Genomic DNA, 56,533 nt, shown 5'->3' with positions numbered 1-56,533 from the left:
CCGGCATAGGAAATCACCGTGGCAATGAATCCAGCCACGGCGGCTGACAACGAGAAGTCCTGGAAAAACGCTTTCATGATTCAGGCACCGGTCGCTGACAACGCTGGGTTGAGGCCGGCAGCGCTACGTCGGCTGCTGATGGCGAACACGGTCATGGCCAGGGCCGCCACCGCACCAGGCAAGGCAAACGCCATGAAGTTCAGTTGCAAGGGCAAGCTGATCCCGAGCAAGGCACCACCCAGCAGCGGACCGACGATGGCCCCGTTGCGCCCAATGCCCGACGCCCAGCCCAGACCGGTTGAACGAATCGTCATGGAATAAAACTGCGCGGCGCAGGCGTACAAAAGAATCTGCGAGCCAATGGTGGTGGCACCCGCAATGGCGATCAGCAGGTACAACACCGGCATCGGGCTGTTGAAGCCCAACAGCGTGATCGACACCGCCGCCATGGCGAAAAACACCGCCAGCACCCGCGGCAGATTGAGTTTGTCGCCCAGCACCCCGCCACCGACCGCGCCGAAAATCGCCCCGAAGTTCAACACCAGCAGGAACGACAGGCTCGAACCCAGGCTGTAACCGGCGTTGGCCATCAGTTTCGGCAGCCAGGAACTCAGCGCGTACACCATCAACAGACAGCAGAAAAACGCCAGCCAGAGCATCAGCGTGCGCAGCGCACGACCTTCACGGAACAACTGCAACACCGGTGTGCCCGTGCCTTTCACTTCGGCCATGTGCAATTGATCAGACGTTTGTGCAACGTAGGCCGGATCAATCCGCTGGAGAATAATGCGCGCCTCTTCATTGCGCCCCTGACGCAACATGTAGCCCACCGATTCGGGCAGGAAATACATGATCAGTGGCAACAACAGCAACGGCAGGACCGCCACGTAAAACACCGACTGCCAGCCGAAACTCGGGATCAGCACAATGCCCAGCCCAGCGGACAGCATGCCGCCCACCGAGTAACCGCTGAACATGATCGCGACCAGAGTGCTGCGGATTTTTTTCGGCGCGTACTCGTTCATCAGTGCCACGACGTTAGGCATCACGCCGCCAATGCCGAGCCCGGCAATGAAGCGACACAGTCCGAACTCCGTGGGGTTGCGGGCGAATCCGTTGAGCACGGTGAAACCACTGAAGAGCATCACGCAGATCGTGATGGCCTTCTTGCGGCCGATCCTGTCCGACAGCGGTCCGAAGAACAGCGCGCCGAACATCATGCCGAACAGTGCATAGCTACCCAGTGCACCCGCTTGCAGAGGACTGAGCCCCCACTCTTTCATCAGCATCGGCAAGACCACGCCGTAGATCACCAGATCGTAACCGTCGAAGATGATGATCAGGGCACACCAGAACAGCACCATCCAGTGAAAGCGGTTGAAGCGAGCGTTGTCGATAACCTCATGTACGTCGATCTTGCGCATGGCATATATCTCTTGTTGTTGTTTTTTTAGAGCGGCGGTAACACGGCTTACGTCCGTACAGCCGAGGGTAGAGCCGCCCGATACGTGGCAATAGCCAGTGAGCGCAGATCACTATCCGTTTTGTGCAGGGCCCTGGAACGGGCATGGGAACGGAAGGCATTGAGCCTCTCCGACAAATTGTCTTCTTTGCGATCACATTTGAACGCTAAGCTTGGGCCTATGGATGACTCAGATTATTTACGCCTGCTGACCATCGCGGCCGAGCAAGCCAACGCATTTCTGTCCAATGCCCGCAAATGGGAGCGTGAGCGTTGGGTCTGCCAGCGCCTGCTGCAAGGCTTGAACATTCCCTATCGTGCCGATGAATTCGCCCCCGCCGGGGAGCCGCCGGATGTGTTGTTTCGCGATGCCAGTTTCGAGGTGTTCTTCGTGCTCGACGAGGGCCGGCGCCTCAACGATGAATGGCGCGACGAACTGCAACGCCGACGTAGCGCGTTTTCCCTGAGTCAACTGGTGCGCCGCGAGGCCAAGCCACGACGTATCCCCGCCAACGAGTTCTTGCTGCGATTGGCGCCGACTTTGCGCAAAAAAGCGCACAACTACAAAGAACGCGGCATGGATCTGGGTGAGCTGGACATCATTGCCTTCGCCAGCCTCAAACGCGAAGTGTTGGACCTCAACAGCCATTTTCCGCCGCCGACCGAATACCTGCGACAGGGCTGGCGTTCGCTGTCATTGGTTGGGCCGACATTCGCCCGCGTGCTGTTCGCTCACCCGGATGCGCCGGACTTCTTGCGCAGCAACCTGGGGCGCAGCATTGTTTTTGATGTCGGGATCAGTCTGTGAGCCTCGAGCCTTTCTCCGGTCAGCAGCTAAGCTGCGTTCACAGCTGAATATTTTCCCTGTAGCTTCTACACATTCAGCAACGTCTACCCCTGACGAGGCCCGATATGACCAGCCGCCTGAACCCCGACGACCAAAAGCATGTCGAAGAGTACCTGCAGTTGTCCCAGCACCAAGTCGAGCGCCGGCCTTTCCGGCCGTGGATGCTCCTTGTACTGGTCTTGGCAGTGACCATTGGTCTGGGCTTGTTGAGCCGACTTATCAGTTACCTGACGCTATGAGCAGCCTCGCGCTCGCTCGGGTAATTGCACCGATTTCCTTTAGCCTTGCGAGTTATCCCCATGTCCCATCGTATTGTCATTGTCGGCGGCGGCGCCGGCGGTCTGGAGTTGGCTACCCGTCTGGGTAAGACTCTGGGCAAGCGCGGCACAGCCAGCGTGATGCTGGTCGACGCGAACCTGACCCACATCTGGAAACCGTTGTTGCACGAAGTGGCGGCCGGTTCCCTGAACTCTTCCGAAGATGAACTCAACTATGTCGCCCAGGCCAAATGGAACCACTTCGAGTTCCAGCTGGGGCGCATGAGCGGGCTCGATCGCGCGAAGAAAAAAATCCAGCTGGCCGCCACCTATGACGAAGCTGGTGTGGAGCTGGTGCCGGCCCGCGAAGTGCCTTACGACTCGCTGGTGATCTCAGTCGGCAGTACCACCAACGATTTCGGCACCCAGGGCGCGGCGCAACACTGCCTGTTCCTCGACACCCGCAAACAGGCCGAGCGCTTCCACCAGCAATTGCTCAATCACTATTTGCGCGCTCACGCCGGTCAGACCGACACGATCGAGCAAATCAGCGTGGCCATCGTCGGCGCCGGTGCCACCGGAGTCGAGCTGGCCGCCGAACTGCACAACGCCGCCCATGAATTGGCAGCCTATGGCCTGGACCGGATCAAACCGGAAAACATGCACATCACCCTGATCGAAGCCGGGCCACGGGTGCTGCCGGCGCTGCCGGAGCGGATTGGCGGACCTGTGCATAAAACCCTGGAGAAACTCGGGGTCAACGTCATGACCAATGCTGCGGTCAGCGAAGTGACGGCCGACAGCCTGATCACCGCCGACGGCAAAGTGATCAACGCTAGCCTGAAGGTCTGGGCGGCGGGGATTCGCGCACCGGGTTTCCTCAAGGACATCGATGGCCTGGAAACCAACCGCATCAATCAGCTGCAAGTGCTGCCGACCCTGCAGACCACCCGTGACGAGAACATCTTCGCCTTCGGTGACTGCGCCGCCTGCCCGCAACCAGGCAGCGACCGCAATGTTCCGCCACGTGCCCAGGCCGCGCACCAACAGGCTTCGTTGCTGGCCAAATCGCTGAAACTGCGCATCGAAGGCAAGGCGCTGCCGGAGTACAAGTACACCGACTACGGCTCGCTGATCTCGCTGTCGCGTTTTTCGGCTGTGGGTAACTTGATGGGCAACCTCACCGGCAGCGTGATGCTCGAAGGCTGGCTGGCGCGGATGTTCTACGTGTCGCTGTACCGCATGCACCAGATGGCGCTGTACGGGCCGTTCCGCACGGCAATGCTGATGCTGGGGAGCAAGATCGGGCGCGGGACTGAGCCACGGCTCAAGCTGCACTGATGTAAACCTGTGGGAGCGAGCTTGCTCGCGATGGCGTCCTTTCTGTCGATATCAATGTCGCCTGATACACCGTCATCGCGAGCAAGCTCGCTCCCACAGGGTTTTGCGGCACGCCCAAGATTTTCGCGGGCAAAAAAAATCCCCGTATCTTTCGATACGAGGATTTTTAATATGGTCGGGGTAAGGGGATTCGAACTCCTGACATCCTGCTCCCAAAGCAGGCGCGCTACCGGACTGCGCTATACCCCGGTAAAAAAAAGGCACCTTTGAAAGGCGCCTTCTTCGATCAGCGCTTTTGGCCTCTGATCTTAAGATTCGATTCCAGCGCTAACTGGTTTCAAAAATGGTGGGTCGTGTGGGATTCGAACCTACGACCAATTGGTTAAAAGCCAACTGCTCTACCAACTGAGCTAACGACCCAAAAATGGTCGGGGTAAGGGGATTCGAACTCCTGACATCCTGCTCCCAAAGCAGGCGCGCTACCGGACTGCGCTATACCCCGGTTTGAAATTGGCTCCGTGACCAGGACTCGAACCTGGGACCCAATGATTAACAGTCATTTGCTCTACCGACTGAGCTATCACGGAACTACACATTTCAATTTACAACTTTGAAGCTTTACAGCGTTCTCTTCGACCCGTCCGCATCGCTGCGTTCGTGTGTCTGAGGCGCGCTATTCTACAATCTTCAGCACCTCTGTCAACCCCCTAAATTGCTTTCAAGTTAATGATTTGCAACTTATTTTGGATTCCTGCTTGGGGAGCGGAAACCCTGGCGGGTGACTTACTGCGGGGCGCACTTTACAAGCCTTTTCCTTTGAGTTCAACAGCCTAACGAAAAAAAGGCCTCGTTATGCGAGGCCTTTTCGATTTTGCCGCGGTTATGGATCAGACGAAGACGATTTCGTCGTTTTCCAACACACCGTGAGCGGTATCGCCCGGCATGAATCGACCGGACAGGATCAGCTGCGCCAACGGGTTCTCGATCCAGCGCTGGATAGCGCGCTTGAGCGGCCGTGCGCCATACACCGGGTCGTAACCGACCGCGATCAGCTTGTCCATCGCCTCAGGGCTAAGCTCAAGCTTCAGCTCCCGCTCGGTCAGACGGCTGCGCAGACGACCCAACTGGATCTCGGTAATGCCGGCGATCTGATCCCGCGCCAATGGCTCGAAGATCACCACTTCGTCGACCCGGTTGATGAACTCCGGCCGGAAGTGGCTGGAAATCGCGTCCATCACCGCTGCACGCTGCGCCTCACGGTCACCGACCAGTTCCTGGATCTGTACCGACCCCAGGTTGGAGGTCATGACAATCACGGTGTTCTTGAAATCCACCGTGCGGCCATGGCTGTCGGTCAGACGACCGTCTTCGAGCACTTGCAGCAGGATGTTGAACACATCCGGGTGCGCCTTCTCGACTTCGTCCATGAGGATCACCGAATACGGCTTGCGACGTACGGCCTCGGTCAGGTAACCGCCCTCTTCATACCCCACATAGCCCGGTGGCGCACCGATCAAGCGAGCCACGGAATGTTTCTCCATGAACTCGGACATGTCGATCCGCACCATCGCCTCTTCGGTATCGAAGAGGAATTCGGCCAGCGCCTTGCACAGCTCGGTTTTTCCGACACCGGTCGGGCCGAGGAACATGAACGAGCCGCTCGGGCGATTCGGGTCGGACAACCCGGCGCGCGAACGCCGCACAGCGTTGGAAACCGCCACCACCGCTTCGTCCTGGCCGATCACACGCTGGTGCAACAGGCTTTCCATTTTCATCAGCTTTTCGCGCTCGCCTTCGAGCATCTTCGACACCGGAATACCGGTCCACTTCGAAACGACTTCGGCGATCTCCTCTTCAGTCACCTTGCTGCGCAGCAACTGGTTTTCGGCTTTGCCATGCTGGTCGACCATTTGCAGGCTGCGTTCCAGATCCGGGATCACCCCGTACTGCAACTCGGCCATGCGGTTCAGGTCGCCTTTACGGCGGGCTGCTTCCAGTTCCTGACGGGACTGTTCGATTTTCTGCTGGATCTGCGCCGACCCCTGAACCTCGGCTTTCTCCGAATTCCAGATTTCTTCCAGATCCGAGTACTCACGCTCATGCCGAGCGATTTCTTCCTGCAATTTTTCCAGACGCTTCTTCGCCGCGTCGTCGCTTTCTTTCTTCAGCGCCTGGGATTCCACCTTCAGCTGAATCAGGCGACGCTCCAGACGGTCCAGCACTTCCGGCTTGGAGTCGATCTCCATGCGGATGCGGCTGGCGGCTTCATCGATCAGGTCGATGGCCTTGTCCGGCAACTGCCGGTCCGTGATGTAGCGATGGCTGAGCTTGGCCGCGGCAATGATCGCGCCGTCGGTAATCGCCACCTTGTGGTGAACCTCATAACGCTCCTTGAGGCCACGCAGGATGGCGATGGTGTCTTCTTCGCTCGGCTCGTCCACCAGCACTTTCTGGAAACGTCGCTCGAGAGCGGCGTCCTTCTCTATGTATTGGCGGTACTCGTTGAGCGTGGTGGCGCCCACGCAGTGCAGCTCACCACGGGCCAGGGCCGGCTTGAGCATGTTGCCCGCATCCATCGAGCCTTCGCCTTTACCGGCACCGACCATGGTATGCAGCTCGTCGATGAACAGAATGATCTGCCCTTCCTGCTTCGACAGTTCATTGAGCAATGCTTTGAGGCGCTCTTCGAACTCGCCGCGATACTTGGCACCAGCGATCAGCGCCCCCATGTCCAGGGACAGCAGGCGCTTACCCTTGAGGCCGTCCGGCACTTCGCCGTTGATGATGCGCTGGGCCAGGCCTTCGGCGATGGCGGTCTTACCCACGCCAGGCTCACCGATCAGCACCGGGTTGTTCTTGGTCCGACGTTGCAGCACCTGGATGGTCCGGCGAATTTCATCGTCACGGCCGATCACCGGATCGAGTTTGCCGTCTTCGGCGCGCTTGGTCAGGTCGACGGTGTATTTATCCAGGGCCTGGCGCGCCTCTTCGTGGTTCGGGTCGTTGACCGCCTCGCCACCACGCAGGTTGTTGATTGCGTTCTCCAGGGCTTTCTTGCTCACACCCTGACCGAGCAACAGTTTTCCGAGCTTGCTGTTCTCGTCCATGGCGGCGAGCAGCACCAGTTCGCTGGAGATGAACTGGTCGCCCTTCTGCTGGGCCAGACGATCGGCCTGATTGAGCAGGCGCGCCAGATCCTGCGACATGTTCACGTCGCCGGTCGGGTTCTGGATTTTCGGTAGCTGGTCGAGCTCTTTGGTCAACTCTTTACGCAGGCTGTTGACGTCGAAGCCCACCTGCATCAGCAGGGGTTTGATCGAGCCGCCCTGCTGTTCGAGCAAGGCTTGCATCAAGTGCGCCGGCTCAATGGCCGGATGATCGTGGCCGACAGCCAGGGATTGGGCATCGGACAACGCTAACTGCAATTTGCTGGTTAAACGGTCTATACGCATGGGTCACCTTCCTTTTGAGCAGGCCGGACCTATAAAACATCCTGAATGAAGAAACCTGCCAGATAGCACAATAGATGTGGTCGATTCTGGGAGTTTCAAGCGTCGTGACGTTGATGCAGGTCAGGCAAGTCTAGCGTTCGAGCCAGATCAAGGAAGCAAATCGACCGGTACGAGGATTTCGCCGGTAAGAGAAGAAGCGCGGATCGGTTACTGTGCAGAATCCGCCACCATAGACTGCAGTGACACCGCGAACCGCCAGACGCAAGCGGGCCAGCATATAGATGTCGGCCATGAACTTGCCGGCGTTTACGCTTGGCACAAAAGCCTCAGCCGCTTGCGGCAACTGTGTCACGAAGGTTTCGCGTACCTCCGGGCCAACCTCAAAGGCTTTCGGACCAATGGCCGGACCCAGCCACACCAACACATCGGCAGGAGGTACAGCCAGACTGTCGAGCGTGGCTTCCAGCACACCCGCCGCCAACCCGCGCCAACCGGCATGAGCCGCTGCGACTCGAGTGCCGGCGCGGTCGCAAAACAATGCTGGCAGGCAGTCAGCAGTCATCGCCGCACAGGCGATACCGGGTGTCGACGTCCAACTGGCATCGGCAGTGTCCACCCGGCCCGGATCGGCATGGGCCACGACGATGCCGTGGACCTGCTGCAGCCAGGCCGGTTGCATGGAGAAATGATCGGTAAGGCGACGGCGATTCTCGGCAACAGCTTCAGGGCTGTCGTCGACGTGATCGCCGAGGTTGAGGCTGTCGAACGGCGCCACACTGACGCCGCCCGCACGGGTGGTTACACAGGCTTTGACCCCGGCCGGCGCGGGCCAGTCAGGAATCAGCCAGTCACTCATCCGATGAACGCCTCGCGGTCTTGCTTGAGCAGGGTCAGCAGCCAGACGAAGTCTTCCGGCAACGGCGATTCCCAGCTCATGCGCTTACCGGTGGTCGGATGATCCAGTTCCAGGAAACGCGCATGCAGCGCCTGACGCGGGAAGTTTTTCAGGGATTCGACCATGGTTGGGTTGGCTGCCGGCGGAATACGGAAACGACCACCGTAGGCGGGATCTCCGACCAACGGGTAGTTGATGTGCGCCATGTGCACGCGAATCTGGTGCGTACGGCCGGTTTCCAGCTTCACCCGCACGTGGGTGTGGGAGCGGAAACGCTCTAGCACGCGGTAATGGCTGACGGCTTGCTTGCCACCTTCCATCACGGCCATGCGCTGGCGCTGCTGGCCGTGACGACCGATCGGCGCGTTGATCTTGCCGCCAGCGGTCACTACACCGATCACGATGCACTCGTAGATCCGGCTGACGCTACGGCTCTGCAACTGTGTCACCAACTGCGTCTGCGCTTGAATGGTCTTGGCCACCACCATCAGACCGGTGGTGTCCTTGTCCAGGCGATGCACGATACCGGCGCGGGGCACATTGATGATGTCCGGCACGTGGTGCAGCAAGGCGTTGAGCAGGGTGCCATCGGCATGACCGGCAGCCGGGTGTACCACCAGGCCCGCAGGCTTGTTGATCACCAGGATGTCGTCGTCTTCGTAGACGATGTCCAGGGCAATATCTTGAGCGACCCATTCGCCCTGAGCTTCCTGCTCGGCAGTCAACTCAAGGATGGCGCCGCCATGGACGATGTCTCGCGGGCGGATAACCGCCCCATCCACAGTCAGGCGGCCGTCTTTGATCCAGGCGGAAAGGCGCGAGCGCGAGTGCTCAGCGAATAATTGTGCGGCGACTTGATCGAGGCGTTGGCCGCCCAATTCGGACGGCACCTCTGCGCGAAGTTCAATTTTATCGGACATGCTCAGACTAGGCGTCGGCACAGCCTTTGGTTTCGGCTGCGCGCTTGTGGTTAAATACGGCGTCTTTTGCCCCGAGGCTATTCAACGGGGCGTTCATCATAACAGGACGGCCACGCCCAAGACAGCGGCCGTCATAGGGACGCAAGCCGCCATGCAAGTGAAACACCTGCTGCTGATCGCCATCCTCGCATTGACCGCTGCTTGCTCATCGAAGGAAGTCGTAGACGAAAACCTCAGTGAAGTCGAGCTGTACCAACAGGCTCAAAACGACCTGGACAACAGTAGCTACACCAGTGCCATTGCCAAGCTGAAGGCTCTGGAATCGCGTTATCCGTTCGGTCGTTATGCCGATCAGGCGCAACTCGAACTCATCTACGCCAACTACAAGAACACCGAGCCAGAAGCGGCCAAGTCCGCTGCGGAGCGCTTCATTCGTCTGCACCCACAGCATCCGAACGTCGATTACGCCTACTACCTCAAGGGCCTGACTTCTTTCGACCAGGACGTCGGCCTGCTGGCGCGCTTCCTGCCGCTGGACATGACCAAGCGTGACCCGGGCGCCGCCCGCGACTCCTACAACGAGTTCGCCCAGCTGACCAGCCGCTTCCCGAACAGCCGCTACGCGCCAGACGCCAAGCAGCGCATGATTTATCTGCGCAACCTGCTGGCGGCCTACGAAATTCACGTGGCCGACTACTACCTGACCCGTCAGGCCTATGTCGCCGCCGCGAACCGCGGTCGTTACGTGGTGGAAAACTTCCAGGAAACCCCTTCGGTCGGCGACGGCCTGGCGGTGATGACCGAAGCCTACCAGCGCCTGCATCTGGACGAACTGGCTGCCACCAGCCTGGAAACCCTGAAGCTCAACTACCCGAACCACCCGACGCTGGTGGACGGTCAGTTCGTGCCGACCGTGGCCGAAGCCGACAACCGTTCCTGGCTGAGCAAGGCGACCCTGGGCCTGATCGAGTCTCGTCCACCGCTGCCACCGGGCGAAACCCGCGCCAACCAGGACGTGCAGAGGCAGTTCCAGGACGCCAAGGACGCGATCCCGAGCGAGCTCAAACCTAAAGACGACAATGGCGAAGCGGTCGAAGAAGAAAATCACGAAGCGCAAGGCAACGACAGCGACCGTTCGTGGTTCAGCCACATGACATTCGGCGTGTTCGACTGACACCTTGGTGTTGTGTAAAAAAGGGAGACTTTTTCAAGTCTCCCTTTTTCAAGCGCTTGTTACACTGTGCGCCTGACAGGTCCTTGGCTAAACTGCCGGATCATCAGTCGAAAAGCAGCTCACCATGCTTCGTTTATTGTTCTGGATCGCCCTGATTGCCGCTGCAGTATGGTTCTGGCGCAAATTCAAGGGGCAGGCCTCCACCCCCAAGCCCCCTGCCGAACGGGAAGCGGCGCCAATGGTCCGTTGCGCCCATTGCGGCGTTCACCTGCCCCGTGACCGTGCGCTGAGCCTCGACCAGCAATGGTATTGCAGCCAGGCTCATCTCGAGCAAGACAAGGGCTCCAGAGGCCGCTGACACCTCACCCGAAATGGCGACCGATTGAGAACTATCGCGCGCCCCCAAGGAACTGAAAGGCATCGATCGACGTCTGACGCAGATTATTCAAGATCACTCTCTGCGAATGAACCGGGTAATCGAAAACGTCCTGCACCTGCAGCGCCGCGAGCAAATGTCGCCGCTACGGCTCGACCTGAAATCACTGGAAATACTCGATAATGAAGCCCCAGCCCGCCATATCAAAGGCCTGGGGCTTTATCTGTCCGGCCAGCCGGGCGAAAGCATTCTGTCCCGCCTAGACTTCAAAGCACGCCAGGAAGACGGCTGCTTTTGCATGACCTATGCTCACGGACGAACCCCACGTTGAACACGAGACCACGACAAAAAGTCTTGATCGTCGATGACGAACCAGACATTCGCGAACTCTTGGAAATCACCCTGGGAAGGATGAAACTGGAGACGTTCAACGCCCGCAACGTCGGCGAAGCGCAATCCCTGCTCAAACGCGAAACCTTCGATCTATGCCTGACCGACATGCAGTTGCCGGACGGTACCGGCCTGGAGCTGGTGCAGCACATCCAGCAAAGCCACCCTCAGGTCCAGGTGGCAATGATCACTGCCTATGCCAGTCTCGAAACCGCGATCAATGTGCTCAAGGCCGGGGCATTCGACTTCCTGACCAAACCGGTGGACCTTACGCGCCTGCGTGAACTGGTCACCAGCGCCCTGCTGGTTCCTGCCCGCGGGGCTGGCATCAATCGATGTTTGTTGGGCGACTCATTACCCATGCGCAACCTGCGTAAACACATCACCAAACTGGCCAGCAGCCATGCGACGGTATACATCAGCGGAGAATCCGGCAGCGGCAAGGAGTTGGTCGCACGCCTGATCCACGATCAAAGCCCCCGCGCCAATCAGCCATTCATTGCGATCAACTGCGCGGCGATTCCTTCGGAACTGTTGGAGAGTGAGTTTTTCGGCCATCGCAAAGGTAGTTTCAGCGGCGCCATCGAAGACAAACCCGGCCTGTTCCAGACAGCTCACGGCGGCACGCTGCTCCTCGACGAAGTGGCTGACCTGCCGCTGACAATGCAAGTCAAACTGCTGCGCGCGATTCAGGAGAAAGCCGTACGCAGCGTCGGCGGGCAGCAGGAAGTGGCGGTGGATGTGCGCATTCTCTGCGCCACGCACAAGGACCTTGGCGCCGAAGTTGCCGCCGGACGATTTCGTCATGATCTTTACTACCGCTTGAACGTGATCGAACTCCCGGTGCCGCCCTTGCGCGAGCGTCGCGATGACATCGAAATGCTGGCCAGCCACATACTCAAGCGCCTGGCCGCCGATACCGGCCAACCTGCAACGAGACTCCACCCCCAGGCCCTCGATGCGCTGAAAAGCTATCGCTTCCCGGGCAATGTGCGGGAACTGGAAAACATGCTCGAACGGGCGCACACACTGTGTGAGAACAAACAGATCGAAGCCGGCGACCTGCGCCTGGCTGAAGGCAACTGCGGGGCTGAAGGTGGCGTGCCGGACCTGACCCGGATCGACAATCTGGAAACCTACCTGGAAAACGTCGAACGCCAACTGCTGCTCCAGGCCCTGGAGGAAACCCGCTGGAACCGCACGGCGGCGGCTCAGCGGTTGAATCTGTCATTCAGGTCGATGCGTTACAGGCTCAAGAAGTTGGGATTGGATTGATGCTTTAAAAAGATCGCAGCCTGCGGCAGCTCCTACCTGGGAGCGTACATTCTGCAGGAGCTGCCGCAGGCTGCGATCTTTTGTGCTTGCTTCAAAGTCTTCCGGCAGGCGCATAAGGCGCCGGATCAATAATCGGCGCCCGGCCCAGCATCACATCGGCAAACAACTGGCATGACGCTGGCGCCAACACCAGCCCGTTACGGTAATGCCCGCAGTTGAGCCAGAGCCCGTCAAACCCCGGCACAGGGCCGATATAAGGAATGCCCTCGGGTGATCCCGGGCGCAATCCGGCCCAATGCCCCACCACTTCAGCATCGACCAGCGCCGGGATCAATTCCACCGCGGACGCCTTCAGGCTTTCCAGTGCCGACCCGGTCGGCGTCTTGTCAAAGCCTTCATGCTCCAGCGTACTGCCGATCAGTATGTGCCCGTCGCGCCGGGGAATCGCATAACGGCCCTTGGCCAGGACCATGCTCGGCAGGAAATCCGCCGCACACTTGTAGAGAATCATCTGCCCTTTCACCGGCTCGACCGGCAGCGTCAGATCAAGAAGCTTGAGCAAATCACCGCTCCAGGCCCCCGCCGTCAGGACGACTTGATCGCCCAGGACAGTACCAGTGGAGGTCTGTACGCCGACCACTTTATTGCCGTCACGAACAAACCCGCTGACTTCGCACTGCTCATGAATCGTCACGTTCGGCAGCGCCAGCAACGCGGCCTTGAGTGACTTCACCAGACGCGGATTACGCACGTTGGCGACGTTGGCCATGTAGATCGCCCGGGAAAAACCGCTGCCCAGCACCGGCACGGCGTCATGGGCCGCCGAAATATCCACCGCACTCAACGGACGATTTTCCCGGGCGGCCCATGCCAGCGCTTCAGCCTCGTCATCCAGATCCAGCCAGTACAGACCAGTGGTGTGCACTTCAGGATCAACACCGGTGGCGGCAAACAAGCGCTCGCCCAGTTGCGGGTAGAAGTCCTGGGACCAGTGAGCCAACGCGGTGACCGCTGGGCTGTAGCGCCACGGGTAAAGCGGCGAAACGATGCCGCCACCGGCCCAGGACGACTCCTGGCCGACGCTCGAGCGATCCAGCAGCACAACGCTTTGCACTTCGGAGGCGAGATTGAAGGCCGTCAGCAATCCAATCACCCCACCGCCGACAATCACCACTTGCTGTTGCCTGGTCATGTTCTGATCCAATCGTTAAATAGACAGAGGGTACAAAAGGCACCCGAAAAAGAAACTCAGCGCCCCCAGCAGTCTTTGCTGGTCAGGCCGGATTTCGCGTTGACCATACCGAGCACACCGGTGTTGGTGATGGTCAGATCACCGCACTTGTCGGCGGCCATGCTCGAGTCAGCCTTGCGCACCGCCGTCAGCAGAAAGGTCTGGTCGGTCAGGGTCGGTGTGATGCTGTAGTAATCATTGCCGGCACTGAGGCCCGGCGCATCGGTGTAGGCATTTTTCTGCGAGTAGAAGCGCTCCAGGAGCTGCGTCTGCTCCGAGAGCAGACCGGCCACTTCTGCGCGACGGCCCTTGTTCAGGTACTCGGTGAAACTCGGGGCAGCAATGGTCATGACAATACCGATGATCGCAATCACGATCATGATTTCGATCAGGGTAAAACCGCGGTTGGAACTACGCATGCCTCAATTCTCACTCACTGTACTTGTCGCCACATGATGCGACGGCTGCCGCCGGATTTTTCCATCCCCGCAGTACCGTCGCCAGTGGAATCGTTCACGCCCCCGCCATTGTCGCTGGCGTCCTGGGTCGAATGCTCGCCGATAAAGATCACGCCATCGGATAGCGTGTCGCTGTTGTCGACCACGCCATCGGCGTTGCTGTCGAGCATCTTAACGCTGATCGCCTCCGGCAGCTTCAGGCAGACGGCTTTCAACCCCTGATTGCTGTGGTAAAAACCGTACCAGTTGCCATTGGCCAGACAGGTTGGCCGGTTCAGCGCTGGCGAATCCGCTGACGTGGCAGCGTGCGCCGACATCGACAGGTCAAGCGCGACTACGACATAGATCAGTTGTGACCATAACCTGACAGGTCGCTCAGTACTTCGCATAGATGCTCTCCACCACACTGCGCGAATGCCCTGCGATGCCGACCGCCGTTACCCGATACAAGGTCGCCGGGGTATTGATGGGCACATTCACCGCATTTCGGCTGACACCGATATTTTGCACGCCATAAAAGCCCTTGCCCGATGCAACCCAGGTCACGCCTGAAGAGGCGTTGAAACCGGCAGCGGTAATAGTCGAAGACTCGGACGGTGGTGCGCATTGAACGATGCCGCTACAAACAGGTAACGCATAACTGTCCCGCCGCACGGCACTCTCGCCCACCCGCAATGCGGCTTCGGCACTCTGGAACGACTGATTGCGCAAGGCGACGCCACCGGCCATTTTTTCCTGCAGGGTAGCGCTCTGCATCGATGAAAGACCAATCAACGTCAGCAAGAGCAGGAACACCAGACTGACCAACAGTGCCATGCCGCGCTGGGTATCACACGTCATGGGAGACCGACTCATTGGCACCCTCTCATGGCAAGCGGTTGCGCAGAGCGGCAACCACGTTGAAGGTTTGATCGCTCACCCGGTGATTCGGATCGAAGAGGGTCAGGCTCAGGCGAACGCTACGAATCAGCGCGGGGTCCGGCGGGTTGCTACTGTAGCGCGAGGCAGCCAGATCAGTGGCTGTACTGGCCAGGCCGAAGCTCACGTCGAAAGCGCTGACGTTGTCCACCAATACCTGGTCTGCTGCGGCCCCGCCTTTCATCAGCAGTTGGTTGTTGCTGAAGCTGTAAATCAGCCGCCGGATCGGAAAGGCCAGTTGCCCTGCCACTGGCGTCCGACCTTCACTGTAGGCCGTCGAATTGGTTCGACAATCGGAAAGCACGGTCCAGTCCGGCTTGCCGCCATTGCCGCCGACATCCGCCGTAACCAGCGTCAACTTGCGGCCGCCGTTGTCCCAACGGATCGGTGCTAGCTGACTGGCATGGAAATCACCTTTCTCACTTGAATCGGTGATCGTTTCCAGACAACCGAACATCCCGACCATGCGGACTTCCTGAATCATTTTGCTCAACACGAAACGTGCGTCCTCCTGCATGTTCGCGGCCGCGTTCTGGCTGAGATAAGTGTTCTTGGCTGCGATAAAAACCTGTACCACGCCCAGCACCACAACCAGGCTCAAAGCCATGGCGATCAGCAGCTCGACCAGGCCAAACCCCTTGCTGCGGCGACTCACGGGGTCACCACCGGATCAATGGCCGTGCGACTGGTCAGGACGAAGCTGCGCCGCGAGTCGGCGGCCTTCGCAGCCCGTGAGTCGTCCCAGGTTATCGTGATGGTGTACACCTTCTGATTGACGGTGACACTGCCCGTCGCGGAGGCACCGAGTGAACTGACAATGCTGGCGTTGAAATCAAACAGGTCCTGATCCCGGGTAACGTCCGGATTGCCCGAAGCCGGCGGCGCAATCGTGTAATCCGCAGCGGCGTTGGCGCGAATGCGGTCCATCAGGTCGTAGGCGATAAAACTGGCCTGACTGGTCATGCGCGCGCTGTCCGTGTATTTCAACGCATTGAGCTGAAACGCCGCTGCCCCCAGCAACCCCACTCCCAGAATGACTAACGCCACCAGGACTTCGATCAGCGTCATGCCCTCTTGCGTGCGCTTGCTCCCTGCTTTCATCCGCAATTTCCACCCAATAGAATTCGTCCGTTCAAACACACCGTCAGCGTCCTGCCTTGTGCTCCCCGCCCATAGCTGATCACCACCTCTGAGGACGGTGATGACAATCCGCCCATACTGTTGAAATCGATGAAAGTCAGGCCTGAGGTTAGCGCCAGAGTTGCGCTGCTGCTCATCGCCGGAACAACCCGCAATACATTGGCCAAAGCGCCCGTACCGTCGTAAACCGCCAGCTCCCCGCTCCAGGCATCCCCACCGGCCGTCGGGCGCACCCGTGTGGTGTTGCCCCGATCGATGGCTTCGAGCCGGGCAAAACTCAGGGCTCGTCGCAGGTCAGCGATTTCAGTATCAGCCCTGGTTGTTTGCGTCGAGCGGGTAAACGCCGGAACAGCCAGAGTCAGCAAAATCAGAAGGATCGCGAGCGCGACCAGCAACTCGATCAGCGTGAAACCTTTTGTAGGATGATCCATCGGGGCCTTCTGTTTCCTTCAGCTATACCTGCCCTTACGCGGCACAACATTCGAGCGATGCGGTGCGTTTGCGTTGGCATTTCTCGCGCAGGGATTGCGCGAGCCACAGCACGCCACGGAGGGATATGTCATGCGGCAACAAGGCTTCAGCCTGATCGAACTGCTCATGGGACTGGCAATTACGGGAATTGTTCTGCATTTGGTCAGCCCGACATACGGAGCACTCATCGAGTCGAACCAAAGAGAGCAAGCGGCACAGGCTCTATCCAGCGGTATTCGCACCGCCCGGACTGAAGCCATCGTCCGCAACCAGGCCGTGGTGATTCACGGCATCAATGGCGACTGGAGCCAAGGCTGGCGGATGATTCTGGATATCAGCGGCAAGGGGGAAATGGACAGCGACAATCCACTGCTGGCCGAACGCCAGAGCGGCGCACGAGTGTCGATTGTGGGGAACGGTACGGTCGAAAGCTCAATACGCTTCAGAGGTCAGGGCGAGCCACTGTTTGGAGGGACATTGCACATTTGCGCCGTTCGCGACCCGGTGAGCCAACATCAAGTGGTGTTGGCACGGACCGGTCGCGTCAGCCTGCGCAACGACAAGGCTGAGCAGGCGTTATGCAAAGAAAGGAATAAATTCAGAGCAACGAGCGAACGCGCAGTTCTTTAGGCATCGAGAACGTGATGTTCTCCTCGCGACCGGCCAGTTCATCGGCACCGGTAGCCCCCCAGGCCTGCAACTGCTGGATCACGCCGCGCACCAGGACTTCCGGGGCAGAGGCGCCAGCGGTGATGCCGATATGCTCGACACCGTCGAACCAGCTCTTTTGCAGGTCTTCGGCACCGTCGATCAGGTAGGCCGGAGTGGACATGCGTTCCGCCAATTCGCGCAAGCGATTGGAGTTGGAGCTGTTCGGGCTGCCGACCACCAGCACCACGTCGCACTCGTCGGCCAGTTGCTTGACCGCGTCCTGACGGTTTTGCGTGGCATAGCAAATGTCGTCCTTGCGCGGCCCACCGATGGCCGGGAAGCGCGAACGCAGAGCGTCTATAACGCGGCTGGTATCGTCCATCGACAAGGTGGTCTGGGTCACGAAGGCGAGCGTTTCAGGGTTGTTCACCTGCAACGCCGCGACATCTTTCTCGTCTTCGACCAGGTAGATCGCGCCACCACTGCTGGCATCGTACTGGCCCATGGTGCCTTCGACTTCCGGGTGACCGGCGTGGCCGATGAGAATGCACTCTCGGCCGTCACGGCTGTAGCGCGCCACCTCAATGTGGACTTTGGTCACCAGCGGGCACGTGGCGTCGAACACTTTCAGCCCACGGCCAGCCGCTTCGCTGCGCACAGCCTGGGAAACGCCGTGGGCACTGAAGATCACAATGACGTCGTCCGGCACCTGGTCCAGCTCTTCGACGAAGATCGCACCACGGGAGCGCAGGTCTTCGACGACAAACTTGTTGTGAACCACTTCATGGCGCACGTAGATCGGTGGCCCGAAGACTTCCAGGGCGCGGTTGACGATTTCGATCGCCCGGTCCACACCGGCGCAGAAGCCACGGGGATTGGCGAGTTTGATTTGCATGCTGTGCCTCGTGTCTTGCCCTGTAGGAGCGAGCTTGCTCGCGAAATCCTAAAGGACACCGCGTTAATTCAGAAGAACGCGTATTCGTTAACGATCATCGCGAGCAAGCTCGCTCCCACTGAAAAGCAGTTACAGCGCTTTGACGGAAATGATTTCCACGTCAAAGGTCAGCGTCTTGCCAGCCAGCGGGTGGTTGAAGTCGATGGTAACTTGCGCATCATCGAACTCTTTCACCACGCCTGGCAATTCAGTATTGGCCGCATCGTTGAAGATCACCAGCAAGCCAGGCGACAGTTCCATGTCCTGGAACTGCGAGCGCGGGATGATCTGCACGTTTTGCGGGTTCGGCTGGCCGAAAGCGTTTTCCGGCTCGATGCTCAGCGTACGCTTGTCACCGGCCTTGAAACCGAACAGGGCCGCTTCGAAACCTGGCAACAGGTTGCCGTCACCGACCTTGAAGGTCGCCGGGGCCTTGTCGAAGGTGCTGTCCACGGTGTCGCCGTTCTCCAGGCGCAATGCGAAATGCAAGGTGACTTCCGTGTTCTGGCCGATGCGTTGCTCAGCCAATACCTGTTCAGTCATGAACGGTTTCTCCGGTCTTTTTACTTTTGAACATATCCAGTGCCAGCATGACAGCACCAACCGTGATTGCACTGTCGGCAAAGTTGAACGCCGGGAAATACCAGCGGTTCTGCCAATGCACCAGAATGAAATCGATCACATGGCCCAGGGCAATGCGGTCATACAGATTGCCCAGTGCGCCGCCGAGTACCAGTGCCAGCGCAACCGCCAGCCAGGTCTCGTTGCGCCCCAGACGCTTGAGCCACACCACCAGCACCGCACTGACCACGACAGCGATCAACGCGAACAGCCAGCGCTGCCAGCCGGAGCTGTCAGCCAGAAAGCTGAACGCCGCACCGGTGTTATAAGCCAGGGTCCAGCTGAAGTAATCGGGGATCACCACGATTTGCTGGTACATCGCAAGCGAGCCTTCGAAGTAGAACTTGCTGGCCTGGTCGATGACCAGGACCAGCAAACTCAACCAGAGCCAGCTCAGCCGTCCGAAACGGCCAACGGCATTAGGCATAGTGACGGACCTCGCCAGCGCCGCTGATGTTATCCACGCAACGGCCGCAGATTTCCGGATGCTCCGGGTTCACACCGACGTCTTCACGGCAGTGCCAGCAACGGGCGCACTTGGCGAAGGCCGACTTGACGATCTTCAGCTTCAGGCCGCTGACTTCGGTGACCACGGCATCGGCCGGTGCCTGCACCAATGGCGCGACACTGGCGGTCGAAGTGATCAGCACGAAGCGCAGTTCGTTGCTCAGCTTGGCCAGGTCGGCAGTCAGCGCATCTTCGGCGAACAGCGTCACTTCGGCTTGCAGGTTGCCACCGACAGCCTTGGCCGCGCGCTGGATTTCCATTTCCTTGTTGACCGCGACCTTGACCGCCATGATCCGGTCCCAGTAAGCGCGATCCAGCTCGAAGCCTTGCGGCAATTCGGTCAGGCCTTCGTACCAGGTGTTGAGCATGACCGACTCGTTACGCTCGCCCGGCAGGTACTGCCACAGTTCGTCGGCGGTGAACGCCAGGATCGGCGCGATCCAGCGCACCAACGCCTCGCAGATGTGGAACAGCGCGGTCTGGCACGAACGACGGGCCTTGCTGTCGGCGCCAGTGGTGTACTGACGGTCCTTGATGATGTCGAGGTAGAAGCCGCCCAGTTCCTGCACGCAGAAGTTGTGGATCTTCGAGTACACGTTCCAGAAGCGGTATTCGCCGTAGTGCTCTTGCAGCTCGCGTTGCAGCAGCAGGGTACGGTCTACGGCCCAACGGTCCAGAGCTAACATTTCTTCGGCTGGCAGCAGGTCGGTGGCCGGGTTGAAGCCAGTCAGGTTCGAAAGCAGGAAACGCGCGGTGTTACGGATACGCCGGTAGGCGTCCGCACTGCGTTGCAGGATCTGCTCGGAAACCGCCATTTCGCCCGAATAGTCGGTCGAAGCAACCCACAGACGCATGATATCGGCGCCCAGGGTGTCGTTGACTTTCTGTGGCGCGATCACGTTGCCCAAAGACTTGGACATCTTGCGGCCGGACTCGTCGACCGTGAAGCCGTGAGTCAGCAGTTCGCGATACGGTGCGTGGTTGTCGATGGCGCAACCGGTCAGCAGCGACGAGTGGAACCAGCCACGGTGTTGGTCCGAGCCTTCCAGGTACAGGTCGGCGCGCGGGCCGGTTTCGTGGCCCATCGGGTGCGAACCGCGCAGGACGTGCCAGTGCGTGGTACCCGAGTCGAACCAGACGTCCAGGGTGTCGCTGATCTTGTCGTATTGCGGCGCTTCATCGCCCAGCAGCTCGGCGGCGTCCAGCTTGAACCAGGCTTCGATGCCTTCTACTTCAACGCGCTTGGCAACGATTTCCATCAGCTCGACGGTACGTGGGTGCAGCTCACCGCTTTCCTTGTTCAGGAAGAACGGGATCGGCACGCCCCAATTGCGCTGACGGGAAATGCACCAGTCCGGACGATTGGCGATCATCGAGTGCAGGCGCGCCTGGCCCCAGGCCGGAACGAACTGGGTCTCTTCGATGGCTTTGAGCGAGCGCTGGCGCAGGGTGTCGCCGGTGGTCGGCTGCTTGTCCATGCCGATGAACCACTGCGCGGTGGCGCGGTAGATCAGCGGGGTCTTGTGGCGCCAGCAGTGCATGTAGCTGTGTTCAATGATAGTGGTGTGCAGCAGCGCACCGACTTCGGTCAGCTTGTCGACGATGGCCGGGTTGGCCTTCCAGATGAACTGGCCACCGAAGAACTCCAGCGACGGTACGTAAACGCCGTTGCTTTGTACCGGGTTGAGGATGTCGTCGTTGACCATGCCGTACTTCTTGCAGGTCACGAAGTCGTCTACGCCGTAGGCCGGAGCGGAGTGAACCACACCGGTGCCGGCGCCCAGTTCAACGTAGTCGGCCAGGTAAACCGGCGACAGACGGTCGTAGAACGGGTGACGGAAGTTGATCAGTTCCAGCGCCGAACCGGAGGCAGTAGCGATTACCGAACCTTCCAGCGAGTAGCGCGCCAGGCACGACTCGACCAGCTCTTCGGCCAACACCAGCAGTTTGTCGCCGGCATCGACCAGGGCGTAGTTGAATTCCGGGTGGACGTTCAGCGCCTGGTTGGCCGGGATGGTCCACGGGGTGGTGGTCCAGATCACGATCGAGGCAGGCTTGGCCAGCGATGGCAGACCGAAGGCGGCAGCCAGTTTGGCTTCATCGGCAATCGGGAAGGCCACGTCGATGGTCGAGGACTTCTTGTTCTCGTACTCGACTTCCGCCTCGGCCAGGGCCGAACCGCAGTCGAAGCACCAGTTAACAGGCTTCAAGCCCTTGAACACGAAACCGCCCTTGACGATTTCGGCCAGGGCACGGATTTCCCCGGCCTCGTTCTTGAAGTCCATGGTCTTGTACGGGTTGGCGAAGTCGCCCAGCACACCCAGACGGATGAACTCGGACTTCTGCCCTTCGATCTGCTCGGTGGCGTAGGCCCGGCACAGTTCGCGGGTCTTGTCTGCACCCAGGTTCTTGCCGTGGGTCACTTCGACTTTGTGCTCGATCGGCAGGCCATGACAATCCCAACCCGGGACATAAGGCGCGTCGAAGCCCGACAGGGTCTTCGAACGAATGATCATGTCCTTGAGAATCTTGTTCAGCGCATGACCGATGTGAATCGAGCCGTTGGCGTACGGAGGGCCGTCGTGCAATACGAACTTCGGACGATCCTTGCCAATCTCGCGCAACTTTCCGTACAGGCCAATGCTGTCCCAGCGCTGCAGAATCTGCGGTTCGCGCTGAGGCAGGCCGGCCTTCATTGGGAAGGCGGTGTCCGGAAGGTTTAGCGTGGCTTTATAGTCGGTCATTTAAGGCTCTTCATTAGCGATGGGCGCTAGGTGCGGCTAGTGCACGGGCGGCGGCGACATCCGCGTTGATCGCCGTTTTCAACGCCTCCAGAGAGGCGAAACGCTGCTCTTCACGCAGCTTGTGGTGGAAAACCACCGTTAAACGCCGGTCATACAGATCGCCGGCAAAATCTAAAAGATGTATTTCGAGGTGGGCCTTGCCATCACCTTGAACCGTGGGCCGCACGCCGATATTGGCGACGCCGGGCCAGGTCTTGCCGTCGATGTCGACGTTGACCAGGTAAACCCCGGAAAGCGGAACGCGACGGCGCTTGAGTTGTATGTTGGCCGTGGGCGTACCCAACTGGCGAGCCAGTTTCTGGCCGTGCAGCACCCGCCCGGTAATCTGGAACGGCCGACCGAGCAGTCGCTCGGCCAAGGCAAAATCAGCTGCAGCCAGGGCATTGCGGACCTGAGTGCTGCTGACGCGAATACCGTCCAGCTCAACGGTTTGCGCCGCCTCGACGGTAAAGCCCTGAACGATGCCGGCTTGTTGCAGGAAATCGAAATCCCCTACGCGGTCGCAGCCGAACCGGAAGTCGTCACCGACTTCAAGGTGCTGTACGCCAAGGCCGTCCACCAGGATGGTATCAACGAATTCGCTGGCGCTGAGCTTGCTCAGCCGCTGGTTGAAGGCCAGGCACAGGACGCGGTCGACACCTTCGTCGGCCAGCAGCTGCAGTTTGTCCCGCAGCCGGGCCAGACGGGCCGGGGCCGTGTCCGGGGCGAAAAATTCTCGCGGCTGCGGCTCGAAAATCACAACGCAGCTGGGCACGCCCAACTCGAGCGCACGTTCACGCAGCCGCGCCAGGATAGCCTGGTGACCACGGTGAACACCGTCAAAGTTGCCAATAGTGGCGACACAGCCCCGATGCTGGGGGCGCAGATTGTGGAGGCCTCGAACCAGCTGCATAACGCGCTTCTTGCTCATAAAGTGGTCGATTATAACCACACCCGGCGGCCGACGACAGGCAACACCGTAACCCAAAGTGATCGAGCCGACAAAACTGTCGGCTCGCCCGTGTTTATCGAAGCCAGAACCTCTATTCCAGCGTCTTGCGATTGAAGTCGCGCAAACGGAAACCCATCAACACTAACATGCCGAAATAAGCCACTACACCCGCCGCCACCAACGCCCCCAGACGCAAGAAGCGCTCGAGCATATGTCCCTGATCCCAGGCTGGCATAAAGTGCATCACACCCAACAATACCGCGGACATCACCGCCACCGCGACCAGCAGTTTGAACGCGAACTTCGCCCAGCCCGGCTGCGGCTGGTACATCTGCTGTTTGCGCAGTTGATAGAACAGCAAACCGGCATTGAGGCAGGCGCCAGCACTGATCGCCAAGGCCAGGCCCGCGTGAGCCAGCGGCCCGATCAGCATCAAGTTGAACAACTGGGTGACCACCAGGGTGAAAATCGCAATTTTTACCGGTGTGCGGATGTTTTGTTGCGCATAAAAGCCGGGGGCCAGCACTTTGATCACGATAATCCCGAGCAAACCGACCGAATAAGCGATCAGGGCACGCTGGGTCATCGATGCATCAAACGCATTGAACTGGCCGTACTGGAACAAGGAAACCGTCAACGGCTCCGCCAGAATCCCCAATGCCAGCGAGCAAGGCAGCACCAATACGAAGCACAGGCGCAGCCCCCAGTCGAGGATGCGCGAATACTCGTGACGATCCTTGTTGGCGTAGGTCTTGGCCAGGGTCGGCAGCAGAATCGTCCCCAGCGCGACGCCCAACACGCCGGACGGTAGCTCCATCAAACGGTCGGCGTAGTACATCCACGACACGGAACCGGCAACCAGGAACGAAGCGAAGATGGTGTTGATGATCAGCGAAATCTGGCTAACCGAGACACCGAGGATTGCTGGCAGCATTTGCTTCATTACGCGCCAGACGCCGGTGTCGCGCAGGTTCAGGCGTGGCAGCACCAGCATGCCGATCTTTTTCAGGTGCGGCAGTTGATAGAGCAACTGCGCCAGGCCACCCGTCAGAACCGCCCAGCCGAGCGCCATTACGGGCGGATCGAAATACGGCGTCAAAAACACCGAAAAGATGATCATGCTGACGTTCAGCAGGGTCGGCACGAACGCTGGCACCGAAAAGCGATTCCAGGTATTGAGGATCGCGCCAGCCAACGACGACAGGGAAATCAACAGGATGTAGGGAAAGGTCACCCGCAGCAGACTGGAGGTCAGCTCGAATTTTTCCGGCGTGTTGGTGAAACCCGGCGCGGTCACCCAGATGACCCACGGCGCGGCAATCATGCCCAACACGGTAACCAGCGCCAGCACCAGCGTCAGCAGGCCCGAGACGTAGGCAATGAAGGTTCGGGTCGCTTCCTCGCCCTTCTGGCTTTTGTATTCGGCAAGAATCGGCACGAACGCCTGGGAAAACGCCCCTTCGGCAAAGATCCGCCGCAGCAGATTGGGCAGTTTGAAGGCGATAAAGAAGGCGTCGGTCGCCATTCCCGCGCCAAATGCGCGCGCGATGAGGGTGTCCCGAACAAATCCCAGAACCCGGGAAAGCATCGTGATAGAGCTGACGGCGGCCAACGATTTGAGCAGATTCATGGAAAGAGTTTGTGCCTGTCGATAAACAGCAGGCGAACTACGCGCCTACTTATGCGATACTCCGCGCCGCAACAGCACAGAGCCAAAGCTCGCGAGTTTACAGGTCGCACGCTGGAAAGAAATCTCCAAGCTTGCTTCACCTACCACTTAGCGGAACGTCTCAACCGCCCTTGACAAGAACTCAACTCATCGGCATGATTCGCGGCCTATTTTGTTTGCTATTTCCTAAAAAGTCTTTCGAGGAGCTCGACGGTGGCCAACTCACCTTCCGCCAAAAAACGTGCAAAACAGGCTGAGAAGCGTCGCAGCCACAACGCCAGCCTGCGTTCCATGGTTCGTACCTACATCAAGAATGTAGTTAAGGCCATCGACGCAAAAGACGCTGCCAAAGCTCAAGCCGCTTACGTTCTGGCTGTGCCAGTTATCGACCGTATGGCCGATAAAGGCATCATCCACAAGAACAAGGCCGCTCGTCATAAGAGCCGCCTGAATGGCCACGTCAAGGCCCTGAACGTTGCCGCTGCCGCCTAAGCGACTCGTTCATTAAAAAACCGACCTCAGGGTCGGTTTTTTATTGCCTGCGATTTGATGGGCGCATAAAAAACTGTAGGAGCGAGCTTGCTCGCGATAGTGGACATCCAGCCAATGTAGATGCTGAATGTTAATCCGTCATCGCGAGCAAGCTCGCTCCCACAGGGATCTACTTCAAAGTTATTGATGCGCCCACGGCAAAATCGGAATCGCCGTCACCGCATTCTGCGGACTGCCCTCGATCAAGCGATCGCTGTAGACCAGATACACCAGCGTATTGCGCTTCTTGTCGAGAAAGCGCACCACCTGCATGGTCTTGAACACCAGGGACGTGCGCTCCTTGAACACCTCGTCGCCATCCTTGAGTTCGCCCTTGAAGCTGATTGGCCCAACCTGACGACAGGCGATAGATGCCTCGGCACGATCCTCGGCCAACCCCAGACCACCCTTCACGCCGCCAGTCTTGGCCCGCGACAGGTAGCAGGTCACACCATCGACCTTGGGGTCATCAAAGGCCTCGACCACGATCCGGTCATTCGGCCCGACAAACTTGAACACCGTCGACACCTGACCGATCTCTTCGGCCGAAGCCAGCAGGGGCATCGCCAACAGCAACCCCAACAATCCTTTTGCCACGCGCATTCAGGTATTCCTTCAGACCAGAATCAGGTTATCGCGGTGAACCAGTTCCGGCTCCGCCATGTAACCCAACAGACCGACAATCGCCTCAGACGACTGACCAATGATTTTTTGTGCTTCCAGCGCACTGTAGTTGGCCAGGCCACGAGCGATCTCGCGACCGTCCGGCGCCACGCAGACCACCATCTCACCGCGACGGAAGCTGCCCTGCACCAATTTGACCCCAACCGGCAGCAAGCTCTTGTTGCCCTGGGACAACGCAATCACCGCACCCGCATCCAGCACCAGGGTGCCACGGGTTTGCAGGTGACCGGCCAGCCACTGCTTGCGTGCCGCCAGCATGCCGCGCTCCGGCGAGAGCAAAGTGCCGATGCGCTCGCCCGCCTTGAGGCGATCCAGCACGCGCTCGATGCGCCCACCAACGATGATGGTGTGAGCACCGGAACGGGCCGCCAGACGCGCAGCACGCAATTTGGTCTGCATGCCACCACGCCCCAGCGCACCACCGGTGCCGCCCGCCACCGCGTCGAGCGCCGGATCATCGGCACGCGCTTCGTAAATCAGCTGGGCATCCGGATTGTTGCGCGGATCAGCGTCGAACATGCCGTCGCGATCCGTCAGAATCACCAGCAAATCCGCCTCGACCAGGTTCGCCACCAGCGCTGCCAGGGTGTCGTTGTCGCCAAAACGAATTTCGTCGGTGACCACAGTGTCGTTCTCGTTGATCACCGGAATGACTTTCAGCTCGACCAGTGCACGCAAGGTACTGCGGGCATTCAGGTAGCGCTTGCGGTCGGACAGGTCGTCATGGGTCAGGAGAATCTGCGCGGTATGCCGGCCATGCTCGGCAAAGCTCGATTCCCAGGCCTGCACCAACCCCATCTGACCGATTGCAGCAGCGGCCTGGAGCTCGTGCATCGCACTGGGTCGCGAGGTCCAGCCCAGACGGCTCATACCGGCCGCCACCGCCCCGGAGGACACCAGCACCAGCTCGACACCCGCCTCATGCAAGGCCACCATCTGCTCAACCCAGACACCCATTGCCGCGCGATCCAGGCCTTTGCCGTCCGCCGTCAGCAAAGCGCTGCCGATCTTCACGACCCAACGCTGCGCACCTGTCACCTTGCTCCGCATCATCTTCAACCTTAGCTTGAGGACAGCGCGACCTAGCACTGCCCGTGACGTTATTCGTGGTTATTCGTGGTTATTCGTGACCAACAATCGATTTCCAGATACCAAAACGCCGCTCGATTGAGCGGCGCTTAAGTTTATCGCAACGAATCAGTCACGCACGTAAATGATTTCCGGACCGTCTTCGTCATCCACATCTTCTTCGTCCCAATCATCGTCACCGATGTCGTGGACCGACTTCACGCCGCTGCGACGCAGGGCACGCTTGTCATCCAGCGCCTGCAGTTGCGCGCGAGCTTCGTCTTCGATGCGCTGATCGAGATCGGCCAGCTCTTCCTTGTAAGCCGGGTCATTGGCCAGGCGATCAGCACGATCTTCCATGTAACGCATGATGTCGTGGCACAGACGCTCGGTACCGAGCTTGGAGATGGCCGAGATCACGTAGACCGGACCAGTCCATTCCAGGCGATCAACGATTTCCTTGACGCGAGCATCGTGCTCCTCATCAAGGATCTGGTCGCACTTGTTCAGGACCAGCCAGCGATCACGCTCCGCCAGGGACGGGCTGAACTTGATCAGCTCGTTGACGATCACTTCAGCGGCATCCGGTGCGCTGGCGTCATCCAGCGGCGCCATGTCCACGAGGTGCAGCAGCAGGCGCGTACGCGCCAAGTGCTTGAGGAAGCGAATACCCAGACCAGCACCTTCGGAAGCACCTTCGATCAAACCCGGAATATCGGCAATGACGAAGCTCTTCCAGCGATCGACGCTGACCACACCCAGGTTCGGCACCAGCGTGGTGAACGGGTAGTCGGCAACTTTCGGCTTGGCAGCCGAAACCGAACGGATAAAAGTACTTTTACCGGCGTTCGGCAAGCCCAGCAGACCTACGTCAGCCAGTACCTTCATTTCCAGCTTCAGGTCGCGCTGCTCACCCGGCTTGCCCGGAGTAGTCTGGCGCGGCGCACGGTTGGTACTGGATTTGAAACGGGTGTTGCCCAGACCGTGCCAGCCGCCCTGCACCACCATCAATTTCTGACCAGCCTTGGTCAGGTCACCGATGACCTCCTGAGTCGCGGAGTCGATCACCGTGGTGCCGACCGGAACGCGCAGGATCAGGTCTTCACCCTTCTTGCCGGTGCAGTCGGTGCTGCCGCCGTTGGAGCCACGCTCGGCATCGAAGTGCCGGGTGTAACGGTAGTCCACCAGGGTGTTGAGGTTTTCGTCGGCCATCATGTAGATGGAACCGCCGTCACCGCCATCACCGCCGTTCGGACCACCGTTCTCGATAAATTTTTCCCGACGGAAACTCATGGCGCCATTGCCGCCATCACCAGCCTTTACGCGAATCGATACTTCATCAACAAACTTCATAACAAACGCCTCTCGCCATACGGACGAGCCGAAAAACAATCAAGACATAAGACTCTTGCAAAAATGAGCGCAGCGACCCCAAACCACGACACCTACATCGTACGCCAACAGCCCATACAAACAGCTTTGCAAGAGACTCACCCCACAAACGAAAAAGCCCCGTCGCGAGACAGGGCTTTTCCAGCGATCGCGCAATTAAGCCGCGACTACGCTCACGTAACGACGACCGAAGGCGCCTTTTACTTCGAACTTGATCACGCCTTCGACTTTAGCGAAGAGGGTGTGATCCTTACCCATGCCAACGCCGTAGCCAGCGTGGAATTGGGTGCCGCGCTGACGCACGATGATGTTGCCTGCTTTGATAGCCTGGCCGCCATACATCTTCACGCCAAGGCGTTTGGCTTCTGAGTCGCGACCGTTACGGGTACTACCACCAGCTTTTTTGTGTGCCATGAGTTCAATTCTCCTAGTGAGGAATTAGGCTGAAATTAAGCCTGAATACCGGTGATTTTGATCTCGGTGTACCACTGGCGGTGGCCCATACGCTTCATGTGGTGCTTACGACGACGGAACTTGATGATGCGGACTTTATCGTGACGACCTTGGGAGATCACTTCAGCCACAACGGTAGCGCCAGCAACAACTGGAGCGCCGATATTCACGTCGTCACCGTTGGCAACCAACAGAACGCGATCAAAGGTAACGGATTCGCCGGTAGCGATTTCCAGTTTTTCGATCTTCAGGTATTCACCTGGGGCGACTTTGTACTGCTTGCCGCCAGTAACGATTACTGCATAAGACATGGTATTTCTCCGATAATCCTGCTCACCCAGCTCTTTATAAGAAGAGGTATTGGCTGGCATGGCTGCATGGGGCTGGAGGCCCGCTTGCAATTGCGTAAGGCAGGTGCTGCCCAGGAAGTTCAGGGTGCGCGATTGTACGCAAGCCACGAGCGCCTTGCAAGGGGCAGTCCATCGCGCCTTGACAGGCCCGGACGCGGGTCCTAGCATGCCGCGCAACCCTTCTGGAGCGACTGTCGCTGATGCAACCCCAAGCTTTCTACCGCGCGGTGGCGGACGATTTTAGCGCCGTCGACGGCATCATCAAGAAGCAGCTGACTTCGCGCGTGCCGCTGGTCTCGAAAATCGGCGATTACATTACCTCGGCCGGCGGTAAACGCCTGCGTCCTTTATTGGTGTTGCTGTGCGGCAAGGCCCTGGGCCGTGAAGGTGACGAGCTGCGCCTGCTGGCCGCCACCATCGAATTCCTGCACACCGCTACCCTGCTGCATGACGACGTGGTCGACATGTCCGGCATGCGCCGTGGCCGCTCGACCGCCAACGCCATGTGGGGCAACGCGCCAAGCGTGCTGGTCGGTGACTTCCTGTATTCGCGCTCGTTCGAAATGATGGTCGAACTGGGCTCGATGCCGGTGATGAAGATCCTTTCGCAGGCCACGCGCATCATCGCTGAAGGCGAAGTGTTGCAGCTATCGAAGGTTCGTGACGCCAGCACCACCGAAGAAACCTACATGGAAGTCATCCGCGGCAAGACCGCGATGCTCTTCGAAGCCTCGACCCACAGTGCTGCCGCCCTGTGCGAAGCCACGCCGGAACAGGCCGAAGCCCTGCGTACATTCGGGGATCACCTGGGGGTGGCCTTCCAACTGGTCGACGACCTGCTGGACTACAAAGGCGACGCAGAAACCCTGGGCAAGAACGTCGGTGACGATCTGGCCGAAGGCAAGCCGACCCTGCCGCTGATCTACACCATGCGTGAAGGCACACCGGAGCAAGCCGCCCTGGTGCGCAAGGCGATCCAGAAAGGCGGAATCGAAGATCTGGAAAGCATCCGTGAAGCCGTGGAAGCCTCGGGCTCGCTGGAGTACACCGCGCAACTGGCCCGCGATTATGTGGCCCGTGCGATCAAGTGCCTCGAAACGCTGCCTGCCAGCGAATACCGCGATGCACTGGTTGAACTGAGTGAGTTCGCGGTCGCGCGTACGCACTAAGGGATATCTGTAGGAGCGAGCTTGCTCGCGAAGGTCGTCAACGATAACGCGTGCATCCTGAATGAATGCGGTGTCATTGAGTTCTTCGCGAGCAAGCTCGCTCCTACAGCTGTTGCATCGCCCTTTCCCGCCTAAAACCCTATACAATGTGCGCTTTTTAGCGATCCTGAATCCAAGGAGCCTTAGTGAGCACGTTGCCACCCTGCCCAAAATGCAATTCCGAATACACCTATGAAGACGGCGCGCAGCTGATCTGCCCCGAGTGCGCCCACGAATGGTCCGCCAGCGGTGAAACCGAAGCGGTGTCCGATGACGCGGTGAAAAAGGATTCGGTCGGCAACGTCCTGCAGGACGGCGACACCATCACCGTGATCAAGGACCTCAAGGTCAAGGGTACGTCTTTGGTGGTCAAGGTCGGCACCAAGGTCAAGAACATCCGCCTGTGCGATGGCGATCACGACATCGATTGCAAGATCGACGGCATCGGCCCGATGAAACTCAAGTCCGAGTTCGTCAGGAAAGTCTGAACCTGCTGTCTTCCATCCCGCGCCCGGCCGCGGGATGGCGCCTCACCCTCCCCCCCGCTTCGCCCAGACAATCCTCGCAATAGCCAGACGCCAGTCGTTTTTGACCTGACGCAATCCTTACCTGGAAAAAAGCGCAAACCGCCAATAGGCTCTTGCTATTTAGTGAATAAGAATTATTCTCATAAAACCTTCAGTGGAGATGAGAACCATGACTTATCTGATCGATGCCTGGCTGGACCGCCCACACCCTTACCTCAGAATCCTGCATCGGGAAACCGGGGAAGTCTGTGCGGTGCTTGAAGAAGAAGCCTTGAACGAACTGCAAGACCAGGGTGATCTTGACCTCAATGGCCTGAGCTCCAGCGAGCCGGTGGTGCTCAAGGAACTGGTGCGTAATCTGTTTCTGTTCTGCTATGCCCGGGCGTTGCGCCCGACGACGGATCTCAATGGCAAGTTTCATCCATGAGAGACACTGCAAAACACTGTAGGAGCGAGCCTGCTCGCGAAAAACTCAAAGACACCGCGTTCATTCAGAATGGCCACGTTATCGTTGACGCCCATCGCGAGCAGGCTCGCTCCTACAGGTAATCAGCGGGTATTACAGAACGTCGAGCAGTTCGACGTCGAACACCAGTACGCTGTGCGGCGGGATGCTGCCAACGCCTTGAGCGCCGTATGCCAGTTCGCTCGGCACGTACAGGCGCCATTTGCTGCCGGCGCTCATCAGTTGCAGGGCTTCGGTCCAGCCGGCGATCACGCCGCCAACCGGAAATTCTGCAGGCTCGCCGCGCTCGTAGGAGCTGTCGAACACAGTGCCATCAATCAGGGTGCCGTGGTAGTGAGTACGCACAGAGTCTTCACGGGATGGCTTGACGCCTTCGCCAGCGGTCAGCACTTCGAACTGCAGACCGGAAGCCAGAGTGGTGATGCCGTCACGCTTGGCGTTTTCAGCCAGGAAAGCCAGGCCTTCGCCAGCAGCCGCTTCAGCCTTGGCTGCAGCTTCGGCCTGCATGATTTCGCGGATGACTTTGAAGCTGGCGGACATTTCTTCCTGACCCACACGGCTTGGCTTGCCGGCGAATGCGTCGGTCAGGCCAGCCAGGATCGCGTCCAGGCTGACGCCCGGTGGCGGGTTGTCGCGCAGTTGGTCGCCCAACTGACGGCCAATACCGTAGCTGACGCGGGTTTCGTCGGTGGACAGATTTACTTCGGACATGACACTGCTCCGCTGTGCGGACGGCTCGGGAACTTGCCATGCGTGCACAGCGCGTCCCGGAGCGCCCGGAACCAAAAGGGCCAGCAGACTAGCACAGATGTCATGCCATTGATGAGGGACCTCAGGCGATCGGCACCTTCAGGTTTTCTTCCACGTCGGCAACCAGCCCGCACATTTCGTCATGCACGACCGTGTGCACAAGGTTGAAGTGCAACTTGGGAAAGGAGCGCAGCACATCACGGGCATGCTCCACCGAACGCAGGCTCATCATCTGGCCGTGCGTATCGCTCAGGGGGTACGCCGCGCCATGCATCCGTGCCTCCAGCAGGTAAATGCCCCCCTCCATGGAGATCAGGTTCAGCTCATCGACCTTTCCGGCGATGGCATACGCATTCAACTCATTCAGGGTCATGAACGCACCTCACGCAGTGGCGAGCCAACATACTTACAGGGATAGGCCTCGGCGCATCAAAGCACAAGCCACTGGCCAGACCGTTTGTCTGTTATCGCAGGAGGTTGTGGCGAGGGAGCTCGCTCGCCACAAAGGGAGCCGGTGTGGATCAGTGCTTGGTGAGTTTATCCAGGTAACCCATGGCGAATGCCGAAACCACGAAGGTCATGTGGATGATCACGTACCACTGCAGATGTTCAGGATCGACATTCTTGGCGTCCATGAAGATACGCAGCAGGTGAATGGACGAGATTGCCACGATCGACGCCGCCACCTTCATTTTCAGCGACGAAGAGTCCATGGTGCCCAGCCAGTTGAGCTTTTCCTTGGAGTCGTCGATGTCCAGCTGTGAGACGAAGTTCTCGTAGCCGGAAATCATCACCATCACCAGCAAACCGCCCACCAGCGCCATGTCGATCAGCGACAACAGCACCAGGATCAAGTCCGATTCGGCCATCGAAAACACGTTCGGGATGACGTGGGAGACTTCCTGGAAGAATTTCAGCGCCAGCGCCAGCAACCCGAGGGACAGGCCGAAATAGATCGGCGCCAGCAGCCAGCGCGAGGCGTACATTGTATTTTCGATAAAGCGTTCCATTGAATCTCACATGTGGGCTGAAAATGGCCGCGAGTATACCAGCCGCCCGTCTATACCCAGAAGCAGCCAGAAACCGTCGAAAAATCCGCCACCTGCGCCTGTGTATCAAAGTTTTTCTGCTAGTGTCCAAATCATTGACCGCTCAGTGATATCGGACAGGAAGACTGGAAATGGATGTGCGATTGCCTTTGACGAGTGCCGGAATTTGCATGGCGCTGCTTCTAAGCGGCTGCTCGCCCAGCGATGAGAAACGCCAGGTCAGCCTCGAAGAAAAAACCGCGCAATTCGAAAAGTCGCTGGACGCCATCCAGGATCCGAAGCTCAAGGATGCCGTGTCGGAGCTGGGCGGCTCACTGCTGCTGCTCGAGCGCGCGCAACTCAAGCTCGAGAGTAAACCGGTGGAAACCGAATACGGCGAAGACGCCCTCGCCATGCTCAAGCACTACCCGACCCCGCAGGCCCTGGTCGACGCCTACATCAACGGGTTGTTCGTGCTGCAAAAAGACTCCAGTTCCGACTATCTGACCGATCTGCAACCGGTGTTTCCCTTCACTTTCAGCGTTCCTGCCGCGTTTTTGTTTCCCCATGGCCTGGAATGGCAGTCGGTCACACTAAGCAATAAACGAGTGATCCCATTCCAGCCGGAATGGTCAGAAACCGACCCCGGCATTCAACTCAGCCCATCGAGTTCCAACCTGACCACCCCCGATGACCTGACTGTGGCCTACCCCTTCATCGAAGGCCTCGACATCGACAGAAAACAGCAACCGCAACCAGTGAGCCTGCAGGGCAAAGTCGAGGTCATCGCGCCACGCCGCCTCTACAGCTTCGACCTGACGAAAAAGGACATAGGCCAGACCCGCACCAATGACAACATGAGCGTCACCCTGCTCACACTGACGAACAACTACGCGGAAATCGAATACAACAACAGCGCACCGCTAGCCCCCGAAGTCAGAGAAACACCGCTGAACCCACTGATCGTCCAGGCCACGGACAGCACCGGGCAATTCATCTCGCGCGCCGGCTCAATCAACGAAACCGCGGTACAAATTGCGTTCTATCAGCAGCAGCTGGCCAAGATGCAGCAGCAAAAAAGCTGGAGCGAGGCCCTGGAAAAACAGCTCGACGAAGAACAGCGCAACTTTGAGAAACGGCAGACTCGACATTATTCGAAGGTGTACTTCAACGGGACGATCGAAACCCTCGAAGTCAGCATGCTGGATTTTTCCGCCGTCACGGTCACCCGCAAGAGCCTCGACCTGCCGGTCCGGCACTTCGATGCCGAGACCACGGACAAGACCATCCAGCCCTTGAACCTGCCCGTGGTGGTCTATGACGACCAGGCGCCCGGTTGGCTCAAAGGGGCAACGCTGAGCGAGGATCAACTGAAAAAGAACGTCAGCATCAGTCAGTCGGTCGATGACCCCAGTGCTGCGCGAATCGAACTCACTCATCTGCGCAGCTTCAACGATGAACTGCTCGGCACATCGTTCAACCCCGGTGAAAGTCCGGTGAGTTTCTTTACCGAAGACGCGAGTGGCAAACGCGACGAGCCGATCGAGTTGCCGCCCGAGGCGTACCAGATCGATCCCCTGCGCGGCACCATTACCTACGATCTGAATCTGTTTCCGCAAACGCCGGCCTATGCGGTGGGCTCGATGCCGCTGTTCCTGGCCACCGTCGAGCAAAAAACCGTCGACGCCCGCCAACTGCCCAAAGGCCTCGAGCTTAAAGCCAATGCTCTGGTGGTTGATTTGAAGCAGTTTCCCGCCCAGGACTGGCGCTTTTTCGCCAAGGACGACACCGGCAATTACTTGAAGGAGATTCTATCGGTCAGCCATGGCGCGAGCGCACAAGGGCCGGCGCAGTTTGCCGTGCATTACTTCTACGGACAGCCTACGCGCCTGGAAACCTATCAGCGCACTGACCTCGCCACCGTGCAGTATGGTTTCGAGGTCAAACTCGACAAGGCCGACATGACGCGCCTTGATCAATAGTGCGAATCAGTACTCGGGGTGAAACTCGAAGCCGCCCATGTTTCGGCAGCGACCACCGTTGATTTCCCGCAGTTGGGCTTGCAGGTGCAAGCACCAGATTTGCGGATCGTTGGCCAACTCGTAGCCGTGCAAGGTCAGGCTTTCAACGATGGTGTCGAGGATTGATTCAGCGACGAACGGACCGTGAAACGGGCCTTGGGCCTTGATAGCCGAAGGTTGTTCACCGGCCATTCCGGCGGCGAACAGCAGAGTCCACATGCCCGTATCTCCCGCCAACGGACGGATGGCACACTCGATACGGGTCTCAAGGCCCAGGCATTGACGGGTAAGGCAGAGGTTGCGCGACATGGCGGCGACCCTCGGTAGATCCGGTATTCAGCCCCCATGTGAAGGCTGTTTCGATCCTGTGATTACTGTCGACATCCCTGAGCTGAGAATAGAAGAAAAGTCTGGCTTGCAGGCAGTGCGATACCGAAAGGCGCCGAATGGTCACCGCGTGAATGTTGACGTCATTTCGATGACGCTTTTCGACATTCACCACAAAAAACCGTGGGAGCGAGCCTGCTCGCGATGGCGGACCTTCAGTCAACATATGGGTTGAATGTCAGTCCCTCATCGCGAGCAGGCTCGCTCCCACAGTACCGAGGTGAGCCAGACTCAAACAGGTATCAAGCTGGCTTTGTTTCCGCCAACGCCTCTTGCGCCAACTCCTTCTCGGCTTCCTTCAGATCATCTTCGCTGATCATTTCCGCGATAACCCGTAGGCGCTCCACGACCCGTGCGTTCACGCTGCCTTCAGGGAATTCGCCATTCTCGTCCGGCTCGCCGGCTGGCTCGCCAACCAGCAAACTCAAGGCTTCGTCGGCCTGACGGACCGCGTAGACATGGAATTGCCCCGCACGTACCGCCGCCAGCACCTTCTCGTCGAGCATCAGCGTGGCGACGTTGGCGTGAGGAATGATTGCCCCCTGCTCGCCGGTCAACCCGCGGGCCTCGCACAGACGGAAGAAGCCCTCGATCTTCTCGTTGACTCCGCCGACCGCCTGCACTTCGCCGAACTGGTTGATCGAACCGGTGATGGCAAAGCATTGCTTGAGCGGGGTTTTCGACAAGGCCGAGATCAGGGTGCAGGCCTCGCCCAGGGAAGCACTGTCGCCATCGACATAACCGTAGGATTGCTCCAGGGCGATACTCGCGGAAATCGCCAGCGGAAACTCCTGGGCGTAACGACTGCCCAGATAACCGGTAAGGATCATCACGCCTTTGGAGTGGATCGGCTGGCCGAGGTTGACCTCGCGCTCGATGTCGACAATGCCGCTGCCGCCCGGGTACACCGTGGCGGAAATCCGCGCCGGTATACCAAAGGCCGAATCGCCGACTTCCAGCACGGTCAGGCCGTTGCACTTGCCGACTGCCGCGCCCGCGGTGTCGATCAGGATGATCCCGGCCAGCATGTCGTCGAGAATCCGCGCCGAAACCCGCCCGGTCCGCGTGGCCTTGGCTTTGAGTGCCCGTTCAATGTGCCCGGCGTCGGTCATTTCATCACCGGCCAGATGGCGGATGAAGTCCGCCTCGCTGACCAGTTGGAACAAGTCACCGATACGCGCCGACAAGCGCCCCTGGTGCTCGGCCAGACGCGCACTGTAGGTTGCCAGGCGGGCCACCGCATCGGCGGTCAGCGGTGCCATGCCTTCTTCGGAAGTACGGGTTTTGAGCAACTGGGCGAACTGCTCCAGGCTCTCGTCGACCATCGGGATGTCTTCATCGAAATCCACCAGGACGCGGAACATTTCCTGGAAGTCCGGATCGAGGTCTTGCAGCGTGTAATACAGCTGACGGGCACCAATGATGACGACTTTGACCTGCAACGGAATGTGTTGCGGTGTCAGGGTCACGGTGGCCAGACGGCCCAGCTCACCCAGCGGCGACTCCATTTTCAGCTTGCGCGATTGCAGGGCGCGTTTGAGCGCATCCCACACGAATGGCTCGCTGAGCATCTTGTCCGCTTCAAGGATCAGGAAACCGCCATTGGCCCGGTGCAAAGCACCCGGCCGCAGTTGGCGGTAAGTGGTGTACAGCGCGCCCTGATCGGTGCTGTATTCAATGCGACCGAAGAGGTTTTCATAGGTCGGGTGCGGCTCGAACACCACCGGCGCACCGCCGCTGGCCGAATGACCAACCACCAGGCTCGGTGCGTATTGCTCTTCCAGCAGCTTGCGGGCGACGGCATCGGTCTTGCTGTCGTCCACCAGTTGCTCGACCACCGTCTTGAGCAAATACACCTGCATGGCTTGCAGATAACCGCACACCGCAGCGTTCTCGGCGTATTTCTCCGACAACGGCGACAGCAACGGCTGCAAGGCCAGGGTGATGGTTTCCTCGTTCAGATGACGCAGTTGGTTGCTCGATTCGCGCTTCCATTGCGGCAGGCTGGCGAGCTCTTCGTTCAGGCGCTCCTCCAGTACCGAAATATCCTCGTGAAAGCGCTCGCGCTCGGCTTCCGGCAGTTGTGCGAATTCAGCTTCGTCCAACGCCTTGCCATCGCCCATTGGGGTGAAGGCGATATTGCTGGCGTCGCGGTAGAGCGCGACGTCCTTTTCCAGGGCCAGACGCTCGATGACGTCCAGGGCCTTGTCGTAGCGCTGGTTGAAGGCGCGGTCGATGGCGCTTTTCTTCTGTTGGTAGGACGGATGCTCGAAGACTGCCGGAAACGTCGCCAGCAGGTTGTCGATCAGACCGTTGATATCTCCAATGAAGTTACCGGCAGTGCCCGACGGCAATTCCAGGGCACGTGGTTCGCGCGGCTCATCGAAATTGTTGACATAGACCCAGTCCGCCGGGGTCTGCAGGCGCTTGCCTTCGGCCTTGAGATAGCGTTTGACGAACGAGAACCGGCCAGTGCCGGGCTCGCCCATGACGAATACGTTGTAACCGGGGCGTGGCATGGCCACACCGAACTGCAAGGCTTCGACCGCACGTTCCTGGCCAAGCACACCGCGAAAGGGCTCCAGATCATTGGTGGTAGAGAAGCTGAACTGTTCAGCGGAAAACGGACGGGTCAGCGCTTCGGGCGCTAGACGCAAGCTGGCAGCAACAGGATCAGGCATCGGGCTTCCTTAACAATCAGGCGGGGCAGATGGCAGCATTCTGGCGCCGCCCATACCCGACTGGCAAGGAGCGCCGCAGGCCTGAGCATCGTCAATCCGCCAACCCCAGGCGGGCCGGGCTTGCGCCACGGTTTCCCATGAGTCTTTTGCAAAAAATCACGGAGCCCCGTGATCGTGCCTAAACTCCAGACTGCGCGGCTGGACTAATGACCGGCCCACTTGTCCATTGGTAGGCACATAAAGAGAACAAAGCTATGAAACGGATTCTTCTCGGTACTCTCTTCACCGCCGTATCCATCAACGCCATGGCTCAGGCGCCGGGCGGCCCGGATTGCGGTTGGGGCAACATGCTGTTCGAAGGTCAGCGTGGTACTCCGGCCCACTTCCTGGCATCCACCACCAACGGCACCTCCGGCAACGCAACCTTCGGCATGACCTCCGGTACCAACGGTTGCGCAACCAACGCGTCGCTGACCTATGGCGGTAAATCCTGGTTTGCCATGAATGGCATGATGAACGAGCTGTCCGAAGACATGGCCAAAGGTCAGGGCGAAGCGCTGACCACCTATGCCGTGGTACTGGGCGTGGCGCCGGAAGACCGTGCGCACTTCGCCGCCGTCACTCACGAGCACTTCCAGCAGATCTTCAGCAAGGCTGACGTGACTGCCGAAGACGTGCATACCAATACCCTGGCCGTGCTCAAAGCCGACCCTCGTCTGGCCAAGTACGCGACCCAGGCATAAGCTCCACTCGCCCCCGCTTCTTTCGGGAAGCGGGTTTTGTTTTTTGGACGCGACCACCTTTGGATGTCGCTGACTGTAGGAGCTGGCTTGTCGGGTCGCCGCATCGCAGCGATGGTTTCAAAGGCGCCGTGTTTATCCGGTAGACACGCGTTATCGTTAACGACCTTCGCTGCGATGCGGCGACCCGACAAGCCAGCTCCTACGGGCAAACGGCCTTTGTTTTTTCGACTTAAGTTGCCATCTATGCTCAAACGCCTTGCCTGGCTGGCGCTGTGTGCCTGCGCCCCGCTGTCCGCCGCGCCTCACATCGACCCACAACGTTTGCAGCAACTGGCCAACGACCCTTTCTGGATATCCCTGGGCCATTACGAAACCGCCAAGCTCGGTGGCTGGCGCAGCTATGTCAGCGACCCGAAATTCTTCCTCGCCGCCGATGGCAATGAACACCCGGACAATGAATTGGCTGCTACCGTACAAGCCTTGTACGCCCCGGCCAGTACCGGTGAACAGCACGCACAATGCGTCTACCCGGCCCGCACCCGCTGGCTCGAAGAGCAGCTCGGCCTGACCGGCCTGCCGACGCCGGCCTGCGCCGAATTCAAGCAATGGTTCAAGGACGTCTCGCCCGACAGCGCGGTGATGATCTTCCCGGCGGCGTACCTGAACAGTCCATCCTCGATGTTTGGCCACACCCTGCTGCGCATCGATCAGGCCGAAGTGAAGAGCGACAAGACTTCGCTGCTCAGTTACGCGATCAACTTCGGCGCCTACATCGAGGGCTCGGACAACAGCATCCTCTATGCCTGGAAAGGCCTGATGGGCGGCTATCCCGGCCTGTTCGCGCTGGTGCCCTACCAGGAAAAACTCTCGGAATACCGCAGCCTGGAAAACCGCGACCTGTGGGAATACCGACTGAACCTGACCCAGCAGGAAACCGCGCGCATGGTCGAGCACGTCTGGGAGCTGAAGCAGATCAAGTTCGACTATTTCTTCTTTGACGAGAACTGCTCGTACCGCTTGCTGGAACTGCTGCAAGTGGCCCGCCCGAGCCTGCGCCTGACCGAGCAGTTTCCACTCACCGCCATCCCGACCGACACCGTCAAAGCCGTGAAAAATGCCGGGCTGGTGGAATCCATCCAGTATCGTCCGTCCCGGGAACGCGAGTTGCTCAGTCGCGCCGAACCGTTGACCCCTGAAGAGCAGCAATGGGTACTGAACGTCAGCGCCGATCAGAACCAATTGCAGGACCCGGCGTTCAAGGCACAACCCCGCGACCGCCAAGCGCTGATCATCGATGCGGCCTATCGTCTGGAACGCTACCGCGCCAATGGCCGGGAGCGCGACCCGGCGCGCGCCCAGCGCAGCTTCGAACTGCTGCGGGCAATCAACCAGAACCCGGCGCCGGAGCTGGATATCCCGCAACCCGGCCTGCCTGAAGACGGTCACGAGTCCCGTACCTGGCAACTCGGCCTCGGTACCCGTGGCGATAAAGCCTTTGGCGAGTACGGCTTGCGCATGGCTTATCACGACCTCAATGACAACAGCGAAAGCTTTCCCCTTGGCGCGCAGATCGAAATCCTGCAATTGAAACTGCGCCAGTACGAAGGCAATGACTGGCAAGTGCAGCGACTGGACCTGGCGACCATTCGTTCCCTGACCCCGCGTAACGAGTTGCTGCAACCGCTGTCATGGCAAGTCACCGGTGGTCTGGAGCGGGTGCCAGGCAAGCATGATGACCAAACCCTGGTCAGCCACGTCAACGGCGGTGGCGGTGGAACCTGGCAATTGGGCGACGATCTGCTCGGTTTTGCCCTGGGCACCGTGCGTATCGAACACAACAACGACTTCGCCGCATTCATCGCGCCGGCCGTTGGTTTCAACAGTGGCGTGCTGTGGAAAAACCCGCTGGGCAACTTGAGCCTGGAAGCCAAGGGTGATTTTTTCACCAATGGCGAAGTGCGTCGTAACCTGAGCCTGAATCAGCAATGGGAAATATCCCGCAATCTCGGTCTGCGCTTGAGCGCCCAGCGTGAGTTCAGCCATTTGGCGACGGCCGAGAACGAAGTGATGCTTGAGCTGAAGTGGTATCACTACTGACCTGACACGCTACTCCCACAAGGGAATGGATTTTTCACCGCCCGCGCACACCATCCTCGCGAGCCAGCTTCTAGACTTTCCTTATAGACCCCAGGGGGCCGGGGTTCCGAGATGCGGCGTTGCGTGGTCGTGGAGCGCGGTGGATGAGCGCAACAGTCATCAGGAAGAATGGGGCAAGGCCTGACAGCAACAGAAAAATCAGGATGCCGCCCGGGCCTATCGCTCGCCGTAAGTCGCTTTCAGACATCCAGTGAAACCAGATGCCTGCGACCATGACCCAAACCCTATACCGGGAGAACTCCATGAGCCGTGCCTTCGTCAATGAAGATAACGCCAGCGCGCAAGCCGATCAGCCTGTCGAACGGCAGGTCAGCGCGCAGCCCAATTACGTCACGCCGCAAGGCCTGAAGCTGTTACAGGGCAAAGTCGCCGAACTGCAAACCCTGCATGCCGAGCAATCGGCAAAAGGTGAGCAGGCGGACAAACAGCGCCTGGCCGATCTCGAACGTGATCTGCGTTATTTCAAACAGCGCCTGGGCAGCGCTCAGGTGGTACCCGCCGCGACCTCGACCCAGAAAGTGCAAATCGGCAGTTGGGTGACCTACGCCGATGAACACGCCACCGAGCGCCGGGTACAACTGGTGGGCGAAGATCAGGCCGATGCCGCCCACGGCCTGATCAATTGGGGTTCACCGCTGGGCCGGGCGCTGCTCGGCGCACAACTCAACGACGAAGTACTGTGGCAGCGCCCCGCCGGGGATCAAATGATTGAAGTGATTCGCATCGAACCGACTTAGACGACGCCTTGGGCCAGCATCGCATCGGCGACCTTCACGAAGCCGGCGATGTTCGCCCCCTTGACGTAATTGACCCGACCGTCCTCTTCGCCGTAATGCACGCAAGCGTGGTGAATCGACTGCATGATCGCGTGCAGTTCGCTGTCCACTTCGCCACCGGTCCACGCCAGGCGCATGGCGTTCTGCGACATTTCCAGCCCGCTCACCGCCACGCCGCCGGCGTTGGACGCCTTGCCCGCTGCGAACAGAATGTCGGCCTCGATGAACAGGTCCATCGCCTCGAGGGTGGTCGGCATGTTCGCGCCTTCGGCCACACAGATGCAGCCGTTGCGCAGTAAGATGCGAGCGGCTTCGACATCCAGTTCGTTTTGCGTTGCGCACAGCAGCGCGATATCGCAGCTCAGGCTCCATGGCAGCTGACCGGTGCGGAACTCCAGGCCAAAACGGCCAGCCAGGCCACGGCGCTTGAGCATTTCTTCGGCGAAGTACACGCAGCCGAAACCGGAAGCTTGCGGGCGAATCAGGCTGCCGTCGTAGCTTGGGCCTTTGCCGGTCAGCACACTGGTGAACTGGTTGTTCAAGCGCTTGTGCTGGCCGAACAGGAAACCGATTTCCCGCGCACCGACGCCGATGTCCCCGGCTGGCACGTCAACGTCCGCACCAATGTGGCGGTACAACTCGCTCATGAAGGCCTGGCAGAAGCGCATGACTTCCGCGTCGCTTTTGCCTTTGGGGTCGAAGTCCGAACCACCCTTGCCACCGCCCATGGGCAATGAATTCAGGGAGTTTTTGAAGGTCTGTTCGAAGGCGAGGAATTTCAGCACGCCCATGTTCACCGACGGGTGGAAACGCAGACCGCCCTTGTACGGGCCGATCGCGCTGTTCATCTGGATGCGGAACCCGCGATTGACCTGGACTTTGCCCCGATCGTCGACCCACGACACGCGAAACACCAGCGCCCACTCCGGCTCGCAGATGCGTTCCAGAATGCCCGAGGTCAGGTAATGCGGATTGGCTTCAAGAAACGGCCACAGAGTGCGCAGGACTTCTTCTACAGCCTGGTGGAATTCGGGTTGATCCGGAGTTCTGCACCAACAGTTACACCGCCATCGCTGGCAAGCCAGCTCCTACAGTGTCCGTGAGTTTTTCCGGATCTCGGGCAATCCACATACCTGTAGGAGCTGGCTTGCCGGCGATGAACTCACCGCGATACCACTGAAAAAACGCAAAAAAAACGGAGCCCGAAGGCTCCGCTCTCTTATGCAACCAACCCGAAATCAGGCCAGTTTCTTGTGGCGTACACGATGCGGCTGAGCAGCTGCTTCGCCGAGACGCTTTTTACGATCGGCTTCGTATTCGCTGTAGTTGCCTTCGAAGAACACCGCTTGCGAGTCGTCTTCGTACGCCAGGATGTGAGTCGCGACGCGGTCAAGGAACCACCGATCGTGAGAGATCACAATGGCGGCGCCCGGGAAGTCCAGCAGGGCTTCTTCCAGGGAACGCAGGGTTTCGACGTCGAGGTCGTTGGACGGTTCGTCGAGCAGCAGGACGTTGCCGCCCTCTTTCAGGGTCAGGGCCAGGTGCAAGCGACCGCGCTCACCACCGGACAGGTCCTTGACGAACTTCTGCTGATCGCCGCCCTTGAAGTTGAAGCGACCGACGTAGGTACGCGACGGGATCTCGTAGTTGCCGATGCGGATCTGGTCGGAACCGTCGGAGATCTGCTGGAACACGGTCTTGCTGCCGTCCAGATCCTCGCGGCTCTGATCCACACAAGCAAGCTGCACGGTTTCACCGACGTCGATGCTGCCCGAATCCGGCGTTTCCTTGCCCATCAGCATGCGGAACAGGGTCGACTTACCGGCACCGTTACCGCCGATCACGCCGACGATGGCGCCTTTAGGCATGGAGAACGACAGGTTGTCGATCAGCACGCGATCGCCGTAGCCCTTGGTGACGTTCTTGAATTCGATGACCTTGTCGCCCAGGCGCGGACCGGCCGGGATGTAGATCTCGTTGGTTTCGCTGCGCTTCTGGAATTCCTGGGATTGCATTTCTTCGAAGCGTTGCAGACGTGCCTTGGATTTCGACTGGCGGGCCTTGGCGCCTTTGCGCACCCACTCCAGTTCTTCCTTCATGGCTTTTTCGTGGGCCGACTGCTGCTTGGATTCTGCAGCCAGACGATCGGACTTGGCTTCCAGCCAACCCGAATAGTTGCCCTCGTAAGGAATGCCCGCGCCGCGGTCCAGTTCCAGAATCCAGCCGGCAACGTTGTCCAGGAAGTAACGGTCGTGCGTGATCGCTACCACGGTGCCCGGGAAGTCGTGCAGGAAGTGCTCAAGCCAGGCGACGGAATCGGCGTCCAGGTGGTTGGTCGGTTCGTCGAGCAGCAGCATGTCCGGGGCGGACAGCAGCAGGCGGCACAGGGCTACACGACGCTTTTCACCACCGGACAGAACTTCGACCTTGGCATCCCAGGCCGGCAGACGCAACGCGTCGGCGGCGACTTCCAGCTGGCGCTCCAGGTTGTGACCGTCGCTGGCTTGCAGGATGGCTTCGAGCTTGGCCTGTTCGGCCGCCAGTTTGTCGAAGTCGGCGTCTTCTTCAGCGTAAGCCGCGTAGACCTCATCCAGGCGAGCCTGGGCATTCTTGATCACGCTGACCGCTTCCTCGACCACTTCACGCACGGTTTTGGTCGGGTCCAGGATCGGCTCTTGTGGCAGATAACCGATGTTCAGCTCCGGCATTGGGCGGGCTTCGCCCTCGAACTCGGTGTCGACGCCGGCCATGATTTTCAGCAACGTGGACTTACCCGAACCGTTGAGGCCGAGCACGCCGATCTTGGCGCCGGGGAAGAAGGACAGAGAAATATTTTTCAGGATTTCCCGCTTCGGCGGAACAACTTTGCCCAGCCGATGCATGGTGAATACGTATTGAGCCATGGAGAACCTAGGGTCAGTGACTGATGAATGATTGGAGCGCAGGCGATGCCCGGCCAGACCGTGCGCGTCGCTCGCTTGAGGCTATCAATACGTGCGCGCTGAAAAAGTCTGAGTCTAGGAGCTGGAACGCTCCCGCGTAACCGGCAAAGCTACCTTAATGACAGATGGCAGTCCAGCCGACGGGCAGGGACTGGCACTTCGCCACAACTCAAGGCATGCTAGCCGCCCTTCGGGCGTCCGGCTTATAGTGCACGTCGCGCCAGTCCAGCCAAACCGCAGGATTACAGCTTGTCCAAAGCCCCTCCGCCCCTGACTTCCAGTGAGCCGGCCACAGCGCCCGGCTCCCCCCTGCGCGGGACCTTGAAGGGCACCTTGGCGACACTTGCACTATTGCTGCTGGCCCTGTTGTTCTGGCAATTGCTCGATCAGTTGCGCGAAACCCAGAAAAACCAGCGTCAATACACCATCGATTACACCGCCGATCTAGCCGCGCAGGTCAGCCTGAACATGGCGCTCAACGCGCAGATCGCCCTCAACCTGTTGCCGATCGTCGAGCAACCGCAGGACGCCGATGAGCTGCAGGCGCTGCTGCGCAAGCTGCAACAGTCGCTGCCTGATCTGCGCAGCCTGGCGTTGCTCAGCCCCTCGGGAAGAGTCATCAGTGACAGCGCTCCCGACAGCGATGACAGCGGCTACCTGGGTGAACTGATACGCCGCAGCCACGCCCAGACGCACTACTTCAGCAACGCCACCGACGGCTCCGTGGTGCATCTATTGTTGCATCAGGCCAGCGGCAGTTCCCGAGGCTATTGGGTCTTGCGTCTGCCCCCCGCCTTCTTTTCGTCCTTGATCAAGCAAAGCGAGGCCGGCCGCCGCCCATTGTGGCTGGTGGAGAACCGCATCAATCATCAGATCATCAGCCGCGACGATGCGCTGCCCTCGGTCAATCCGGGCACGCTGACCGAGGACGATGTCGCCAACAGCGTGCTGACCGTTGCGCTGAGCAGCAGCGATTGGCAACTGCGCGGCTTGTTCGACCGCCAGCGCGTGCTGGAAGAGCTGCTGCCGGCGTTCATTGGCAAATGTCTGCTGGGCCTGGCGTTTTCCATGCTGCCGTTCATCGCCTTGCTGAACATGCGCCGGCGTCAGCGCCAATTGAGCGAAGGCCGCCGGCGTTATCAGGACATTTTCGAAGGCACCGGCGTAGCCTTGTGCGTCCTCGACATGTCCGGGCTCAAGGTCTTTTTCGACAAGGCACAACTGCAGGGCAGCGAGCAACTGCAAGCGTGGCTGGCGATCCCGGAACAACGCCGGCAATTGCTCAAGGAATTGCGGATCTCCGAGGTCAACCAGGTCGCACTGCAACTGCTTAATGTCGATAGCGCTGACAAAGCCTGGAAACTGCTGATCGACGGCCATCCGCAGGACGGCACCGCCATCGGCAACCAGGTGCTCGACGCGATGCTCAACCGGCAGCAACTGCTTGAGCTGGAAATCAAACTGCAGGATGCCAGCGGTCGCGACCAGCATCTATGGCTGGTGCTGCGCCTGCCGCAAACCCAGGACGACTATAACGCAGTGATCCTGAGCATCACCGACATCACCAGCCGCAAGCTCATCGAATTGTCACTGCAGGAGCGCGAAGGGTTTTGGTCGGACGTGGTGCGCACCGTACCGGATCACCTGTATGTGCAGCATGTTTTCAGCCAGCGCATGATCTACAGCAACCATCATCTGGGCCAGACACTGGGTTACAACCGCACCGAACTGCACCAGATGGGCGAATACTTCTGGGAAATCCTCCTGCACCCCGAAGACGCCGACTATTACCATCGCTCCCGCCAGGTCCAGCGCCAGGCCGGTTATCGCCAATTGATGCAGTGCCAGTTGCGCTTCCGTCATCGGGACGGCCAGTGGCGACGCTTCGAGATTCGCGAGCAGGCACTGGCGCGGGACAAGGACGATCAGGTCACGCGGATCATCGGCGTGGCCAAGGACATCACCGATCAGCTTGAAGCCAGTGAATCCCTGCGCGACAGCGAACAGCGCTACCGGATGCTCGCCGAAAGCATCAGCGACGTGATCTTCTCCACCGACAGCCGCCTGAACCTCAATTACGTCAGCCCTTCCGTGCAAGCGGTGCTGGGTTACGACGCCGAGTGGATTTTCCAGAACGGCTGGCAATCGACCATCGCCAACCCGCAACAACTGACCGGCATCTACCACCTGATGGACCGGGTCAGCAAAGCGCTGGATCAGCCGGACCAACTGGCGCTGCTGCGCAGCCAGGTGCAAACCCAACTGTTCCTGTTCGATTGCCTGCGGGCCGACGGGCGCAAGATCCCGATCGAACTGCGCCTGGTATTGGTCTGGGACGAACACGGTACGTTCGAAGGCGTGCTCGGCGTCGGCCGCGACATCAGCCAGCAACGCCGGGCGGAAAAAGACTTGCGCATGGCCGCCACGGTATTCGAACACTCGACCTCGGCGATCCTGATCACCGACCCGGCCGGCTACATCGTCCAGGCCAACGAGGCCTTCAGCCGTGTCAGCGGCTATGCCGTGGAGCAGGTCCTCGACCAGCTGCCGAACATGCTGACCGTCGACGAGCAACAGGAATCCCATCTGCGTTACGTCCTCAAGCAATTGGCCCAGCACAGCACCTGGGAAGGCGAAGTCTGGCTCAAGCGTCGCAATGGCGAGCACTACCCGGCCTGGGTCGGGATCACCGCCGTACTCGATGACGAAGGCGACCTGGCCAGCTATGTGTGTTTCTTCAGCGACATCAGCGAGCGCAAGGCCAGCGAACAGCGGATTCACCGCCTTGCCTACTACGACGCCCTGACCCACCTGCCCAACCGATCGCTGTTCCAGGATCGCCTGCACACGGCGTTGCAATCGGCCGAACGGCAGAAGTCGTGGGTGGTGCTGATGTTCCTCGATCTCGACCGTTTCAAGCCGATCAACGACTCCCTGGGCCACGCCGCCGGCGACCGCATGCTCAAGGAAATGGCCACGCGCCTGCTCGGTTGCGTCGACGATGACGACACCGTGGCGCGCATGGGCGGTGACGAATTCACCTTGCTCCTGCAACCACGAGCCAACCGTGAAATCGCCCTGAACCGGGCGATTCATGTGGCCGAGCAGATTCTCGCCAGCCTGGTGAAACCGTTCGTGCTCGAAGGCCGCGAGTTCTTCGTCACGGCCAGTATCGGTATCGCCCTGAGCCCGCAGGACGGCAACGAACTCAGCCAGCTGATGAAGAACGCCGACACGGCGATGTACCACGCCAAGGAACGTGGCAAGAACAACTTCCAGTTCTATCAGGCGGACATGAATGCCAGCGCCCTGGAGCGACTGGAGCTGGAAAGCGACTTGCGCCATGCCCTGGAACAGAACGAATTCGTGCTGTATTACCAGCCGCAGTTCAGCGGCGACGGCAAGCGCCTGACCGGTGCCGAGGCATTGTTGCGCTGGCGCCATCCACGCCGCGGTCTGGTGCCGCCGGGGGATTTCATTCCGGTGCTCGAAGAGCTCGGGCTGGTGGTGGATGTCGGCGACTGGGTGATCAGCGAAGCCTGCCGCCAACTGAAGGCCTGGCATCAGGCCAGGGTACGGGTGCCGAAGGTGTCGGTGAACATCTCGGCGCGGCAGTTCTCCGATGGCCAGCTTGGCACGCGAATCGCCACCATTCTCAAGGAAACCGGCCTGCCGCCGGCGTGCCTGGAACTGGAGCTGACCGAAAGTATCCTGATGCGCGAAGTCAGCGAGGCGATGCAGATCCTCGCCGGGCTGAAAAACCTTGGGCTGAGCATCGCGGTGGATGACTTTGGCACCGGTTACTCATCGCTCAACTACCTCAAGCAGTTCCCGATCGACGTACTGAAGATCGACCGCACCTTCGTCGACGGCCTGCCATCGGGTGAGCAGGATGCGCAGATCGCCCGGGCGATCATCGCCATGGCCCACAGCCTGAACCTGGCGGTGATCGCCGAAGGCGTGGAAACCCACGAACAGCTTGATTTCCTGAGGGAGCACGGTTGCGACGAGGTGCAGGGTTACCTGTTCGGTCGCCCGATGCCGGCGGACCGGTTTGAGGCGCAGTTCAGTAACGACGCCCTCTTCATGTTCGACTGAAGTTTTGTGGTGTTGCCGAAAAGATCGCAGCCTGCGGCAGCTCCTACAGGGATTGATGTCGGTCACAGAATCTGGCGGCTACCCCGCTTAGGGTAGGAGCTGCCGAAGGCTGCGATCTTTTGAGGCCGGCACAAACACCATCTATCCACGCATGAACACCACTTGTCTGCGACATGATGCCGTTTCATATGCCATCTAAAACCCATTGGGTTAGAATGCCTCCCTTTTCCGCCCCCGATCCTTGAGGACCGCCATGTTCAGCCGTGATTTGACTATTGCCAAGTACGACGCCGACCTTTTTGCCGCCATGGAGCAAGAAGCTCAGCGCCAGGAAGAACACATCGAGCTGATCGCTTCGGAAAACTACACCAGCCCAGCGGTGATGGAAGCTCAAGGCTCGGTACTGACCAACAAGTACGCCGAAGGCTACCCGGGCAAGCGCTACTACGGCGGTTGCGAGTACGTCGACGTGGTTGAGCAACTGGCCATCGACCGCGCCAAAGAGCTGTTCGGTGCCGACTACGCCAACGTTCAGCCACACGCCGGTTCGCAAGCCAACAGCGCCGTTTACCTGGCCCTGCTGTCGGCTGGCGACACCATCCTGGGCATGAGCCTGGCCCACGGCGGTCACCTGACCCACGGTGCCAGCGTTTCGTCTTCCGGCAAGCTGTACAACGCCATCCAGTACGGCATCGATGCCAACGGCCTGATCGACTACGACGAAGTCGAGCGCCTGGCCGTTGAGCACAAGCCAAAAATGATCGTGGCCGGTTTCTCTGCCTACTCGCAGATCCTCGACTTCCCGCGCTTCCGTGCAATCGCCGACAAGGTAGGTGCCTACCTGTTCGTCGACATGGCCCACGTGGCCGGTCTGGTAGCCGCTGGCGTCTACCCGAACCCGATTCCATTCGCTGACGTCGTGACCACCACCACCCACAAGACCCTGCGCGGTCCACGTGGCGGCCTGATCCTGGCTCGCGCCAACGCCGACATCGAGAAGAAACTGAACTCCGCCGTATTCCCGGGCGCCCAGGGCGGCCCGCTGGAGCACGTGATCGCCGCTAAAGCGATCTGCTTCAAGGAAGCGCTGCAGCCTGAGTTCAAGGTTTACCAGCAACAAGTGGTGAAGAACGCCCAGGCCATGGCCGGCGTGTTCATCGAACGCGGCTTCGACGTGGTTTCCGGCGGTACTCAGAACCACCTGTTCCTGCTGTCGCTGATCAAGCAGGAAATTTCCGGTAAAGACGCCGACGCCGCTCTGGGCAAAGCGTTCATCACCGTGAACAAGAACTCCGTGCCAAACGACCCACGCTCTCCGTTCGTCACTTCCGGCCTGCGCTTCGGCACCCCGGCCGTGACCACTCGTGGCTTCAAGGAAGCAGAGTGCAAGGAACTGGCCGGCTGGATCTGCGACATCCTGGCTGACCTGAACAACGAAGCGGTGATCGACGCCGTTCGTGAGAAGGTCAAGGCCATCTGCAAGAAGCTACCGGTGTACGGCGCTTAATTGCCCCGTTAAATCCGCAGCATGAAGAACCGGCCAAGTGATTGGCCGGTTTTTTTTCGCCCGCAAATTGACACCGCTTACCTGTAGGAGCTGCCGAAGGCTGCGATCTTTTGATCCTCAAAAAAGCAAAATCAAAAGATCGCAGCCTTCGGCAGCTCCTACGAGACCAGCACCACTGGTCAGACCGGTCATGCCAATTTTCTAATTTTTACTTGCGAACACCCAAAAATAGCGCCTAGACTGCGCCTGCACTGGACATACCGGTAAGACCACAATAATTAAGTCCTGAATCTGATGTGCCCCGCACACGGAAGCCAGGACACCGACCAGGATTCCTCCCATGCTCAGATGGTGCTCGCGTTCAATCTTCCTCCAAGTGGTTCTCGGACTGGTGCTCGGCATCGTCTGCGGGCTGACCCTTCCCGAATACTCCGCTCAGCTCAAACCGCTCGGTGACGGTTTTATCAAGCTGATCAAAATGCTCATCGGCCTGATTGTGTTTTGCGTAGTGGTCAGCGGCATCAGCGGTGCCGGCGACCTGAAGAAGGTCGGCCGAATCGGCCTGAAATCGGTGATCTACTTTGAAGTGCTGACCACCATCGCCCTGGTGATTGGCCTGGTGTTCGCCTTCAGCACTGGCATCGGCAGCGGCGCGAACATCCATCTGGAGCAGCTTTCCACAGCCGATATGGGCGACATTGCCCAGCGCGGTCAGCACATGCACACCACCACACAGTTCCTGATGGACCTGATTCCGACTTCGGTGATCGGTGCCTTTGCCGATAACAATATCCTGCAGGTCCTGCTGTTTTCAGTGTTGTTCGGCAGTGCACTGAATCTGGTGGGAGAAGCGGCATCGGGTATTTCGCGTCTGATCAATGAACTCAGCCATGTGATCTTCCGCATCATGGGCATGATCGTGCGACTGGCCCCCATCGGTGTATTCGGCGCGATCGCCTTCACCACCAGCAAATATGGCCTGGACTCGCTGCAACACCTGGGCAGCCTGGTCGGCCTGTTCTACCTGACCTGTACTGCCTTCGTGGCCCTGATTCTCGGCCTGGTGATGCGCCTCTCTGGCTTGAAGATGTGGCCGTTGCTCAAGTACCTGCGCGAAGAACTGCTGATCGTCATGGGCACCGCGTCCTCCGATGCCGTGCTGCCACAAATCATGCGCAAGCTTGAGCACCTGGGCATCGGCAGTTCGACGGTCGGGTTGGTGATACCTACCGGTTACTCGTTCAACCTCGACGGTTTCTCGATCTACCTGACCCTGGCCATTGTGTTCATCGCCAATGCCACCGGCACGCCGCTGGCGATGACCGACCTGTTGACGATTCTGTTGGTGTCGTTGATCACCTCCAAGGGTGCCCACGGTATTCCAGGCTCGGCGCTGGTGATCCTGGCGGCCACCCTGACAGCCATTCCGGCCATTCCGGTGGTGGGTCTGGTGCTGGTGCTGGCCGTGGACTGGTTCATGGGGATCGGCCGGGCGTTGACCAACCTGATCGGCAACTGTGTGGCGACCGTCGCCATCGCGCGGTGGGAAAAGGACATCGATGTGCAGCGGGCGAACAAGGTACTTTCCGGCCAGGCGGGTTATACCTTCCAGCCGAGAAAACCGGTTGCTCAAGCGGCAGCCAAAGAATTCTGAATGACCGCCGTGCCTGCCGACCGCAGGCACGGCTCATGGAGCAAGCAAGTGATTACCTCATCAACCGTCGTCAACTCAGTGGTAGAAAAACTTCGGGCCGCTTTGGCCCGTGGTCAGTGGCGCTCCGGCGAAATGCTGCCGGGGCAACGCGAACTGGCCGAACAACTGGGCATCAGCCGCCCGAGCCTGCGTGAGGCGGTCATCGTCCTGGAAACCCTCGGCCTGGTGCGTTCGATGCCGGGCAAAGGCGTGGTGGTGCTCGAAGCCAATCTCGCCGACAGCCAGACGCATGACAGTGCAGTGGCCGCAGCGAGCCTGGAAGACGTGCTGCAACTGCGCTACACGCTGGAGCCGTTCATCGTCGGCCTCGTGGCGCAGTCCATCAGCAGCAAGGAAGTCGGGCAACTGCGCCTGACCTTGATGGACATGCGCGAAGCCCTGGAGGCCAATGACAGTGAAGCCGGCGTAACCGCCTACATCGCGTTCCACGAAGAGCTGTTCACGCTGACGTCGAACCCGATCTTCCAGAGCGTGGTCCAGCAAACCAGCAATGCCCTCAAGCAAAGCGCCGAAGTGTTGCGCAACTCCCCGGAGCATCTGGCTGAGCGCCTTGAAGAAAACGAAGCGGTGGTGCGGGCGATCCGCAGCAAGAACAGCGCCCAGGCCAGCGCCGAGATGCGTCGGCACATTTTGCGCGAAGGCCAGCGCATGGGCATCGAACTGAACATCCCGGAAGACAACCTCGGCAGTTGAAACCTCTTCGAACTGGAGATTGGCCATGAACAGCTTCGCCTCGCCACAAACGCTCGCCACCCTGCCCGTCCGCCCTTCGGTGGATGATCTGTATTCACGAGTCCTCGATGCCATTTTCGAACAGCGCATCCATTCGGCCAGTCGCTTTACGGAAGAAAGCCTGGCGCAGATGTTCGGTGCAAGGCGCAGCGACATGCGTGATGTGCTGACGCGACTGTCCCATCAGCAGATCATCATTCTTCGAGTCAACCATCGTCCCCGCGTCGCCGAGCTTGATGCCGAGCAGACCCGGCAGACACTGCATGCCCGGCGTCTGGCCGAGATCTTGCTGGTGCGGCTGGCCTGTCAGCGACCCTGCGCGCAAGACCTGAAGCAACTGCGGGCGCTGGTCGATAGCGAGCGTCAATGCACCGAGCGTGGACGGGGAATTCGTTTGTCGGGAGAGTTTCATCTGCAGTTGGCACAAATGGCGGGGAATGCACCGTTGGCGCATTTTCTTGAGAGCCTGGTAGCGCTGACTTCGTTGGCGATTGCGCAGTTTGATCTGCCGCAGAAGGATTATTGCGTGGAGCACATGGAGATTCTGGATGCGCTGGAGCGAGGAGACGCCGCGACGGCGCAAGCCGTGCTCAACCGGCATCTGGATTATCTGGAAGATTTGTTGCTGAGCCCTGCATCGGCACTGGACCAAAACTGTGCCACAGGTTAGTCCGCTTTCGTCGGAACGCCGCCCGGAGCAGCCTCGCCCCCACAGGGGACTGCACTTCAAATGTGGGAGCGACGGTGCGGCGATCCGACCTGCTCGCGATGGCGGCTCAAGGCTCGCTGCAACTTCTGACTTTAATCCGCCGCCACCCGCGCAAACCCCTCGCGAATCTTTTCTTCCGGCAAGTCATCGGCAATGAACACGATCACGCTCTCGCGCACTTCCTCTTCAGCCCACTCTGTATCCCAGTCGAAACCATAAAGCTTCAGCACACCCTGAAACACCATGCGACGCGATTCGCCGAGGATATTCAACACACCTTTGTAGCGCAGCAGTTGCTTGCCATGGTCTTCCAGCAGCTCATTCATGAACTCGCTGAGCCTGTCGATATCCAGCGGCTTGTCGGTGCGCAGCACCAGGCTGGAAATGCGGTCCATGGACGGAGCAGCCTGGCTGAGCGGGCGCAAACTCACGCCGCCACCGAGGTCTGCATTGAGGTTGAAACCGCGGACATCAAGCAGTTCAGCCAGGTCGATCCTGCCGTGGTCAACCACGCGAATCGGCGCTCGACGGTTGATACGGGTCAGGCGCTCGCTCAGCGCGGTAAAGGTTGGCTCGTCCACCAGATCGCGCTTGCTCACCAGCAAGCGGTCGGCAAAACCGATCTGTGCCTGGGCGATGGTCTGGGTCAGATGCAGATCAGCGTGGGCGGCATCGACCAGGGTGATGATGCCGTCGAGGATATAGCGTTCACGCAGTTCTTCGTCGATGAAGAAGGTTTGTGCCACGGGCGCCGGGTCGGCCAGGCCGGTGCATTCGATCACCAGGCGGTCGAAGGCGATGTCGCCGCTGTCCAGGCGTTCAAGTAGCAGGTACAAGGCCTTGGTCAGGTCGGTGTGGATGGTGCAGCAGACGCAGCCATTCGACAGCGTCATCACTTGCACAGGCTCGTCGCCCAACAACTGGGTATCGATACCGGCATCGCTGAATTCGTTCTCGATCACGGCAATTTTCAGGCCGTGCTCGGCTTTGAGCAGGTGGCGCAACAGGGTGGTTTTACCAGCGCCGAGGAAGCCGCTGAGGATTGTTACGGGGATTGGAGAGGACAAACTGGATCTCCTTTTTCACACAGAGAAAAAACAACACAAAACAAATGTGGGAGCGAGCTTGCTCGCGATAGCGGCTTAACATTCAACATCACTGTTGATTGACAATCCGCCATCGCGAGCAAGCTCGCTCCCACAGGTATTGCCGTTAATCCGACAAGCGGATCAACAACACTTCGGCCCACCCTTGCCACCGTAACGGGCTTCCTGACGCTCCCGAAAGAACATCTCATAGCTCATCACCGGTTTGTCCGGGTGCTTGGTCTGCATATGCTCGACGTAGTTGTCGTAGTCGGGCATGCCGACCATCAGGCGCGCGGCCTGACCGAGGTATTTACCGAGGCGACTCAGGTCATTGAACATGGTGCAAATCCTCGATCACGCTTCCGGCAGCGCCTGGAATGGCGCTTCTTTATCCGTACGTTCTTTGCTACCCCAGGCGGAAATACCGACCTTGAGCGCATAGAACAGGATGCTGAACACCACGAACAGGAACAGCGCGGTCAGCGTTGCATTGGTGTAGGCGTTGAAGATCACGTGTTGCATCTGGGTGATGTCCTTGGCCGGGGCGAGGATCTGGCCGTTGGCCAAGGCATCGCTATATTTCCTGGCCAGCGACAGGAAGCCGATCGCCGGGTTAGCGTCGAACAGCTTGATGAAGCCCGCTGTCGTGGTGCAGATCAACAGCCACACCGCCGGCAACATGGTGACCCAGACATACCGCTGGCGTTTCATCTTGATCAGCACCACGGTGCCGAGCATCAGCGCGATACCGGCCAGCATCTGGTTGGAGATACCGAACAGTGGCCACAAGGTGTTGATGCCRCCCAGCGGATCGATCACGCCCTGATACAGCAACCAGCCCCACATGGCCACGCAACCGGCGGTAGCGATCAGGTTGGCAGTCCAGGATTCGGTGCGGCGCAGGGCCGGCACGAACGAACCGAGCAAGTCCTGGAGCATGAAACGCCCGGCACGGGTACCGGCGTCGACCGCGGTCAGGATGAACAGCGCTTCAAACAGGATCGCGAAGTGGTACCAGAACGCCATGGTGTTCTCACCCGGCAGAACACTGTGCAGGATCTGCGCGATACCGACCGCCAGGGTCGGCGCACCACCGGCACGGGCCAGGATGGTGGTTTCACCGATGTCGTGGGCCACCGCTTGCAGGGCTTCCGGCGTGATGGCAAAGCCCCAGTTGCTGACCGCTGTTGCTACCGCCACCACATCCCCGCCGACAACCGCAGCCGGACTGTTCATGGCGAAGTACACACCCGGTTCGATCACCGACGCGGCGACCATGGCCATGATCGCCACGAACGATTCCATCAGCATGCCGCCGTAACCGATGTAGCGGGCGTTGGTTTCGTTATCCAGCAGTTTCGGCGTGGTCCCGGAGGCGATCAGCGCGTGGAAACCCGACACCGCGCCACAGGCGATGGTGATGAACAGGAACGGGAACAGACCGCCCTTCCATACCGGGCCGGTGCCGTCGATGAACTGGGTCAGGGCCGGCATTTTCAGCTCGGGCATGGTGATCAGAATGCCGATGGCCAGGGCGACGATGGTGCCGATTTTCAGGAAGGTCGACAGGTAGTCACGGGGTGCCAGAATCAGCCACACCGGCAACACCGCCGCGACAAAACCGTAACCGATCAGCATCCAGGTGATCTGGATACCGGTAAAGCTGAACGCCTTGGCCCACACCGGATCCGCGGCAATCTGCCCGCCGAGCCAGATCGAACCGAGCAGCAATAGCACGCCGATCACCGAGATTTCACCGATGCGACCCGGACGGATGTAGCGCATGTAAATGCCCAT

General features: G+C 59.4%; 54 protein-coding genes, 4 tRNA genes and 1 pseudogene (1 of these 59 cut by a window edge). 22 read left to right on the top strand and 37 right to left on the bottom strand.

The genetic code is table 11. The features are described from left to right. Together AC1DXW_RS09580 and AC1DXW_RS09575 are read right to left on the bottom strand one after the other, a co-directional pair. Positions 1–77: the 5' end (the start) of a benzoate/H(+) symporter BenE family transporter gene (locus tag AC1DXW_RS09580; protein ID WP_477753698.1), read on the bottom strand. The gene continues 1,144 nt to the left of window position 1, outside the view; the window shows 77 of its 1,221 coding nt (coding positions 1–77); the start codon lies at positions 75–77; the stop codon falls past the left edge of the window. 3 nt (positions 78–80) lie between these two features. Next, positions 81–1,424, bottom strand: a complete 1,344-nt coding sequence (locus tag AC1DXW_RS09575) for an aromatic acid/H+ symport family MFS transporter (protein ID WP_477753699.1) — start codon at positions 1,422–1,424, stop codon at positions 81–83. Positions 1,425–1,643: 219 nt separating this feature from the next. Here AC1DXW_RS09575 and AC1DXW_RS09570 point away from each other — a divergent pair, with 219 nt between their 5' ends. From AC1DXW_RS09570 to AC1DXW_RS09560, 3 genes are all read left to right on the top strand, one after another. Further along, entirely contained in the window at positions 1,644–2,270 is a 627-nt protein-coding gene (locus AC1DXW_RS09570; protein WP_007970534.1) for a DUF1780 domain-containing protein, read from the top strand. Between the two features lie 104 nt (positions 2,271–2,374). Next, positions 2,375–2,548 carry a DUF3094 domain-containing protein gene (locus AC1DXW_RS09565; RefSeq protein WP_007970531.1) on the top strand — a complete coding sequence of 58 codons (174 nt, stop codon included), beginning with the start codon at positions 2,375–2,377 and terminating at the stop codon, positions 2,546–2,548. Positions 2,549–2,608: 60 nt separating this feature from the next. Continuing rightward, a complete protein-coding gene (locus AC1DXW_RS09560; RefSeq protein WP_223454827.1) occupies positions 2,609–3,907 on the top strand; it encodes an NAD(P)/FAD-dependent oxidoreductase in 1,299 nt (432 codons plus the stop codon). 172 nt (positions 3,908–4,079) lie between these two features. Here AC1DXW_RS09560 and AC1DXW_RS09555 read toward each other — a convergent pair. The 7 genes from AC1DXW_RS09555 to rluD all read right to left on the bottom strand — a co-directional run bounded on the left by AC1DXW_RS09555 (position 4,080) and on the right by rluD (position 9,174). After that, positions 4,080–4,156, bottom strand: a tRNA-Pro gene (locus tag AC1DXW_RS09555). 95 nt (positions 4,157–4,251) lie between these two features. Then, positions 4,252–4,327 (bottom strand) — tRNA-Lys (locus tag AC1DXW_RS09550). Positions 4,328–4,332: 5 nt separating this feature from the next. Continuing rightward, positions 4,333–4,409: transfer RNA gene (locus AC1DXW_RS09545), tRNA-Pro, on the bottom strand. A 9-nt stretch (positions 4,410–4,418) separates the two neighbouring features. Then, a tRNA-Asn gene (locus tag AC1DXW_RS09540) sits at positions 4,419–4,494 on the bottom strand. Between the two features lie 300 nt (positions 4,495–4,794). Further along, positions 4,795–7,359: an ATP-dependent chaperone ClpB gene (gene clpB / locus AC1DXW_RS09535; protein WP_477759967.1), complete on the bottom strand. Its 2,565-nt coding sequence runs from the start codon at positions 7,357–7,359 to the stop codon at positions 4,795–4,797. A 130-nt stretch (positions 7,360–7,489) separates the two neighbouring features. Beyond that, positions 7,490–8,215 carry a peptidoglycan editing factor PgeF gene (pgeF, locus tag AC1DXW_RS09530; protein ID WP_477753701.1) on the bottom strand — a complete coding sequence of 242 codons (726 nt, stop codon included), beginning with the start codon at positions 8,213–8,215 and terminating at the stop codon, positions 7,490–7,492. After that, positions 8,212–9,174, bottom strand: a complete 963-nt coding sequence (rluD, locus tag AC1DXW_RS09525) for a 23S rRNA pseudouridine(1911/1915/1917) synthase RluD (protein WP_007990414.1) — start codon at positions 9,172–9,174, stop codon at positions 8,212–8,214. The genes pgeF and rluD overlap by 4 nt, the downstream gene beginning before the upstream one ends. A gap of 151 nt (positions 9,175–9,325) precedes the next feature. Here rluD and AC1DXW_RS09520 point away from each other — a divergent pair, with 151 nt between their 5' ends. From AC1DXW_RS09520 to AC1DXW_RS09505, 4 genes and pseudogenes are all read left to right on the top strand, one after another. Further along, complete coding sequence (locus tag AC1DXW_RS09520) at positions 9,326–10,348, top strand: outer membrane protein assembly factor BamD (protein WP_477753702.1); 1,023 nt, start codon at positions 9,326–9,328, stop codon at positions 10,346–10,348. A 124-nt stretch (positions 10,349–10,472) separates the two neighbouring features. After that, complete coding sequence (locus tag AC1DXW_RS09515) at positions 10,473–10,706, top strand: PP0621 family protein (RefSeq protein WP_223454819.1); 234 nt, start codon at positions 10,473–10,475, stop codon at positions 10,704–10,706. A 28-nt stretch (positions 10,707–10,734) separates the two neighbouring features. Next, positions 10,735–11,055, top strand: a pseudogene (locus AC1DXW_RS09510) (hypothetical protein); the annotation flags it as partial. Then, a complete protein-coding gene (locus tag AC1DXW_RS09505; RefSeq protein ID WP_477753703.1) occupies positions 11,052–12,389 on the top strand; it encodes a sigma-54-dependent transcriptional regulator in 1,338 nt (445 codons plus the stop codon). The pseudogene AC1DXW_RS09510 and the gene AC1DXW_RS09505, both read left to right, overlap by 4 nt. 91 nt (positions 12,390–12,480) lie before the next feature. Here AC1DXW_RS09505 and thiO read toward each other — a convergent pair whose 3' ends face one another. From thiO to AC1DXW_RS09470, 7 genes are read right to left on the bottom strand one after another with little or no spacing between them, the layout of a single operon-like run. Further along, the gene (gene thiO, locus AC1DXW_RS09500) at positions 12,481–13,581 is read right to left on the bottom strand and encodes a glycine oxidase ThiO (protein WP_477753704.1); all 1,101 of its coding nucleotides are present in this window, start codon (positions 13,579–13,581) and stop codon (positions 12,481–12,483) included. Positions 13,582–13,637: 56 nt separating this feature from the next. Then, complete coding sequence (locus AC1DXW_RS09495; RefSeq protein WP_477753705.1) at positions 13,638–14,039, bottom strand: type IV pilin protein; 402 nt, start codon at positions 14,037–14,039, stop codon at positions 13,638–13,640. A gap of 14 nt (positions 14,040–14,053) precedes the next feature. After that, positions 14,054–14,467, bottom strand: a complete 414-nt coding sequence (locus tag AC1DXW_RS09490; RefSeq protein ID WP_477753706.1) for a hypothetical protein — start codon at positions 14,465–14,467, stop codon at positions 14,054–14,056. After that, positions 14,454–14,933 carry a pilus assembly PilX family protein gene (locus AC1DXW_RS09485; protein WP_477753707.1) on the bottom strand — a complete coding sequence of 160 codons (480 nt, stop codon included), beginning with the start codon at positions 14,931–14,933 and terminating at the stop codon, positions 14,454–14,456. Before AC1DXW_RS09485 ends, AC1DXW_RS09490 begins: the two co-directional genes overlap by 14 nt. 10 nt (positions 14,934–14,943) lie before the next feature. Further along, positions 14,944–15,651 carry a PilW family protein gene (locus tag AC1DXW_RS09480; RefSeq protein WP_477753708.1) on the bottom strand — a complete coding sequence of 236 codons (708 nt, stop codon included), beginning with the start codon at positions 15,649–15,651 and terminating at the stop codon, positions 14,944–14,946. Then, the gene (pilV, locus tag AC1DXW_RS09475; RefSeq protein WP_477753709.1) at positions 15,648–16,097 is read right to left on the bottom strand and encodes a type IV pilus modification protein PilV; all 450 of its coding nucleotides are present in this window, start codon (positions 16,095–16,097) and stop codon (positions 15,648–15,650) included. Before pilV ends, AC1DXW_RS09480 begins: the two co-directional genes overlap by 4 nt. Next, the gene (locus tag AC1DXW_RS09470; protein WP_477753710.1) at positions 16,094–16,567 is read right to left on the bottom strand and encodes a GspH/FimT family pseudopilin; all 474 of its coding nucleotides are present in this window, start codon (positions 16,565–16,567) and stop codon (positions 16,094–16,096) included. The genes pilV and AC1DXW_RS09470 overlap by 4 nt, the downstream gene beginning before the upstream one ends. A 130-nt stretch (positions 16,568–16,697) precedes the next feature. Between AC1DXW_RS09470 and AC1DXW_RS09465 the strand changes: the two genes are divergently transcribed. Next, complete coding sequence (locus AC1DXW_RS09465) at positions 16,698–17,237, top strand: GspH/FimT family pseudopilin (protein ID WP_477753711.1); 540 nt, start codon at positions 16,698–16,700, stop codon at positions 17,235–17,237. Here AC1DXW_RS09465 and ispH read toward each other — a convergent pair. From ispH to ribF, 5 genes are all read right to left on the bottom strand, one after another. Then, positions 17,206–18,153, bottom strand: a complete 948-nt coding sequence (gene ispH / locus AC1DXW_RS09460) for a 4-hydroxy-3-methylbut-2-enyl diphosphate reductase (RefSeq protein WP_477753712.1) — start codon at positions 18,151–18,153, stop codon at positions 17,206–17,208. The two genes, AC1DXW_RS09465 and ispH, sit on opposite strands and share 32 nt — an antisense overlap. Before the next feature lie 129 nt (positions 18,154–18,282). Continuing rightward, positions 18,283–18,720: an FKBP-type peptidyl-prolyl cis-trans isomerase gene (fkpB, locus tag AC1DXW_RS09455; protein ID WP_172435403.1), complete on the bottom strand. Its 438-nt coding sequence runs from the start codon at positions 18,718–18,720 to the stop codon at positions 18,283–18,285. Between the two features lie 7 nt (positions 18,721–18,727). Then, a complete protein-coding gene (gene lspA / locus AC1DXW_RS09450) occupies positions 18,728–19,240 on the bottom strand; it encodes a signal peptidase II (RefSeq protein ID WP_477753713.1) in 513 nt (170 codons plus the stop codon). Continuing rightward, complete coding sequence (gene ileS / locus AC1DXW_RS09445; RefSeq protein ID WP_477753714.1) at positions 19,233–22,064, bottom strand: isoleucine--tRNA ligase; 2,832 nt, start codon at positions 22,062–22,064, stop codon at positions 19,233–19,235. The genes lspA and ileS overlap by 8 nt, the downstream gene beginning before the upstream one ends. Before the next feature lie 13 nt (positions 22,065–22,077). After that, positions 22,078–23,016 (bottom strand): bifunctional riboflavin kinase/FAD synthetase, encoded by a 939-nt coding sequence (ribF, locus tag AC1DXW_RS09440; protein WP_477753715.1) that lies wholly within the window; start codon positions 23,014–23,016, stop codon positions 22,078–22,080. Between ribF and AC1DXW_RS09435 the strand changes: the two genes are divergently transcribed. Further along, complete coding sequence (locus AC1DXW_RS09435) at positions 22,924–23,169, top strand: hypothetical protein (RefSeq protein ID WP_458237013.1); 246 nt, start codon at positions 22,924–22,926, stop codon at positions 23,167–23,169. The two genes, ribF and AC1DXW_RS09435, sit on opposite strands and share 93 nt — an antisense overlap. On the opposite strand, the gene murJ is transcribed toward AC1DXW_RS09435, so the two are convergent. Beyond that, positions 23,147–24,685 (bottom strand): murein biosynthesis integral membrane protein MurJ, encoded by a 1,539-nt coding sequence (murJ, locus tag AC1DXW_RS09430; RefSeq protein ID WP_477753716.1) that lies wholly within the window; start codon positions 24,683–24,685, stop codon positions 23,147–23,149. The genes AC1DXW_RS09435 and murJ overlap by 23 nt on opposite strands. 252 nt (positions 24,686–24,937) lie before the next feature. Here murJ and rpsT point away from each other — a divergent pair, with 252 nt between their 5' ends. After that, entirely contained in the window at positions 24,938–25,216 is a 279-nt protein-coding gene (gene rpsT, locus AC1DXW_RS09425; RefSeq protein WP_007970922.1) for a 30S ribosomal protein S20, read from the top strand. Between the two features lie 180 nt (positions 25,217–25,396). Here rpsT and AC1DXW_RS09420 read toward each other — a convergent pair whose 3' ends face one another. The 5 genes from AC1DXW_RS09420 to rplU all read right to left on the bottom strand — a co-directional run bounded on the left by AC1DXW_RS09420 (position 25,397) and on the right by rplU (position 29,163). Further along, positions 25,397–25,858 (bottom strand): CreA family protein, encoded by a 462-nt coding sequence (locus AC1DXW_RS09420; protein WP_477756166.1) that lies wholly within the window; start codon positions 25,856–25,858, stop codon positions 25,397–25,399. Positions 25,859–25,870: 12 nt separating this feature from the next. Next, entirely contained in the window at positions 25,871–26,989 is a 1,119-nt protein-coding gene (gene proB / locus AC1DXW_RS09415; protein ID WP_150727089.1) for a glutamate 5-kinase, read from the bottom strand. Positions 26,990–27,136: 147 nt separating this feature from the next. After that, positions 27,137–28,360 (bottom strand): Obg family GTPase CgtA, encoded by a 1,224-nt coding sequence (gene cgtA, locus AC1DXW_RS09410; RefSeq protein WP_008052064.1) that lies wholly within the window; start codon positions 28,358–28,360, stop codon positions 27,137–27,139. 195 nt (positions 28,361–28,555) lie between these two features. Further along, a complete protein-coding gene (gene rpmA, locus AC1DXW_RS09405) occupies positions 28,556–28,813 on the bottom strand; it encodes a 50S ribosomal protein L27 (RefSeq protein ID WP_003281574.1) in 258 nt (85 codons plus the stop codon). Between the two features lie 35 nt (positions 28,814–28,848). Next, entirely contained in the window at positions 28,849–29,163 is a 315-nt protein-coding gene (rplU, locus tag AC1DXW_RS09400) for a 50S ribosomal protein L21 (protein ID WP_003176051.1), read from the bottom strand. Positions 29,164–29,402: 239 nt separating this feature from the next. Between rplU and AC1DXW_RS09395 the strand changes: the two genes are divergently transcribed. The 3 genes from AC1DXW_RS09395 to AC1DXW_RS09385 all read left to right on the top strand — a co-directional run bounded on the left by AC1DXW_RS09395 (position 29,403) and on the right by AC1DXW_RS09385 (position 31,364). Continuing rightward, on the top strand, positions 29,403–30,371 hold the full coding sequence (locus AC1DXW_RS09395; protein ID WP_414875874.1) for a polyprenyl synthetase family protein: 969 nt from the start codon (positions 29,403–29,405) through the stop codon (positions 30,369–30,371). A gap of 185 nt (positions 30,372–30,556) precedes the next feature. After that, positions 30,557–30,898 carry a zinc ribbon domain-containing protein YjdM gene (locus AC1DXW_RS09390; RefSeq protein WP_095946014.1) on the top strand — a complete coding sequence of 114 codons (342 nt, stop codon included), beginning with the start codon at positions 30,557–30,559 and terminating at the stop codon, positions 30,896–30,898. A gap of 208 nt (positions 30,899–31,106) precedes the next feature. After that, the gene (locus AC1DXW_RS09385) at positions 31,107–31,364 is read left to right on the top strand and encodes a PA4570 family protein (protein ID WP_223528321.1); all 258 of its coding nucleotides are present in this window, start codon (positions 31,107–31,109) and stop codon (positions 31,362–31,364) included. A gap of 132 nt (positions 31,365–31,496) precedes the next feature. Here the strand turns inward: AC1DXW_RS09385 and AC1DXW_RS09380 are convergent, their stop codons facing one another. From AC1DXW_RS09380 to AC1DXW_RS09370, 3 genes are all read right to left on the bottom strand, one after another. Then, the gene (locus AC1DXW_RS09380) at positions 31,497–32,114 is read right to left on the bottom strand and encodes an FKBP-type peptidyl-prolyl cis-trans isomerase (RefSeq protein WP_477755802.1); all 618 of its coding nucleotides are present in this window, start codon (positions 32,112–32,114) and stop codon (positions 31,497–31,499) included. Between the two features lie 121 nt (positions 32,115–32,235). Further along, positions 32,236–32,526: a DUF6482 family protein gene (locus tag AC1DXW_RS09375; RefSeq protein ID WP_477755803.1), complete on the bottom strand. Its 291-nt coding sequence runs from the start codon at positions 32,524–32,526 to the stop codon at positions 32,236–32,238. Between the two features lie 148 nt (positions 32,527–32,674). Beyond that, the gene (locus AC1DXW_RS09370) at positions 32,675–33,163 is read right to left on the bottom strand and encodes a TIGR00645 family protein (protein ID WP_108216418.1); all 489 of its coding nucleotides are present in this window, start codon (positions 33,161–33,163) and stop codon (positions 32,675–32,677) included. Between the two features lie 170 nt (positions 33,164–33,333). Between AC1DXW_RS09370 and AC1DXW_RS09365 the strand changes: the two genes are divergently transcribed. Next, the gene (locus tag AC1DXW_RS09365; protein WP_477755804.1) at positions 33,334–35,163 is read left to right on the top strand and encodes a hypothetical protein; all 1,830 of its coding nucleotides are present in this window, start codon (positions 33,334–33,336) and stop codon (positions 35,161–35,163) included. Positions 35,164–35,169: 6 nt separating this feature from the next. On the opposite strand, the gene AC1DXW_RS09360 is transcribed toward AC1DXW_RS09365, so the two are convergent. Continuing rightward, positions 35,170–35,511, bottom strand: coding sequence for a PA4575 family protein (locus AC1DXW_RS09360; RefSeq protein WP_477755805.1), 342 nt, complete (start codon positions 35,509–35,511; stop codon positions 35,170–35,172). A 320-nt stretch (positions 35,512–35,831) separates the two neighbouring features. Then, positions 35,832–38,270, bottom strand: coding sequence for a Lon protease family protein (locus tag AC1DXW_RS09355; protein ID WP_477755806.1), 2,439 nt, complete (start codon positions 38,268–38,270; stop codon positions 35,832–35,834). Between the two features lie 254 nt (positions 38,271–38,524). Between AC1DXW_RS09355 and AC1DXW_RS09350 the strand changes: the two genes are divergently transcribed. From AC1DXW_RS09350 to AC1DXW_RS09340, 3 genes are all read left to right on the top strand, one after another. Further along, positions 38,525–39,013 carry a DUF3015 domain-containing protein gene (locus AC1DXW_RS09350; protein WP_007970900.1) on the top strand — a complete coding sequence of 163 codons (489 nt, stop codon included), beginning with the start codon at positions 38,525–38,527 and terminating at the stop codon, positions 39,011–39,013. Between the two features lie 243 nt (positions 39,014–39,256). Continuing rightward, complete coding sequence (locus AC1DXW_RS09345; RefSeq protein WP_477756668.1) at positions 39,257–41,110, top strand: Lnb N-terminal periplasmic domain-containing protein; 1,854 nt, start codon at positions 39,257–39,259, stop codon at positions 41,108–41,110. A 302-nt stretch (positions 41,111–41,412) separates the two neighbouring features. Then, entirely contained in the window at positions 41,413–41,907 is a 495-nt protein-coding gene (locus tag AC1DXW_RS09340) for a GreA/GreB family elongation factor (protein ID WP_477756669.1), read from the top strand. On the opposite strand, the gene AC1DXW_RS09335 is transcribed toward AC1DXW_RS09340, so the two are convergent. Both AC1DXW_RS09335 and ettA read right to left on the bottom strand, forming a co-directional pair. Next, complete coding sequence (locus tag AC1DXW_RS09335) at positions 41,904–43,031, bottom strand: glutamate dehydrogenase (RefSeq protein ID WP_477759977.1); 1,128 nt, start codon at positions 43,029–43,031, stop codon at positions 41,904–41,906. The two genes, AC1DXW_RS09340 and AC1DXW_RS09335, sit on opposite strands and share 4 nt — an antisense overlap. Before the next feature lie 153 nt (positions 43,032–43,184). Then, entirely contained in the window at positions 43,185–44,849 is a 1,665-nt protein-coding gene (gene ettA / locus AC1DXW_RS09330) for an energy-dependent translational throttle protein EttA (RefSeq protein WP_477755052.1), read from the bottom strand. A 288-nt stretch (positions 44,850–45,137) separates the two neighbouring features. Here ettA and AC1DXW_RS09325 point away from each other — a divergent pair, with 288 nt between their 5' ends. The 5 genes from AC1DXW_RS09325 to AC1DXW_RS09305 all read left to right on the top strand — a co-directional run bounded on the left by AC1DXW_RS09325 (position 45,138) and on the right by AC1DXW_RS09305 (position 53,609). Further along, complete coding sequence (locus AC1DXW_RS09325; RefSeq protein ID WP_477759966.1) at positions 45,138–48,986, top strand: sensor domain-containing protein; 3,849 nt, start codon at positions 45,138–45,140, stop codon at positions 48,984–48,986. A 253-nt stretch (positions 48,987–49,239) separates the two neighbouring features. Continuing rightward, a complete protein-coding gene (gene glyA / locus AC1DXW_RS09320) occupies positions 49,240–50,493 on the top strand; it encodes a serine hydroxymethyltransferase (RefSeq protein WP_477755050.1) in 1,254 nt (417 codons plus the stop codon). Positions 50,494–50,833: 340 nt separating this feature from the next. After that, positions 50,834–52,147, top strand: a complete 1,314-nt coding sequence (locus tag AC1DXW_RS09315; RefSeq protein WP_477755049.1) for a C4-dicarboxylate transporter DctA — start codon at positions 50,834–50,836, stop codon at positions 52,145–52,147. A gap of 48 nt (positions 52,148–52,195) precedes the next feature. Then, positions 52,196–52,900: a FadR/GntR family transcriptional regulator gene (locus tag AC1DXW_RS09310; RefSeq protein WP_477755053.1), complete on the top strand. Its 705-nt coding sequence runs from the start codon at positions 52,196–52,198 to the stop codon at positions 52,898–52,900. Between the two features lie 25 nt (positions 52,901–52,925). Then, positions 52,926–53,609 carry a GntR family transcriptional regulator gene (locus AC1DXW_RS09305; RefSeq protein ID WP_477755048.1) on the top strand — a complete coding sequence of 228 codons (684 nt, stop codon included), beginning with the start codon at positions 52,926–52,928 and terminating at the stop codon, positions 53,607–53,609. 131 nt (positions 53,610–53,740) lie between these two features. Here the strand turns inward: AC1DXW_RS09305 and yjiA are convergent, their stop codons facing one another. The 3 genes from yjiA to AC1DXW_RS09290 all read right to left on the bottom strand — a co-directional run. Continuing rightward, positions 53,741–54,715, bottom strand: a complete 975-nt coding sequence (yjiA, locus tag AC1DXW_RS09300) for a GTPase (RefSeq protein WP_477755047.1) — start codon at positions 54,713–54,715, stop codon at positions 53,741–53,743. 162 nt (positions 54,716–54,877) lie between these two features. Beyond that, positions 54,878–55,075 carry a YbdD/YjiX family protein gene (locus AC1DXW_RS09295; RefSeq protein WP_007895266.1) on the bottom strand — a complete coding sequence of 66 codons (198 nt, stop codon included), beginning with the start codon at positions 55,073–55,075 and terminating at the stop codon, positions 54,878–54,880. 15 nt (positions 55,076–55,090) lie between these two features. Next, on the bottom strand, positions 55,091–56,533 hold a 1,443-nt coding region (locus AC1DXW_RS09290), incomplete at its 5' end, for a carbon starvation CstA family protein (protein WP_477759965.1).

The organism is Pseudomonas sp. P4_C4 (genome assembly GCF_056402055.1).
The sequence above is the reverse complement of the archived record's forward strand: the minus strand, read 5'-3'. Positions and strand labels throughout refer to the sequence as shown.

Excerpts from the sequence above, each read along its gene's own strand:
- ileS (WP_477753714.1), bottom strand. The coding sequence starts at position 22,064 with ATGACCGACTATAAAGCCACGCTAAACCTTCCGGACACCGCCTTCCCA.
- AC1DXW_RS09345 (WP_477756668.1), top strand. The coding sequence starts at position 39,257 with ATGCTCAAACGCCTTGCCTGGCTGGCGCTGTGTGCCTGCGCCCCGCTG.
- AC1DXW_RS09295 (WP_007895266.1), bottom strand. The coding sequence starts at position 55,075 with ATGTTCAATGACCTGAGTCGCCTCGGTAAATACCTCGGTCAGGCCGCG.
- AC1DXW_RS09355 (WP_477755806.1), bottom strand. The coding sequence starts at position 38,270 with ATGCCTGATCCTGTTGCTGCCAGCTTGCGTCTAGCGCCCGAAGCGCTG.
- glyA (WP_477755050.1), top strand. The coding sequence starts at position 49,240 with ATGTTCAGCCGTGATTTGACTATTGCCAAGTACGACGCCGACCTTTTT.
- AC1DXW_RS09380 (WP_477755802.1), bottom strand. The coding sequence starts at position 32,114 with ATGTCCGAAGTAAATCTGTCCACCGACGAAACCCGCGTCAGCTACGGT.
- pilV (WP_477753709.1), bottom strand. The coding sequence starts at position 16,097 with ATGAAAGCAGGGAGCAAGCGCACGCAAGAGGGCATGACGCTGATCGAA.
- AC1DXW_RS09305 (WP_477755048.1), top strand. The coding sequence starts at position 52,926 with ATGAACAGCTTCGCCTCGCCACAAACGCTCGCCACCCTGCCCGTCCGC.
- AC1DXW_RS09485 (WP_477753707.1), bottom strand. The coding sequence starts at position 14,933 with ATGAGTCGGTCTCCCATGACGTGTGATACCCAGCGCGGCATGGCACTG.
- AC1DXW_RS09575 (WP_477753699.1), bottom strand. The coding sequence starts at position 1,424 with ATGCGCAAGATCGACGTACATGAGGTTATCGACAACGCTCGCTTCAAC.
- AC1DXW_RS09340 (WP_477756669.1), top strand. The coding sequence starts at position 41,413 with ATGAGCCGTGCCTTCGTCAATGAAGATAACGCCAGCGCGCAAGCCGAT.
- AC1DXW_RS09370 (WP_108216418.1), bottom strand. The coding sequence starts at position 33,163 with ATGGAACGCTTTATCGAAAATACAATGTACGCCTCGCGCTGGCTGCTG.
- AC1DXW_RS09515 (WP_223454819.1), top strand. The coding sequence starts at position 10,473 with ATGCTTCGTTTATTGTTCTGGATCGCCCTGATTGCCGCTGCAGTATGG.
- AC1DXW_RS09420 (WP_477756166.1), bottom strand. The coding sequence starts at position 25,858 with ATGCGCGTGGCAAAAGGATTGTTGGGGTTGCTGTTGGCGATGCCCCTG.
- ispH (WP_477753712.1), bottom strand. The coding sequence starts at position 18,153 with ATGCAAATCAAACTCGCCAATCCCCGTGGCTTCTGCGCCGGTGTGGAC.
- murJ (WP_477753716.1), bottom strand. The coding sequence starts at position 24,685 with ATGAATCTGCTCAAATCGTTGGCCGCCGTCAGCTCTATCACGATGCTT.
- AC1DXW_RS09490 (WP_477753706.1), bottom strand. The coding sequence starts at position 14,467 with ATGCGAAGTACTGAGCGACCTGTCAGGTTATGGTCACAACTGATCTAT.
- AC1DXW_RS09360 (WP_477755805.1), bottom strand. The coding sequence starts at position 35,511 with ATGTCGCGCAACCTCTGCCTTACCCGTCAATGCCTGGGCCTTGAGACC.
- AC1DXW_RS09565 (WP_007970531.1), top strand. The coding sequence starts at position 2,375 with ATGACCAGCCGCCTGAACCCCGACGACCAAAAGCATGTCGAAGAGTAC.
- AC1DXW_RS09520 (WP_477753702.1), top strand. The coding sequence starts at position 9,326 with ATGCAAGTGAAACACCTGCTGCTGATCGCCATCCTCGCATTGACCGCT.
- lspA (WP_477753713.1), bottom strand. The coding sequence starts at position 19,240 with ATGCCTAATGCCGTTGGCCGTTTCGGACGGCTGAGCTGGCTCTGGTTG.
- AC1DXW_RS09385 (WP_223528321.1), top strand. The coding sequence starts at position 31,107 with ATGACTTATCTGATCGATGCCTGGCTGGACCGCCCACACCCTTACCTC.
- AC1DXW_RS09350 (WP_007970900.1), top strand. The coding sequence starts at position 38,525 with ATGAAACGGATTCTTCTCGGTACTCTCTTCACCGCCGTATCCATCAAC.
- thiO (WP_477753704.1), bottom strand. The coding sequence starts at position 13,581 with ATGACCAGGCAACAGCAAGTGGTGATTGTCGGCGGTGGGGTGATTGGA.
- AC1DXW_RS09395 (WP_414875874.1), top strand. The coding sequence starts at position 29,403 with ATGCAACCCCAAGCTTTCTACCGCGCGGTGGCGGACGATTTTAGCGCC.
- rpmA (WP_003281574.1), bottom strand. The coding sequence starts at position 28,813 with ATGGCACACAAAAAAGCTGGTGGTAGTACCCGTAACGGTCGCGACTCA.
- AC1DXW_RS09375 (WP_477755803.1), bottom strand. The coding sequence starts at position 32,526 with ATGACCCTGAATGAGTTGAATGCGTATGCCATCGCCGGAAAGGTCGAT.
- AC1DXW_RS09365 (WP_477755804.1), top strand. The coding sequence starts at position 33,334 with ATGGATGTGCGATTGCCTTTGACGAGTGCCGGAATTTGCATGGCGCTG.
- ettA (WP_477755052.1), bottom strand. The coding sequence starts at position 44,849 with ATGGCTCAATACGTATTCACCATGCATCGGCTGGGCAAAGTTGTTCCG.
- AC1DXW_RS09465 (WP_477753711.1), top strand. The coding sequence starts at position 16,698 with ATGCGGCAACAAGGCTTCAGCCTGATCGAACTGCTCATGGGACTGGCA.
- cgtA (WP_008052064.1), bottom strand. The coding sequence starts at position 28,360 with ATGAAGTTTGTTGATGAAGTATCGATTCGCGTAAAGGCTGGTGATGGC.
- ribF (WP_477753715.1), bottom strand. The coding sequence starts at position 23,016 with ATGCAGCTGGTTCGAGGCCTCCACAATCTGCGCCCCCAGCATCGGGGC.
- proB (WP_150727089.1), bottom strand. The coding sequence starts at position 26,989 with ATGCGGAGCAAGGTGACAGGTGCGCAGCGTTGGGTCGTGAAGATCGGC.
- AC1DXW_RS09570 (WP_007970534.1), top strand. The coding sequence starts at position 1,644 with ATGGATGACTCAGATTATTTACGCCTGCTGACCATCGCGGCCGAGCAA.
- AC1DXW_RS09560 (WP_223454827.1), top strand. The coding sequence starts at position 2,609 with ATGTCCCATCGTATTGTCATTGTCGGCGGCGGCGCCGGCGGTCTGGAG.
- rplU (WP_003176051.1), bottom strand. The coding sequence starts at position 29,163 with ATGTCTTATGCAGTAATCGTTACTGGCGGCAAGCAGTACAAAGTCGCC.
- pgeF (WP_477753701.1), bottom strand. The coding sequence starts at position 8,215 with ATGAGTGACTGGCTGATTCCTGACTGGCCCGCGCCGGCCGGGGTCAAA.
- AC1DXW_RS09315 (WP_477755049.1), top strand. The coding sequence starts at position 50,834 with ATGCTCAGATGGTGCTCGCGTTCAATCTTCCTCCAAGTGGTTCTCGGA.
- AC1DXW_RS09470 (WP_477753710.1), bottom strand. The coding sequence starts at position 16,567 with ATGGATCATCCTACAAAAGGTTTCACGCTGATCGAGTTGCTGGTCGCG.
- rluD (WP_007990414.1), bottom strand. The coding sequence starts at position 9,174 with ATGTCCGATAAAATTGAACTTCGCGCAGAGGTGCCGTCCGAATTGGGC.
- clpB (WP_477759967.1), bottom strand. The coding sequence starts at position 7,359 with ATGCGTATAGACCGTTTAACCAGCAAATTGCAGTTAGCGTTGTCCGAT.
- AC1DXW_RS09495 (WP_477753705.1), bottom strand. The coding sequence starts at position 14,039 with ATGCGTAGTTCCAACCGCGGTTTTACCCTGATCGAAATCATGATCGTG.